Below are 57671 nucleotides of genomic sequence, written 5' to 3' on the forward strand. Positions count from 1 at the left end.
GGATCTGCGGTTGTCGTTGCACTTGCTGTTGCTGTTGCTGTTGCACTTGCTGTTGCTGTTGCTGTTGCTGTTGCACTTGCTGTTGCTGTTGCCTGTCCTTTTGGTTGTCATCCCGTAGGGATCTGCTGTTATTGTTCCTGGCCCCCAAGCACCACTCTCAGAACGTGCACCCCTACCTCCTCCACTCCGGCCATCTCCTCCTTCCCACCTTCGGTGTCCTCGCCGCGGTCGGACTCATGGCTGCTCTCTCCCTAAGCCTCCGCACTGCCTCCATCGTCTCCCTCAACCCCGATAGACTCTGGGACGCCGGCCTCTTCACCCTCCTCTCCGGCTTCGCCCTCTCCCGCATCCTCCTCATCGCCGGCAATCTCCACAACTTCCTCGCCTACCCCATCCTCCTCTTGATGGTCCCCTCCCTCACCCCGTCCGGCATCCTCCTCACCCTCCTCGCAACCCTGATCTACCTCTGTCTTCGCCACCTTCCCCTCCTCGACACGCTCGACGCCTGGGCCCCATGCGCCACCCTCCTCTGGGCCTTCCTCGCCCTCGGCCATCTCGCCGAAGGCAGCGACGCCGGCCTCCCCACCGCTCTCCCTTGGGGTCTGCGCATCCCACCGAGCCAAATCCATCTCCACCCAGTCCCGCTCTACGCCGCCATCATGGCCGCAGTCCTCACGCTCCTCCTCTTCAAGCAACTCCCGCATCGCCGCCAGCCCGGAAACACCTTCGCCCTCGCCCTCGCCGCAACCGGTCTCATTCAGTTCCTCCTCACCTTCTTCCGCCAGCCCTACCCCTATACCGCATCCACCTTCGCCCTCCTCGACCCCATCCAGTGGATCGCTCTCGGTATGATTGCTACAGCAGGCCTCCTCGCGCTGCTGCCAAGAAAGCTGGTCACCTATGCCGTCTAAGAACATGCTCCCCAAGGGCCAGCGCCGCCACACCGTAAAACCCGAGTACCGCGCCACCCGCGGCGTAGAAGAGCTCCCACCGCCCCCCGTTCCCGTCCTCGAATTCGACGAACCCGAAGAAGACTCCGACGCACCGGCCATCCGCACCTTCGTAGCCGACCCCGCCGCCGCCAACCTCCGCCTCGATCTCTACCTCGCCCAGGCCCTCCCCGACATCAGCCGTGCCCGCGTCCAGCTCCTCATCGAATCCGGTCAGGTCCGCGTCGACGGCCAACCCGCCAAGACCAAGCAAAAACTCCACGGCGGCGAGTCCATCGAGATCGAAGGCTCCCCGCGCCCCGAGCCTCTCCACGCCGTTCCCGAGGACATTCCCCTTCACATCCTCCACGAAGACAAGTACCTCGCCGTCATCAACAAGCCCGCGGGCATGATGGTCCACGCAGGCTCTGGCGCGACCGATGACGCCCGCAATCGCGGCACCCTCGTCAACGCTCTCCTCTTCCACTTCGCAAAGCTCTCCGACGTCGGCGGTGACCTCCGCCCCGGCATCGTCCACCGCCTCGACAAGCTCACCAGCGGCCTCATCCTCGTCGCCAAAGACGACAGCACCCACCGCAAACTCGGCGACATGTTCTCCCGCCGCCAGGTCACCAAGACCTACCTGGCGCTCCTCCACGGCCACCTCAAAAAAGACGACGCCACCGTCAACCTTCCCATCGCCCGCGATCTCATCCGCCGCACCCGCATGACCACACGCCGCGGTATCTCCGATCCAGCCGCCCGCACCGCCGTCTCCCACTTCCACGTCGTCGAGCGCATCACTACCCCCTACGGCCCCTTCACCCTCGTCGAGGTCCGCATCGAAACCGGCCGCACCCACCAGATCCGCGTCCACGCCCAGTCCCTCGGTCACCCGGTCGTCGGCGACACTCTCTACGGCGCCCCGCACCTCATCCCAGGCCTCGATCCTGCCCTGAACCTCGAGCGAAACTTCCTCCACGCCGCCCATCTCTCCTTCGCCCACCCGCAGACCGGCAAGCCAATGGATCTTGAAGCTCCGCTCCCCACTGAACTCGAGACGTTTTTGCAAGCAATTCGCGCCAATTCGTCTTCTATTGAGTAGAATCATCCGAGTGACCGCAACCCTACGAATGAACCGCCTCCCCGTGTCGAAAGCCCCGATCTTCCTGCTCTCTCTTCTACTCGCCGGCGTGCCCCTTCGTGCCCAGATCTCGTCACCGCCCGCCGCGACGCCCGCCGTAGCCCCGGCACTCCCTCAGGCACAAACTCCCACGCCCGCGCAGACCCCCACCCCAGCCGCCGGCCAGTCCAATCAGCAGGGAAGCCCGCAGGTGAATGAGCCCGTCACCACCCTCCAGGTCCAGGTCAACGAAGTCAATCTCATCTTCACCGTCACCGACAAGCACGGCAAGTTCATCACCGGCCTCAAGCGCGAAAACTTCGGTCTCCTCGACGATGGCCGTCCTCCCCTCGCCGTCCTCCGCTTCACCCAGCAGACCAATCTACCCCTGCGCGTCGGCATCATGCTCGACACCTCCAGCTCCATCCGTCAGCGCTTCCAGTTCGAGCAGGACTCCGCCATCGAGTTCCTCCTCCAGATCCTCCACCTCAACGACCGCGCCTTCGTCGAGGGCTTCGACATCGAAACCGACGTCGCCCAGGACTTCACCAACAACGTCGACCTCCTCAACCAGGGCATCCGCAAGCTGCGTCCCGGCGGCGGTACCGCCCTCTTCGACGCTCTCTACAAGACCTGCAAAGATGAGATGCTTCCGCTCCAGGAGACCGGAGCCGTCCGCCGCGCCCTCATCCTCGTCTCCGACGGTGACGACAACTACTCCCGCGTCCAGGAGTCCGACGCCATCAAGATGTGCCAGCGCGCCGACACCATCGTCTACACCATCAGCACCAACATCAGCCCCAGCAAAGACAAGGGCGACGACGTCCTCAAGGCCATCTCCGACGCTACTGGCGGCCAGGCCTTCTACCCGGTCAAGCTTGAAGACGTAGCCATCGGCTTCCGCAACATCGAAGAAGAGCTCCGCAGTCAGTACCACCTCGTCTACCGTCCCGCCGACCTCAAGATGGACGGCTCCTTCCGCACCATCTACCTCCAGGCCAACGACCCCCGCTACAAGGTCCGCGCGCAAAAGGGCTACTTCTCCCCCCGCCCACCCCAGTAATCGCACCCACTGCTCTTCCCATCGTCGCGTGTCCCTGTCGTTGCGCTGTCGCTGTTGTTGCCTGTCCTTGCCGTTGACTGTCCCTGTTGTTGCCTGTCCTTTTGTTGTCATCCCGTAGGGATCTGCGGTTGTCCTTGTTGTTGCCGGTCCCTGTTGTTGCCTGTCCTTGTTGTTGCCTATCGCCGTTGCCCGCCCTTTTGTTGTCATCCCGCAGGGATCTGCTTTTCCCCCACCACCGCCTCCAACTTGCACCCATCCGCCAAATAGGCAAATAATGCATTCAGCGGAGAACTCCCCGCAAAAATCCGGGTCCAATCAATCAGGGAGACATCCATGAAACTGCGTCCCGTCCTCTTCGCCTTAGCCCTCTCCGCCGCTGTCGCCATCGCGCAGCCTCCAGCCGGCCCGCCGCCGCCCCCGCCGTTCGACATCCAGGGCGCGCTCATGAACCTGGCCGACCAGCCCGCCACCCACACCTCCTTCAGCTTCGACCGCTCCGAGCTCCAACTCGCCCAGAACCTGCTCGCCTCGAACGGCCTGGACGCGAACCACGCCGCCGCCGCCCTCAACGGCATCTCGGTCGATAACTATCGCTACCCCCGCCCGGCCTTCTACACCCCCGAGACCATGGGAGCCATCATCGCCTCCTACAACGCCGCCGGCTGGAAGCACCTCGTCAACGCCAACCAGAATCCCGCCAACACCGCACAGCCCCGCAACACCGTCACCGATCTCTGGCTGCACTATGCCGGGGCCGACATCACCGGCGTCACCGTCCTCAACCGCTCCCCCCGCGACATGAGCGTCATCCAGATCTCCTGCGAGCTGCGCCCCCTCGACCTCGTTCATCTCAGCGGCCACTTCGGCATCCCCAAGGTCGACCCCAACGCCGTCATGGTTCCCGCCGCTCCAGGCCGCTAACCGCACAATCGTAGCCTCGTGCTGCGAAAACTTCAGCAGCCTTGCCCTGACGGCTTCTCGCCATCTGGGAAGAATACGAGCCATCTCCTGCTTCGAAACCTCTGGACTAAGTGAAGGTATACGTAAGGTTACAGATAATTATTATTTTTAAAATACGCCGATCCCTGTAACGTTTCGCTCTCCCCCTACTCCCATACAGCACACGCCTTCTGAGGCCCAACACAACGCGAACCGATGTGTGCGGTTTAGAGAAGGCAGGAGAACCAAATGTCAATTGACGTTCGCACCAGTCCCTTCCTCAAAGAGGAAGAAAGTAGAAGTGCGGCAAAATTGCGCCGCATCGCCTCCCCCCGAACCGTCGTTATGCTCAGCACGTTAGCTCTTGGAGCTTGGTCCTCCCCCTTCACCCTGGCACAAGCCGCTCCTCAAGCCCCGGCCCCTGTCATCGCTGCACCCGTCTCTCCGGAAGTCCTAAGTCTGCATGCTTCGGTAAAACGAGCCGTCGCCAAGCCCAATGCGAACGCAGCCGCTGCCTTCTCTGCGGCCGCTGCCTCTTCAGGCTTCAACACTGATCAGGGTCCTGGCCCCGGAGCCATCGGTCCCGGCCCGGGCTGCGACCTCTTTCCTGCCCCCGCCAGTACCGGTGCTGCGGTAGGTCTGTCCTACTTTGGGCCCTCCCCCTCCTCTGTCAACTCCAGCTTAGTCGGTCCCGTGCAACTGCTCAACTCAGGGACCGTTGACGACCAGAACGCCACCGTCACCCTGCCGCTTTACAAAGGGACACTCAAAGGCACCAACAAGACCGTTTGGTACATCCTGACCGACGTCTCCGATCAGGGAGTAGCCAATGAGCTTGGTCTGAACTACTCCGCCAAGCTCAGCTTCGCAGCAAACGGAGCACGCACCGGAACCCTCGATAAAGAGGGAAATATCGTCTTCGACAAGGGAACTGTTGACTACTCCCCGGTACGCAAGATCGTTCCCGGTCCCACCGGCTCCGAATTCCCACCGAAGTCCTTTGCTCCCGGTGCCATTGGCGACAAAAACTACAGCCCCTACGTCAGACTCACCAACGCCGGCGGCGTCATCTATAACGCACCTATGATCGCCTTTGACGTTGATGCTTCCAAGATCAACTTCCCCAACGGCAACGTCGACTACTCTATCGTCCACGATGAGGTCGTAGCCATCGATCCCATCAAGATGACCGTCACCATCAATCTCATCAACGGCTTCAGCTTCGGCCGCCCCGTCTGGTACATCTCCATGGACTCCAGCCAGGAGCTACCCGCAGCCATCGAGCACAATACCTACGCCCCGCTCATGGCAAGCCTGCAGCTTGGTGACGATGACAGCTTCGGCAGCCCCATCGAGCGAATCTTCATCGCCACGAACGGACCGGAGTCCGGACAATGCAACAACCCCCTTCGTCAGGGACTCGACCCCGATCTGAACGACGGCCACAGACCCAACAACGTCCTCGGCGGTATTCCAACTATCGCTCTCGACTACAGCCCTGCCTGGGACGCTCAGCTCTACGAGTGGACCCAAAGCGCAATCGATAAGGGATTCCGTGGCCAGATGCGCGAGGAGTTCCAGATCCTTACCTTCGTTCAGGACGGTCTGATCACCGCACCCGGCGGTGCCGCATTCGGCAGCTCGGGCTTCGCGATCAACTGCCCTATCGTTCAACGACTCGACTAACACCGCAGCCCTCCCCCGTCACAGCGCTCGTCAAGGTACAACTCGTACCTTGGCGAGCATTGCACTTTAAAACATCCGCATACTGACTCGACTCCAACCCTTTCACCGGCTGTAGAAAGACGGCCGGTGCGTTATCGCGTCTCAGTCTTCCTGCGCCAAACTCCGGTCCCCGGAGACAACCCACCACCGCCACTCCAGAACGCTCCGGCTTCCACATCGGAACCTTCCGTGCCAGCAGCCTCGAAACCATCGCCGTCAGCGACGTGGAGCCCCACCGCCTCTCCGATCTCTTCAACCTGCTCGAACGAGTCCAGACACAGACCGCCCCGTCCCCAATGGACTAACAACGGCTCTTCGCTAATCATGTCAAGCCCCGACGCAGGCCAAACCCACGCCAATCGCTCACATTCGCATGGCGTATCAGTTAGGCTCGGCTTCTACAATTAAGAAGGTGATAGAAAATGGCCTTGGCATCCGCCCGGGCTCTTCATTTTGAGAGGGAGGGAAAGATGTAACCCATTCATTCTAAATATTTTGTGCGTAAAATATCTGGAATCAATATTTTGCAGACAGCTATTGTCCGCAGGTCTATGATTCCATTCAGTTTACGTCCAAAATACCCTGGAGGAGGGAGGGGGTACTCTTCGAAAGGTACTCGGAGGCCTAAAACCCGTACTGCTCCACCCGCCGCAGCAGATCGAGCTTCCGCTCCGGCGGCAAGAAGCTGGCCTCCACCGCATTCGCCGCCAGCTCCCGCATCTGCTCCAGCGAAAACTCGAACCGGCTCTGCACCAGCACATACTCCTCCAGCAGGTTGCTCCCGAACATCGGGGGATCGTCCGAATTGATCGTCACCATCAGCCCCGACTCGAAGTAAAGCTTCACCGGATGCTCGTCAAAGCTCTTGCAGCATCCCGTACGGATATTGCTGGTCACATTCAGCTCCAGCGGAATCTGCCGCTCCGCCAGAATCTCCAGCAACTCCGCGTCATGCTGCGCAGAGAGAGCATGCCCCACACGCTCCGCGCCGATATTAATCGCCGCCCAGATGCTCTCCGGCCCGATCGTCTCCCCCGCATGAGCCGTTAGCCGCAGGCCCGCCGCCTTCGCCTCCGCATACGAGTCGCGAAACAGGTCCGCACCCCCCCGCGCCTCATCCCCGCCGATACCAATCCCTATAATGCTCGGATAGATTCTGCGCAGCTCGGCCGCCTTGCGAAACACCTTCACGGCCTCCTCCGCCCCAAAGTGCCGCACCGCATCGATCAGCCAATACACCGTAGTCCCAAAGTCCTTCTCGCCCCGCACCCGCCCACGCTCGATAGCCTCGACATAGGGCTCCACCTCGGCATTCTTCCAGTAGAAGATAATCCCGAACGAGATATACACCTCGGCATGGACCACCCCCTGCGCCGCCAGATCCCGAATCATGTTGTAAGTAATCAGTTCATAGTCATCCGGCCCCTTCAAACGCGCCGAAACCGCCTTGAACGAGTCCATGAAGCCCAGAAAATTTTCATACACGTAAAGCTTCTTCGCCGCCTCTGCCGTCAGCGGCTCCGCATCGTGCCGCTGGCTCAACTCCAGCAGCGTATCCAGCTGAATGGTTCCTTCGAGATGCAGATGCAGCTCAACCTTCGGCAGCCTGCGCAGCCACTCCACCACATCGATCTCTGCATCCTGTTTGGTCTGCTTCCGGGCCATCTCTCTATCTTAGCTGCTCTTAGATCTTGTCCTGACCGTCGGTTACGTAAAACTCACTCCGCTTACGGCTGTACACCAGGTACACGAAGAGTCCGATGACCAGCCATACGAAGAAGCGAAGCCACGTCTTTGCAGGCAGTCCAGCCATCAGCAGCACGCAGAACAGCACGCTGAGCACCGGAATCACCGGCCCGAACGGAACCCGGAAGCCGCGATGCCGCTCCGGCTCCTTGTACCGCAGCACAATCACGCCGATCGACACCAGGACGAACGCAAACAGCGTCCCGATATTCGACATCTCCGCGAACGTGCCCACGTCAAACAGCCCCGCTGGAATCGCCACCAGGAATCCAGCCACCCATGTCGCAAACGCCGGCGTCCGGAACTTCGGATGCACCCTGCTGAAGACATCCGGCAGCAGCCGGTCGCGGGACATCGCAAACCAGACCCGGGCCTGCCCCAACTGGAACACCAGGATCGACGAGATCATGCCCACCAGCGCGCCGATCAGGACCGCCAGCTGTACCCAGTGCAAACGCTCGCCACCGGGCCCCATCGAGACCCGCTTCAGCGCATTCACCACCGGCGCCGCATCTCCCGCAATCGACTGCCATGGCACCAACCCGGTTAGCACCACGGCCACACCGATATAAAGGATCGTACATACGATCAGGGTGGCCATAATCGCAATGGGTACGTTCCGCTGCGCATCCTTGCACTCTTCGCTCGCCGTTGAGACGGAGTCGAAGCCGATGTATGTGAAGAAGATGATGGATCCGCCCGCCAACACGCCCGACCAGCCATTAGGCGAAAAGGGATGATAGTTCGCCGGATGAATAAAGCTGAGGCCGAAGAACACGAACAACAGAATGGCTGCGATCTTCACCAGCACCATGATGTTGTTCGTCCGTGCCGATTCGCGAATGCCCCGGACCAGCACCACCGTCAACAGCAATACGATCAGAAACGCCGGAATGTTGAACCCGGAGTGCCACCCCGCTCCATAGATATCTTTACCCTGCAGATCCTGCAGGCCGAGAGGCAGGTAGGCAGGCGAGAGCCATTTGGGCGACAGCGAAAGCCCCATCCAATCCAGTAGCGCCACCACATGCGCGGCGAATCCGACGCTCACGCTCATATTGCTGAAGGCATATTCGAGGATCAGGTCCCAGCCGATGATCCAAGCCACCAGCTCGCCCAGGGTCGCATAGGTGTACGTATACGCAGAGCCCGCGATGGGAATCATCGACGCCAGCTCCGCATAGCAAAGACCCGTCAAAGCGCAGACGATAGCAACCAGGATCAGCGAGATCGCCAGCGCCGGGCCTGCTCCGGGTCGTCCTGCGACCGCCCCATGATGCAGCAATAGATCGACGACAGGGGAGTCTGCCCAGGACGATAGGGAAGCGGGATTGCCGCCAATAGCAACACCGATGACGGTGAAGATGCCCGATCCGATGACAGCGCCAATCCCCAGCGCAGTCAACGAGACCGGACCCAGCGTCTTCTTCAACGCGTGCTCCGGCCGCTCCGATTCAGAGATCAGCTTATCGATCGACTTAGTTGCAAAGATTTGCCTGGCCAGCGCGCGCGCTCCTGCTTACAGATGGAATGGTGCGGGGCGTTTCCGACTACACAATGCGATTTCAGAAGACTTTATTTGCAGATCGGAGCCGCACGGCAACATTACCAGAGCGGCCCGTCAGACGATCAACTACCGCTTGCTCTGACCGCGAGCAGCCTTCTTGACCTTCTGTTTGTTCTCGCCGCGGGCGCCGACGCGCGGACCCTTCGCTGGTGCGGCTTTGCGTGCTGCGCGCTTTACCTTCTTGCGCTCCTGGGTATCGGTGATGCTCTTGGTATTTGCCATGTCTCTTGCCAATCTTTCTATAAATGCGATTTTCAGATCTTAGAGGCGCTCCAGCTGGGCAAACTTCTCCACCAGCTTCTTCACGCCGTGCTGTTGAAATTGTACTGTAATCTTCGCATCATCCCCATCGCCTTCGCGACGAAACACAGTTCCTTCGCCATACTTCGGATGCCGAACCCGCGATCCCTGCCTCAAACCTGTCTTTCCGGTCTGCTCCTGGACCTCCAGCTTCGGTCGCGAGATCTTCTGGCCTCGCGCCGCAAAGAAGTTGGCAATGTTGTCGATCGACTGTCCCGGTGCCGCAGTCTTCCCTGCGTAGCCTGCCCGATTATTCACTCCCGGAAGCCCTGAAGGTCGCGTGGGCCGCTCGCCGCTTTGGTCCTCGTCCTCATAACTGTAGTGCCGCTCGCCCTCTTCGGCACCCGCGCGTCCAAACCTCTTCGCCTTAGGGTAAGGCGTCGCATACGCCCCCCCATAACCCGAGCCATACTCCGATCCTGAAAACTGCGTTCGTGCCGGCGGACTCCCAAGATCCTCCACCAACCGGCTAGGAACCTCCTCCAGAAAACGCGAAGCGATGCTTGACTCCGGCATATCGCTCCCGTATCGCCGACGGTATCTCGCTCGCGTCATCACCAGCGTATCCATCGCCCGCGTCATGCCCACGTAGCAAAGGCGCCGTTCTTCCTCGAGTCCCGTCGGGTCGGTCAACGTCCGCGAGTGCGGAAACAGACCCTCCTCCATGCCTGTGAGAAACACCAGCGGAAACTCCAGCCCCTTGGCTGCATGCAACGTCATCAGCGTCACTCTGGCCTCTTCGCTGTAGCTATCAGCATCGCTCACCAGCGCCGCGTGATCCAGAAACTCATGCAGAGTCTCCCCACGCTCCTGCGCATCCTGCGCGGCATTCGCCAACTCCTTCAGGTTCTCTATCCGAGAGAAAGACTCCGGAGTAGCCTCCTCCTCCAGCGCGCGAATGTATCCACTACGGTCGTTCAGAAACTTGATCAACTCCGGTAGCGTGGCCGCATCTCCCGGTTTGCGAAACGCTGGCTTTTCCTCTTCCATCTTGATGGCAGCAGCCCTCTCCATCATCGTCCCGGCGGACTTCTTCAACACCACCGGCGCAAACGGATTGAAGCTCGCTGCATCAATGCCATGCGCTTCATCCGAGTCCGAAGTATTCTCAGCCGCAATCGTTGAGATCTCTTCACTTGGCCCGAAGTCAAATCCAAAGTTGAAGCTCGTATCAAAAGAGCTGTTCGCGCCAGTGTCTTCTTGCTCAGGAGCAGCACCAGCCTCTCCAAACCCGAACGAGACATCCGCATCTTCATCGTCTCCACCCGCGGAGAGAAGGGAAGCATCATCCCCCTCCTGGCCCTCCGCCAGATTTTCGGTCAGCTCCTCCGCAAACCCCGGCCCCAGCATCGCCCGCGCATCCTCAATCAAACGCCTGAATCCACTCAGAGCTTGCAGCGCGCGTGCAGGCAGCAGCTTGTCTTCTATCGCGCGTGCAATCGCATCCCACGTGCTCATCCCGCTCGACAACGCCATGCGTTCGAGCGTTTCCATCGTCGTCTTCCCGATGCCACGAGGCGGCGAGTTCACCACGCGCCCCAGCGCGACCGAGTCGTGCACATTCTGCACCAGCTTGAGGTAGCTCAGAATGTCCTTCACCTCGGCACGATCATAGAAGCTGAATCCGCCCACCATGTGGTACTGAATCTGATAGCGGCGCAACGCCTCTTCCACCAGTCGCGACTGAGAGTTCGTTCTGTACAGAACCGCGCAGCGAGGAAGATCCGCCTGCCCTCCCGCCTCCCGCAGATAGCGCTGCACCCGGTCCGCGATGAACAACGCCTCGTTCTCGCCATCCGGCGCCTCGTAGTAGCCAATCAGGCTTCCACCCTCACGCGTCGTAAACAGGTTCTTACCCTTGCGCTGCGTATTCTGCGCCACCACTGCGCCCGCGCCCTCCAGAATCATCTGCGTCGAGCGATAGTTCTGCTCCAGGCGAATCGTCTTCGTCTTGGGAAAGTCCTTCTCAAACTCCAGGATGTTCTTGATATCCGCGCCGCGCCAGCTATAGATCGACTGATCCTCATCGCCAACAACGCAGACGTTCGCCTCAGGTCCAGCCAGCAGCTTCATCAACTCGTACTGCGGCTTGTTGGTGTCCTGGTACTCATCGATCAAAAGATATCTGTAACGCCGGTTGTATCTTTCTCTGGTCTCTGCAGAGGTCTTCAGCAGCCGCACTGTCTCCAGAAGCAGGTCGTCGAAGTCCAGCGCATTCGCCTTGAACAGCTCCCTCTTGTAGATCTCGAAGATGTGAGCGATCTTCTCTTCCATCGGGTTCGTGCTCGCAAGAAAGTACTCCTGAGGATCAATCATGTGGTTCTTCGCCCATGAGATTCGTCCCAGCGCCACCCTGGGCTTCAGCGACTTGTCATCGATTCCCAACCGCTTCAGTGCTTGCTTCACCACCGCCTGCTGGTCGGTCTCATCGTAGATCGCAAAAGTCCTGGTCAGCCCCACGCCTCCCACCTTCAGCGCTTCGATATCGCGCCGCAACACCCGTACGCAGAAGCTGTGAAACGTAGCCAGCGTCGGCTTCGCAAGGCTGCTGTGTCCCAGAATCTTCTCGACGCGTTCCGCCATCTCTTTAGCCGCTTTATTGGTGAAGGTCACCGCGAGAATGGCATCCGCCGGCACACCTCGCTCCTCAATCAGGTAGGCGATGCGATGCGTAATCACGCGTGTCTTGCCTGATCCAGCACCAGCCAGCAGCAGCACTGGTCCGTCCACTGACCGGATGCCGTCCTGCTGTTGCGGATTCATATTTTCTAAAAGTCGACTCAAACTGCGCACTCTCCAATCTCTATTTTAAGCTCTTTCCCTCTGCATCCGAATTTGAGCCTGGAAAGCCGCCAAAAGCTCACATCGCCGTCCATTTGCGAACAACGTGTCCGTTCGTGAACAGGCATCGAAACAATTAACTTCTACGCAACAATGACGACGAAAATTCCGCAGCTTTCGTGGAACAAACGCAACCTGCCCTGCGTAAATCAATCAACGACGGGCTCCCTGATCCATGGCAGAGAACTTCAGTCGAATTTATGAAGTACTTGGAGCGTTACATGACACGTCAGAATCTCTTCACCCTCGTAGTTGTTGCATCCTCTCTTCTCACAGCACCTGCGATCTACGCATCGCCGGTCAGCATCTCGTCTCCCGTTCACGCCATGTTTGGCAAGACCAAGACCAACTCCGTCAAATTCAACCTTCGCAACGATACCGCAGCTTCCCTTGAAGTCTTGATCGGCGACAAGCCCATGACGCTCGAGCCTGGCAAGCTGGTCAATGTCGATGTTCCCGTTGGAACCCGCATCGTTGCCAACTCTGCAACTCCAAACCACGCTGTAGGATCGCTAATCGAAGAAGTCATCAAGGAGCACAGCGGCGCCACCATCGCGATTCGCTAGAACGCGATTCAAAGATCGTCAAACTGAGTCGAACCTTGAAACAGCCCTCCCTAAAGGGCCGCCCGCACTCAATCAAACTGCGGTCGGCCTTCAACTCTTCAATTCTCTTCTGCGTTCCATCTCCTTCGGCCTGTGACCGCAGGCCCACACAAAATTGGTATCCTCGATAGCATGATTCGCAATGTAGCGGTCTTCTGTGCCTCCGCCAACGGTCTTCATCCTGCCTATCGAACTACCGCTGAGCAACTCGGACGCGCCCTCGCCGCCCGCAACATCGGCGTCATCTATGGAGGCGCCAACGTCGGGCTCATGCAGGCCGTTGCCGAAGCAGCTCTATCCGCGCAAGGTAAAGTCATCGGCGTCATCCCAGAAGTGCTCGTCGATCTCGAAGTAGCCCATCACGGTATCACCGAACTTCACATCACCAGCACCATGCACGCACGCAAAGCTCTCATCGGAGAAAGAGCCGACGCCTTCCTCGCACTGCCTGGCGGCTTCGGCACCTTCGAAGAACTCTTCGAAGTCCTCACGTGGCACACGCTCAAGCTCCACGCAAAGCCCATTCTTCTCCTCAACACCAACGGCTTCTACGACAAGCTTCTCTCGTTTCTAGACGACTGCGTAACCGAGGGCATGCTCAAGCCGAAGAATCGCGAGCTCCTGCTCGTGGCAGATACAGTAGAAGACGCATTGAAGAAGTTGAAGCTCGACGATTGACTGTCGCTTCGAAGGTACTGGCTCGCACGCAAAAGAAAATTAAGACATCAGCGTCACAGTCGGCTTCGCCTGCAAACTCGCAGCAATCCCATCCCAAAGCGCCAGCCGGGCTCGCAACGCCACCTCTGCCGCCTCGCCAGCCTCATCCCACCTCTTTGCATCTTCCCCGCACAGATCGGCGACCATCCGAAGCGACATAGGCCCATGCTCTTCGCCATCGACCTCTATATGCCGCTCCATGTACCACCGCATCAACTCCAGCTTTCCATGCAGCCGCTCATTCTGATCGCGAATGAACCCGCGAAACATATCCGGAATCAGATCCTCGCGGCCAAACGTAAACGCTGCTGCAATGGCATGTAATTTGCCTTCCTGAATCACCGCGAACGTAGCCCTCACAAAACGCTGCGCTGCAGCAGGTGCTCCGCTCATCGCCAAAGCGTGCTCCCACGTTCTGCCGTCTCTCAAACCCTGGAGCAACGCAGTCATCGCAGTTGTCGATGCCCCGCACTCCCGCATCGCCCGCAGATAAAGTTCGAAGTGGCTTACCGCCTCGGTACCGTACACATCGCTCTCTTCACCCAGGACAATCTCGTTGATCAGGCGCCTGCTCTCCGCAAATCTGCTCGGCACCCACGGCACCTCCACGCACGTCAGGCCACGCTGCAGGCTCTTCAGCAATGACATAAAATCCCACACCGCAAACACATGCGACTCCATAAACACGTGCAGATCCTCTATCGTCTCAAACGCCGCATACAGCGGATGACTCGCCAGCATGTCATACAGAGGACGCAGCCGCTCCGCCAGCATCTGCAACCGCTTCGTCTGCTTCGAAAGACTCATCGACCTCTCCTATAGCCCTTGCTTCGTCATGCAATCGTCACACCGGCACACTCGCCGCAGATACTCCCACGAGTAGATACCGCTCTCATGCCCATCGCTCCACTTGAACTTCAAAGCGTACTTGCCCACCGGCGTCACCTCCAGCGGCTTTACCGGCGCCTCATACATCGTCAGCAGAGTCTTCTCCTTCGGCTTCGCAACTCCTGGCAGCCGTCCCGTCTTCTCTCGATCTTCGTGGCACGTGGCGCATGGGCATGCGTTCCTCAACCAGGCAAAGTTCCACGCGCTCTGGTGCCCGTCCTTCCAATCAATCTCAACGCCGGTCCCCTCGGTCTTCTTCACCCGCACCTTCTTCGGGGTTGCCGCATCCGCTGCGAGTTCCTCGTGCTCCATATCCTCGCGCTTCGCCTGCTCCGCGCTGACAATTCTAATTCCCTCATGACTCATAGCATGTCCTCCTTCTGCCTTCCGTCAGGACGAACGGCGTACTCAAAATCCTCATGCCAAACGCTCGGCTCCTCATCCGTTTCTCCAGAAGAAGTAAGCCGCCATCAGGCATCCTGTGCTCACCACGATCATGCGCAGAACATTCGCATTCATCCGTCGGGCGTACTGCGCTCCCACATATCCGCCCACGCCCGCAAAGATCATCGAGATCAGGCAGTAGTGCCATATCACCGCCCCGCTGAACACAAACGTGATCACCGCGCACAGGTTCGACAGGCATGCAGCCAGCACCTTCAGCGAGTTCAGCGCATTCATCTCCTCCACTCCAAACAGCGCCAGTGCGCTCATGATCAAAAAACCCGCTCCCGCGCCAAAGTAGCCGATATAGAAGCACACGGGCAGCAGCGCGAGAAAAACTCCCCACACCGCAGGCGCCCTCTTGATATGCGGCTCCGCAGACCGCCTCCTCAGCCACTGCGACACCGGCCCGCTAATGCCGAACAACAGCGAAGCCACCAGCAGTAGCCACGGCACCATGTGCAAAAACGTAATCTGTCTCGTCTTCAACAGCACGACCGCCCCGCTCACCCCACCCAGAATCGAAGCCGCGCAGACCACCGGCAACAGATCGCGCCGCAAATCCCCACGCAATGCCGCTACCGAAGTCAACTGCCCCGGCCACAGAGCCACAGTGTTCGTCGCATTGGCCTGGATCGGTGCCACCCCCATCGAAAGCATCGCGGGAAACGAAAGGAACGATCCGCCACCTGCCATCGCATTCATCACGCCGGCGATCGAGGAAGCTATAACCAGCCAGACATAGTGCCAATGCGAACTAAGACTCGATATCATCCATCTTCCATTGTATCGAGTCTTTGCGTACACCCATCTCTGGCACGCTAATCGCCCACTCGCAGCGCCTCAGGCATCTCGGGAGTCGCCGCGATCAACCGCCGCGTGTACTCGTCTCTCGGTGCACTGCAAACCTGCTCACACTCTCCCAGCTCCACCAGTCGTCCGCGCTGCATCACCGCAACCCGGTCGCACAGATATCGCACCAGCGGCATGGAGTGGGAGATGAACAGGTAGGTCAGGACATACCTCTTCTGCAGCTCCCGCAGCAGGTTCACCACCTGCGCTCCCACGCTTACATCCAGCGCGCTCACCGGCTCATCCAGCACCAGAAACTCCGGTCGTAGCGCCAACGCGCGTGCAATATTGATCCTCTGCCGCTGGCCGCCGCTGAACTCATGCGGAAACCGCTCCAGCGCCGACTCCTCCAAACCCACGGTCTTCAACATCTCCTGCAACCGTGCGCCGACACCCTCGGACGGTCTCTCCCCATGAATCTCAAACGGCTCGCTCAAAATCTGCTTCACCTTCATCCGCGGGTTCAAAGCCGCATACGGATCCTGAAAGACGATCTGCATGCGCCGTCGCATCCCACGCATCTCTCTCTGGCTCATCGCCAGCAGATCCTGCCCGTCGTATCTCACCGTTCCTGCGGTAGGCTCCGCCAGTCGCAGCAGCAGGCGAGCCACCGTGCTTTTGCCCGAACCTGACTCCCCGACCAGCCCCAGCGTCTCGCCCCGCCGTATCGCAAACGAGACATCGTCTACCACCCGGCGCCCCGGCTCATACTCCTTCACCAGGCCTTGAGCCTCCAGCAGCACACTCTCATCCACGGACATAGCCGGATAGTAGCATCCGAAGCCGCCCCATGGCTGCGCGGCTGTCACGCCCGAACTTGCCGCGCAGAAGCAAAATCTAGTGATGCGACGCAGCGAAGGCGTTCGTATAAATAAACTGAGAGCCGATAATCAGAAGCCATACCCAGAGGGCAAATCGCAGCGGCCGCTTGGGAATCCAGCGCACGGCAACTGTGCCCAGAACAACCCCAGCCAAACCCCCAAGAACCAGGTGCTGAAGCAGGGCCGAGTCAGTCCCATGAAAAAACCCATGTGCGCCACTTCCGATCAGCGACAGAAGAAAGCCAAATACGATATCCGTCCCCACTACCTGAGCCGGCGAGAGCTCCGTCAGGCTCAACAAAGCCGCAGAGCCCAGTGCTCCCGCACCAGCTGAAGAGAATCCCACTTCAATCCCTAGTGGCAGCATCAGGAAGGGAAGCAGGCGGCTGCGATCTCTCGGCAGTCGTTCGGCTCGCGCTGGTCGAAAAGAAAAGAAGATCTGCCAGAGAGCTGTTAGCACCAGGACACCACCCAGAAGGCCGTTCAACAGAAGCTCCGGGCCGTGAACGTCGAGGTGACGAAGAACTAGCGATCCGATCAGAACTCCCGGTAATCCGCCGATCAGCATAAGTCCCAGCACTCTCCATGAGACCTGTCTCCGCGCAATCTGCGACGGCACCAGTACAAGCTTCACCGCAGCCGAGAACATAAGCCCCGTCGCCACCGCCATCGGCGCGGGCACTCCAAGAAACAGGATCAGTAGCGGCGTGGTAATCGTGCCTGCGCCCACGCCGGTCAAAGCGATGAAGACGGCGATGATAAATCCAATGGCATATTCCATAAGGCTTCTCTCTTAGCGAACGTGCAGCGGGCTCAGCTGTTTGGTGCAGCCTGGATGTGGATGCCGCACTCGACCTTATGCCCCGCCCAGCGTCCAGAGCGTGGGTCGTTGGGATCGGTCGGAATCGAAGTGCAAGGCTCACAGCCGATGCTGGTGTAACCGGCGTCGTAGAGGGGCAAAAGCGGAATCCCGTAGAACGCGCATGCCTGCCAGACGTCCCGTGTGCTCCAGTCGGCAAAGGGACTAAGCTTGCGCACCGTGGTGCCGCTCGGCAGCGTGAACTCCGCAATCTCCTCCAGCGCAGCACGGCTGCGAGCCTGTTCGCGGCGAAGGCCCGTAAGCCACAAACGAAACTCCCCGACAGCAGTAAAGAGTGGTTCGACCTTACGCAATCCACAACAGCGATCGGGCGCGGTCTGGTGCAGCAGTCCGTGCTCCAGCTCCTGCTCCGCCACCGTACGAGCAGGTAGAAGATTCCTCAGATTCAGCTTCCACTCCGTCGCGATGCGGTCGCGATACTCATACGTCTCGCGAAAGTGGTAGCCGGTATCAAGAAAGAGAACGGGAATCTCGGGCCGCAGCTCCAGCACAAGATGCAGGAGAAGAACATCCTCAGCTTGGAAGCTGCACGTCAGACAAGCATCCTTCGTGTCCTGTGCTCCCACCAGCTCCAGCACAAGAAGTTCGCGGACACGGAACAGCTTCGCCTCGAGCGCGGGAGAGAGTGTACCGGGCAGCTCGGCAGCTTCAGTCTCGCGAGGCATTTCAGAATTAGCTATCGAATCATTCATTGCTGTCACTGTCGAATCTCCCGTCAAAGATGGTCTGAACTTCGAGAAAGCGAATCACTTCCTCAACACTCCCCACAACCGCATGTCTCTCACCGAAACGTACCCTGGTGTCTTCGGATAGCGAGCGAGTCAAAACCAAAGCCCCTCCCGCGACAAGTACAGCAATAGCCTCATGCGAAGTAGTCTCGGCACGCACTACGAACGCCCCGCGAAGGAAAAGAGCGCGCTCCGTCCTGTTGACGAAATCGGCAGGCCCGGACAGGTGAATGTGGGCTCCGGAATGTCCCCAGCGTCTGCGTCGTTCAACATCTGTAACCTCTTCTGTTACGGCATCCGTCTCTTGCGCGCGAATAGACCGGATCATCCCCGCCGCGACAGTCCGGTTGCTGACCGGATCGATCAGCACAAAGCTTCCTGTAGTTCGGTTCGCAGAGTAGTTGTCCGCCGCAAGAGACAGAACAGATTCGATCTCTACCAGGCCAATGCCATTGAACGTCAACGTCTCCGCAGGCTGCTGCTCAAGACTCTCCACATCCAGCCGATACAAGATCGCGGTAATCTGCGCCTGCACCGTGCGACTCATATGCTTCAGAAGGTAGCGCCGGTTCAGATCGAGAGGGCTCTCTTCCATCCAAACCAGCGAGGCGGTAAAACCCGTCGTGATGGTGGCCGCAGAGTCAGGATCCGCGATCAGGTCGCCCCGGCTCACGTCCACTTCATCTGTAAGAGTAAGCGTTACAGACTGCGGAGCCTGGGCAGACGGTAGGTCGCCATCGAAGGTAACGATGCTGCGCACCCGGCTGGTCCGGCGCGACGGAAGCACCACAATGGGATCCCCCGGACGAATGCTTCCGGCAGCGATCTGTCCAGCAAATCCGCGAAAGTTCTGGTGAGGTCGAATCACGCGCTGCACCGCGAAGCGGAAGGGATCGCCAACCCCAGCCTCCGCCGCTGGCACAGACTCGAGCAGCTCGAGCAGCGAAGGCCCTCCATACCATGGCATCGCAGACGAAGCGCGAACCACGTTCTCGCCGGTCAACGCACTCACCGGCACAAAGTAAAGGTGTGGCGGACGGAGATCCCCCAGCTCATCTGCGAAAGCATTGAAATCCGCGCGAATGGAATCAAAGGTCTTCTGTGCATAATCGACAAGATCCATCTTGTTGATCGCAACCACGATGTGGCGAACGCCCAGCAGCGCGGTGATGCAGGCATGCCGGCGAGACTGCGTCAGCACGCCCTTGCGCGCGTCGACCAGAACAATGGCCAGTGAAGCCGTAGAGGCACCCGTAGCCATGTTGCGTGTGTACTGCTCGTGGCCCGGCGTATCCGCGATGATGAACTTGCGTTTGGCCGTCGAAAAGTAGCGATAGGCAACATCGATCGTTATGCCCTGTTCGCGTTCGGCGCGGAGCCCATCGGTCAGTAAGGCAAGGTCGACGCTCTCCGCGCCCGTCGTGCCCTTACCTCGAATGGAATGAACCTGATCCTCGTAAACACTCTGCGTATCGTAGAGCAGCCGGCCGATCAGGGTTGACTTCCCGTCATCGACTGACCCGGCAGTCGTAAAGCGAAGCAGATCTCGCGCGTGTTCCTCCGCGAGAAAGCCTGAGAGAGAAAACTCTCTCTCCTCGCCGGAGAATGTTTCTGCGTCAACATTCAGAACAGACTCACTGGTAGGCATCTAGAAATAGCCCTCCCGCTTCTTAAGCTCCATCGACCCATCTTGGTCATGGTCGATCACTCGATTCGCGCGCTCCGACGAACGGAAAGAGAGCAGCTCCTCAATAATCTTCGGCAGCGTATCCGCATCCGAGCGGATCGCACCCGTGCACGGGCTGCAGCCAAGCGAGCGAAGGCGGGAACGCACGATCTGCGGTTGTTCGCCCAGTCGCGCAACGAAGCTTTGCTCCGTGGGAAGAAGCGCGTCCCCGCGAACATACATCGGCCGCTCCTTGGCGAAGTAAAGATCGACGATAGGAATCTCTTCCTGCAGGATGTACTGCCAGACATCCATCTCGGTCCAGTTCGAAAGCGGAAAGACGCGAATCGACTCACCCGGATGAATGCGCGAGTTGTATAGATTCCAAAGCTCCGGCCGTTGATTCTTGGGATCCCATTGCCCGGCCTTGTCGCGAAAAGAATAGATCCGCTCCTTGGCGCGAGACTTCTCTTCATCGCGCCGCGCGCCGCCAAAAGCAGCATCGAAGCCGTAGTGATTCAATCCATCCAACAACGCCTGCGTCTTCAGCAGGCCGCAGCAGCGTTTCGTATCCAGTGCAACTGGATTCGTGCCCGAAGAGATCGCATCTTCGTTGCGCCACACAAGAAGCTCAGCTCCAACCTCGGCCGCCATGCGGTCGCGAAACTCGATCATCTCGCGGAACTTGAAACCCGTATCGATATGCAGAAGCGGAAACGGGATCGGACCTGGGAAAAAAGCCTTCTGAGCCAGCCGCAGCATCACGGAAGAGTCTTTGCCGATTGAGTAGAGCATCACAGGCCGCTCAAACTCCGACGCAACCTCGCGAAGAATATGAATGCTCTCCGCCTCAAGAAGCTGCAGATGCGTGAGCTGAAGATCCGTAACAGGTGGAGCTGCCAATGCCATAAGGGACTCCAAGGGGAGTTGAGAGATGCAGGTTAATCAGGCCGCAGAGCCTGAAAAATGATTTGAAGATTTTCGAAGAGAGAAAGCTAGCGCATGAGTCGACACGCCTGCTCGACGTTGGCAGTACAACAACAACGGAGCTGGCATGTGAGGCGCATTTCTGTATTCAGAGTAGCAAAGCATCGCATCACGGGCAAACCTGAAGGCCATCCTGGAGAGGCCTTCCCATACCCTCGATACTCGTAAGTCGATAAATAGAAGCCACTTTCAGCCGCATAATTCAAATAGCAAAGCACCGCGAGCGTTCGACTCATTCAGCTTTGCAATGACTAGGGCACGCGGCGTCATCGGCAAAACAAAAATTCTCTGTGCTACTATTCGGTCTATGGCTCTGACCTTCCACTACGCCGTTCTCGGCTGTTGTTGTTGTGAAGCAGGTCTGCGCCTCCTTTGTTCGTAGAAATAATAGCCGAACCCAAACACCCAATCTTCATCGCATCTCAGAGCACGACGTTGCTCTTTCGTTAGCTCAATGCACTCGAGAAACTCCAGCCATCTTCGGCATGCCCGCATCGTAGCTTCCTCCCAGGAAGCCATGCAGAACTGTTGTTGTCTCTAGCCTTCGCCCTTCCCCAGACAAAGTAAAAATCAACTCCCATTTATTCGTGTCTTTGCCAGGCACTTGGAGGTCTCCTCGATGTTTCACAGATCCGCACTTCTCGCCATCTCCTTCTTCGCCGCAACCGCAAGCGCTCAAGTCGTAGGGGGCACCATCAGCGGGCTCGTCACGGACTCTGCAGGAGCCATCATCCCTGACGTGCAGATCACGATTCGCAATCAGGAGACCGGTGGCGAGCGCCACCTCCTCTCCGATGCCTCAGGAGCGTACGCAGCCCCATCCATCCCCGTCGGCGCTTACACGATCTCCGTCTCACGCGACGGCTTCGCTCCGCAGTCGCGTTCTGGTATCTCTCTCACCGTAGGCCAGGCCATCCGCATCGATCTCACGTTGCATCCCGGCAGCGTCATCGAGCAGATCACCGTCACCGACGTGCCCTCCGCCGTCAATCTCTCGACACAACAAACCTCCGGCCTCGTCAACGAGCGCCAGGTCAAAGACCTCCCACTCAACGGCCGCTCCTACGATCAGCTCATCACCCTCAACCCGGCCGCAGTCAACTACACGGCACAGCGCAGCGGCTCGGTAGGAACCTCCAACTCCTCCGTCGGCAGTATGTTCGCAATCTCCGGCCGCCGCCCCCAGGACAATCTCTATCTCCTCAACGGCATCGAGTACACCGGCGCGTCGTTGATCAACGTCACTCCCGGAGGCACCAGCGGCCAGCTCCTCGGTGTCGAGGCCGTGCGCGAGTTCAACGTTGTCAGCGACACCTACTCGGCAAGCTATGGCAAGCGCCAGGGCGCGCAGATCTCAATTGTCACTGCATCAGGCACAAATAATCTGCATGGCTCCGCTTATGAGTTTCTTCGCAACTCCTTCTTCGACTCCCGCAACTACTTCGACCAGGCCAGAATTCCCAACTTCCAACGCAATAACTACGGTGCCTCTCTCGGCGGCCCCGTTCGCACCAACAAACTCTTCCTCTTCGGCAACTATGAAGGCTACCGGCAAAACCTCGGCATCACCGATGTCACGCTCGTCCCCGACACGGAGGCGCGGCAGGGTCTTCTGCCTGACCCAGCCAACCCAGGCGGCCCTCGCAAAAACTACGGTCTCGCCGCCGGAGTCCGTCCCCTGCTGAATCTATGGCCAACGCAAAATGGCCCCGAGCTCCTCGATGCCAAAGGCCGTCCAACCGGCATCGCCGAAGCCTTCTCTAGCCCCACCCAGCACATCCGCGAAGACTTCGGCACCCTGCGCTTCGATGCCAATCTCACCGCGCGCGACCTCCTCTTCGCCGTCTACACCGTCGACGACTCCGTCGCAAATACCCCCACGCAGAACCCTCTTTCGCTCATCAACGAGTCGCTTCGCGAACAGGTCGTCAGCGTTCAGGAGCAGCATGTCTTCTCCGCGCACCTGCTCAACACGGCGCGCATCGGTTACTCTCGCGCCAGCTTCTTCTTTCTCGGCGACATCCCCTCTTCCGTCCAGGCTGATACCCCAGGCTTCCTGGCCGGCCGGCCCACCGGAGCAATCGTCATCGCTGGTTCCACGGCATCGAACGGCTCTTCGCAGATAACCGGCGCAGGTGCGAACGTAGGATCCAACAACGCTACATCGCGTAATCTCTACACCCTCGACGACCACGTCTTCTACTCCCGTTCGCGTCACCAGGTCGAAGCCGGAGTATGGCTTCAGTCCCTCCAGTCGAACGACAACCTCGCCCAGAATCAGTACGGCCAGGCCTCCTTCGCGTCGCTCGCGACCTTCCTTCAGGGAACCGTAAAAACCTTCACCGTCGTCCCCAACCCCACGCCACTCAACTGGCGAAGCTTCATGGGCTCCGCCTACCTCGAAGACACCTGGCAGCTCACTCCCGCGTTTGAGATTCGCGGCGGCATTCGCTTCGAGTCCACCAACGGTTGGAATGAAGCTCACGGTCGCGCCTCGCAGTATGGCTTTACCGACGGAGTCATCAACACCACTCCCACTACAGGCACCTCCGCCCTCTCCGACAACCGCGCAAAGATCCTACCCGAACCTCGCCTCGGCATAGCGTGGAACGTCTTCGGTACTGGCAAGACATCCCTCCGCTCCAGCATCGGCCTTCATCACTCCCTGCTCGACAACCTCGACTATCGCCTCGACCAGGCCGCACCTTACAACACAACTCTCTCTTACTCCAACGTCCCCGTCGCCAGCCCGGTCAGCGGCGCACCTGGCCTCATCTCTCCCTCGAACATTCAGACCGACATCTCCACGCCCGCGGTCGTCTCCTACACCTTCAGCATCGAGCAGCAGCTCGATCAGGCCACCTCGCTCACCATCGGTTACGTCGGCTCTCACGGCTATCATCAGATCCTCTCCGAGGATCAAAACGAACCCGCCTCCATCGTCTGCTCCCCGGCCTCAGGCTGCCCTCTCGGCGCCTCCATAGGGACGATCTACTACCCCACAATCGTCAAAGCAAATCCCCTCGTGGCTAACACCACCTCATGGACCTCAGGCGGTTCCAGTAACTACAACGCACTCGAAGTCGATCTTCGCCGCAATCTCTCTCATGGGTTGCAACTTCGGGCCAACTACACCTTCGCCAAAAATCTCGACGACGGTTCAGCCTGGAACACGAGCGTCTCTGCCAACACGCCGGCCTTTGTCTCCTACCCGGCAAATCCCTCGCTCGACTACGGTCCCGCCGCAACCGATATCCGCCACCTCGCTGCCTTCAACGCGACCTACGAGCTGCCTGTCGGTCGCGGTCACCTTCTTCTACCCACGACGTCGTCGTGGATCGACCACGCAGTATCAGGGTGGAGCCTCAGCACCATCGCAACCCTTCAAACCGGATTTCCGTTCAGCCCTCAACTTGGCTACAACCCCACCGGCTCCGGAGACACCCGCAACCCCGTTCGTCCAAACGTCAACCCGGACTTTCACGGAAGTCTCTACACGCACGGCAGCACTGCAACCCGTGTCTCGCAGTTTTTTGCGCCTACTGCCTTCACTGCGCCTGCCTACGGCACCCTCGGCGATCTCGGCCGCGACACTCTCACCGGTCCCGGCTACGCGGACTGGGATCTCTCTCTCCTGAAATCCACGACGCTGACCGAGCGAACCCGCCTCCAATTCCGCGCTGAATTCTTCAACGTTCTCAATCACACCAATCTGCAGACGCCGAACGAAGTCGTCTACACCGGCGGCCCCACACAAGGTCCACCCGCCAGCCAAACCGCCGCCGCTGTGCAAAGCCCTACCGCAGGAGTCATCACGGCCGCCTCTACCAGCCGTCAGATCCAACTAGCGCTCAAGCTGATTTTTTAGGAGAGTCGCTCCGGCAACAGAACCCTCTTCGCGCATCTATCGATATACTTCTCCGGGAAAATAAATTCAGCTTTCTCGTCATGTAGATGGTCAAGCCTCTACAGAAATTATGTCGGCCCGGAGTCCGTCAAGATGCTCATGCGCAATCGTCCCGCCTTCGCACGCAATACCATCCTCGCTGGCACCTTTCTTCTCGCCAGCCTCTCCGGCTTCGCGCAGTTCGTCGGAAACAACCCCCAGGCGGTCGACAAGCGTGTGGACGATCTCCTGGCAAAGATGACGCTCGACGAAAAGATCGACCTCATCGGCGGCGACACCCCCTTCAGAACCCATCCTGTAGCGCGGCTCGGCATCCCCTACTTCCAGATGGCCGATGGCCCGGTCGGAGCACACATTCCCGCGCCGACCATCGCCTACGCCGCAGGCATCGGCCTCGCTGCCTCATGGGATAGAAACCTCGCCCTCAGCATCGGACAGCAGCTCGGTCGCGACTCGCGCTCACGCGGCGCGGCCTTCCTTCTCGGCCCCGGCGTCAACATCTATCGCGCACCCATGAACGGCCGTAACTTCGAGTACTTCGGCGAAGACCCATTCCTCGCCAGCGCAATCGCCGTCGGTTACATTCGCGGCGTCCAGCAGGAGGGCGTCTCAGCCACCGTGAAGCACTACCTTGGCAACAACTCCGAGTACCTCCGCCACGACTCAGACTCCATCATCGACGAGCGCACCCTGCGTGAGATCTACATGCCCGTCTTCGAGGCCGCCGTGAAGACCGCCAAAGTCGGCGCCATCATGGACTCCTACAACATCACTAACGGCGAGCACATGACGCAGAACCAGCGTCTCAACGTCACCGTCGCCAAAGATCAATGGCACTTCCCCGGCATCATCATGTCCGACTGGGTCGCGACCTACGACACCGCCGCAGCCGTCAAAGGCGGCCTCGATCTCGAGATGCCCTTCGGCGTCTACTACTCTAAAGAAAAGATCATGCCACTGCTGAAGGACGGCACCATCACCCAGGCCGAGCTTGATGAGAAGGTACGCCGCATCCTCCGCGTCGCGGTAGACTTCGGCTGGCTCGATCACCCCCAGCTGGATACAAGCATCCCGCGATATAATCTCGACGGTCGCGCCGCCTCCCTGCAGGCCGCAATCGAAGGCGCAGTCCTCCTCAAAAACGAAAACAACGTTCTCCCTCTCGACAGGAAGGCCCTCAAGACCATCGCCATCATCGGACCTACAGCGACCCAGACTGTGACCACAGGCGGCGGCAGCGGCGAGGTCGTCAGCTTCGCCAACACCAACCTTCTCGTCGGCGTCAGCAACTTCGTCGGCCCACAAACCAAGGTCCTCTACGCTCGCGGACTCCACAGCGTCAACCAGATGTCACGCCTCACGCACTTCACCACCGATTCACAAGGCACCACCTCGGGAGTCACGCACATCAGCTTCGCCAAGGCCAACCTCGAAGGCGACGTCACCAGCACCGCCACCGAGACCACGATGCAAACCCCCGCATCCACTCGCCGCGAGCCCGAAGAGCAGGAGCTCAACGCCCTCACCTCGCATCGCAACGCATCGCCCTACGTTCGCGCCACCAACAGCAGCCGCTGGACCGGCTACTACACCCCTGCCGAAGCAGGGAAGTACGCCATCTTCATTCAGACCGACGGCAAGTATCGCGTCCTGGTCGATGATGCCATCGTCTTCGACAGCTCCGTCGTTCCCAAGTACATCCTCAACCAGACCACGCTGGACCTCACACCCACCGCGCACAAAGTCGTCCTCGAGCAGCTCTCGCAACAGATCGGCTCTGTCTCCGGCATGCGCCTCGGCATCGCTCCGCTCAGTAGCATCGTCGAGCCGGACGCTCTCGAGATGGCCTCTCACGCCGACGCCGTCATCCTCGCTGTTGGCTTCAACGCAGCGTCCGAGTCTGAAGGAGGAGACCGTACCTTCGAACTCCCCGTCGGTCAGGAGCAGCTCATCCAGCAGATCTCTGCCCTCGGCAAAAAGACGATCGTCGTCATCACCTCCGGCGGCAGCGTCGACCTCTCCAAATGGAAAGACAAAGTCCAGGGCATCTTCGAAACCTGGTACGCCGGTGAAGAAGGCGGTACCGCCGCGGCACGTCTGCTCTTTGGAGAAGAAAACCCCTCCGGCCATCTCCCCATCAGCTGGGAGAAGAAGATCACCGACAATCCAAGCTTCAACAACTACTACCCCGACCCCGGCACCAACAAGATTGTCTATCGTGAAGGAATCTTCGTAGGCTATCGAGGTTACGAACACAACCACACCGAGCCGCAATATCCCTTCGGCTTCGGACTCTCCTACACTACCTTCTCCTTCAGCAAGCTCAAGAGCTCTCCATCAGCCGATGGGCACGCAACCGTAACCTGTGACGTTACAAATACAGGCCATCGTGCCGGTGCCACAGTGGCTCAACTCTACGTTGGTCAGAACTCGACAACCGTAGAGCGTCCCACAAAGGAACTGAAGGCCTTTGAGCGAGTAGTCCTGCAACCCGGCGAGACCAAACACCTCACCTTCAATCTCGACCCACGCAGCTTCAGCTACTACGACGTCAAGTCGTCAGCCTGGCAGGCAGATGCTGGCCAATACACACTCCTGCTGGGCGACTCCTCGCAAAACACCCCGCAGAAGACCACCATCCAACTCACCAAACCCATCACCACTCCGGTGAGTGAATAAACGATCTCGCATGGATTCCTACTTGCTGTTGTCTGTCGTTCTGTTTGTCATCCCGTAGGGATCTGCTGTTGCTGTTTCCTCTGCCATCGGGAAGAGCCGTTTCCTTATGCATCCCGAGGACCCACGATCCGGTGAGCCGCAGAAGACAGCGGCCCCGGATCATCTTCCAACTACGGCGTAGAAGAATCCGACCCATTCGAGGACAGCATATCGCTCGAAGGCTGCGTCTGCTGTAACAGGCGATATCCGTCACGCGTCCGAATGTGATACTTCTGCAGATTCTTCCCCACCAGCTTCACCGTAATCGTGCGCCAGCCCCGGTTCGGATTCGGCTGAGGGTAATAGCTCAGCGTATAAAGATGCGCTAGGTCATCCCGAATCGAACTGAAAGCCTGCTTCTCATCTCTCCAGCTCTTCGAAAAATAAGCCTTGCCGCCGGTCACCTTGCTCATCCGTTCGAACACCGCGGTAGATATCGGCTCTGCCTCGGCCTGCTGCGTACTGATCATATAAATAATCGTCCCAGTAGACTGCGCCAGCTCCGCCACGTCCTCCGGCGGCACCAGGCTCGCGTTATCCGGCCCGTTCGAGAAGACAACAATCGCCTTCTTCCCCGTCAGCCGCGCCGCATCTTTCACCGTCAGCAGAAGACTGTTGTAGAGCGCAGCATCATCCCCTGCAACCGTGTTGCGTACCCCTCGCAACACCTGTGCCCGGTCCGGCGTAAGCGCTGCGACGCGCGAAAGATCTCGACTGTAAGAGTAGAGCGCCACCTTGCTGACTCCCTCGAGAGAGCGAATGAAGTCAGCAATAGAATCCTGCGCAAACACAAACCCGCGGTACATATAGTTGCTGGTGTCGAACAGGATAAAAACATTTGCTCCCGATCCCCATAACTCTGGCGATTTCAGCGGATCGCCCGTCGATTTTTTCACAATCTCCGGCCCTTTGCTCGTCTCCTGAGGAGCAGCCTGCCCGCCCGGCGCAGCAGCGTCGAGCAACCTTCGAGGGGCCTCATTTCCTTCTTCAAACGTCGAAGCTCTTTCGGCAATCTTATCCTCGCTGATCGAGAAGTCTTCCGGCCGAAGTCCGCTCACATAGTTTCCCTTCCCATCGGTCACCGCCACATTCAGTTGCACCAGGACCACACTCACCTTGATGCGCGAGTTATCATCCTGCGCGGCTCCATAACCGCCGCCATAGAAGGGAATCGAAAGAGCACAAAGAAGAATAAGAGTTCGCTTAGTCATAAGGCCCCTTAGGGTGTAGTTGCTACGGCTTCCTGCCGATCCGGCAGGTTCGTAGTAGTAGGTGGTGGAGTCAGTCCCGCACTCTTGCCCTGTCGGAACTCCTGCCCCGTCTCTTGAAACGCGCGAAGGATCGCAGGCCAATCATCCGGCTCCGTCGCAAAGATCTTCGTAATCGCTCGCCGGCTCAGCTCCGGAACAAGGCTGTTCAACGCCGCAGGCGAGTAGCCCATCTCATCCGCAAGCCGGGCCCAGTACAAATTGCTCGACTCCCACGACTCCCCGAACAGCCTGCTCGAATACGATCCAAAGAAGGGGAACGGCTTCACGTTCAGCAGATCGCAGCCGTTCGTTCTCGCCATCGTAGGATGCGGTACGCCGAAGTCACGAGACAGGCGATCCCAGCTCACCTCCGCCGGATACTTCCCTCGCAACTCCTCCAGCTGTTGGCTCGCCGGGCCCCACGTCACCTTCTCGTCAGGGAAACGAACACGGTACTCCGCCGCCAGGTAAGAGGTCTCAGACGGCGTCATCAACGGAAGCAGTGCAGCCGTATCGTCCGCACGCGCCAAAGCGCGTTGCACTCGTTCCAGCCGCTGCGAAGTCAAACGATCAGACAGAATCGCGACAACTCTCTCCCGCGTCTGGCCGTCCCCTGCAGAGGCCGTCAGCAGCTCCTCTCCAGATCGCTGATACAGTGTCACCGCATGCAGCTCCGCCGGCGATACGCTCCACCAGCGCGGCAGCGTAGCGCCAACCAGAAGCTCCGGCACCAGGTCTTTCCATATCAGCGCCTGCACATTCTCCGGAGACAAAAAGTCCTGCTCCGTAATCGCCAGCGCATAAGACAGATCTACCAGCGACCCAACCAGGTAAGCTCCCCCTCCAGCCGGAGACCCAGCACCCAGCAGCATCGGAGAGCCCCATAGTCGATCCGGCGTCTGGATCGAAACTCCAAGAAAGTCATGCGAACGCACAAACAGCGGATTATGGTGAAGCATCTGCGCCCCGGGCGGCTCATAGTAGGCGTAGTTCAAACCCACCAGCGTATCCCGCAAAAACGGCGTCAGTTGGCCTCGAGCTGCATCAACCTGGCCACGCGATCCTGGCTCTTTCAAAATCTTCGTCAGATCCGTCCGCACCTGCAGCTCCGCGTGGTGAGCCGTATAGTTCGGCGGAGCCCAGCTGATCTTCTCGCTGTTCGTAAAGATCGGCCGAGGCAGATCGAACTCGTGAAGCTCAGCTGCCAGCGGTAGCAGGGCATCACTTTTGCCCTTCCCATCGCCCAGCTCCTTCATGCCGTTGCTCAACGCAAACAAGGTGTCGAGAGACACCAGCCGTTGATCGTCCAACACCGCATTGATCCTCGCAGCCAGCGCCGCATGTACCTTCATCCCGTCCGGCGTCGATTGTGTAGGCCCGGCAAGCAACTCGACCATCTGCTCCTGTGTGCTGTTCGCATTGGCCCCAACCGAGCGCAGCAACTCCTCCACGGACGTGTGCGCACCATCGAACAATTGAGTCGAAGAAGAGATCGTAGCGAACGGCCCAATCACCTTCTGCCACGACGCGCTTTGTTGACCCTCAGGAATCTGTCCCTGCCGCGCAAGAATCTGCCACAGCCCGACGCTCGCCTGAAACGATCCCAGCGCGTTCCCGCGAAGCGTAGGGTTGGAGATCTTGTCGATCGAATCCACCGTAGCCAGAAAGTGCTCGATGCACGCATCGTTTAAGCCGGGAAACTCTGCGAACACCAGGTACCAGTTGTTCATCCTGCTGAACCGGTCGGCCATCATACGAACAGTTGCAGCCGACAACCGACCCCCCGGCTGTCGTCCGCGGTCCAGCTCACTCATCGTGAGATAGATCTGCAGTGGTCCACTGTCTGTATCTACCGTAGCCAGTGCGGTCATCGTCTCCAGCAACTGCTCCGGACGATCCCAGCTCTTCGCCCGCTTCACCCAGCTTTTAACCACCTTGGAGTCGGCCTTCTGCAGCAGAATCTCCTTCCACACCGCCATATCTCCCGGCACATGTGGCTCTCCGTTCGCCTCCCACTGCACGCGCGTAAACAGCACTAGCAGGTCAGGCGCCCGTGGAAACACACCCTTCACCGCGTTCGTCCCCACCGCGCCTCGCCGAAACACATCGTAAAGCTGCTTCAGCCGCGAATCTTCCGTAAGACGTATCTGCTGAGCCTGATTTACCCGTGACAGCGCATCGAAATACGCCGCCAGCCAACCGTTATCCTTCGCCAGCAGGTTGCTGACGAACTCCCCCGGCGCATCCGGGCTCGCACCCGCCAGATCCTTCCACTCCGTCACTACCGCCGCTCCTCCCGGAACGATCACGTGTCCCGAGCGAATACAGATCTGGCTCCCATAAAAATCGAGAATGCTTGCAACAGGGAGCAGTCTCCTAAGCCCAGGGGACCTCTGCAACGCAACGCTCGTCTCGCTGTCGGTCTTGTTCAGAGCCCAATAGAGTCGCGCCACCGCCGGATCACTCAGCAGCGCGTCCACCACATCTCCCGCTCCCCGCCGTGGGTTCTGGCTTAACCCAATCCAATCCGTCTGGTGAAACAACACTGGAACCAGCGAGGCTGGATACGAATAGGAGAAGGGCGTTCCTGTTTGCAGAGCCTCCTCCAGTTCCACCAGCGGGAACCCCGAGTCGATCGTCAGAAAAGCTCTCTCCGGATTCGCCGTCTCTAGCGTAAAGTCCTTCTGGCCGCATCCCTCGCGCAACCGGTATCCAAGGATCTGCACCAGCGTCCCGGCGTCGTCACAACCACTCACCCGAATCGTATTGCTCTTTCCCGCGAGCACCTGAAGCTCCCGGGCTTGATTCAGATAGCGGTCGATCAATATTAGAAACTCTGTCGGACTGTTCTGCTGAAAACCGCGAAGGTACACATTCCGCGCCAGTAGCGGAAGCACCTCCTCCTTGGAGACCTTCTGGCTGATGCCGGCCATCCGCAGAAACGACCGCAGCGGCCCGGGGATCAGCACCATCTCGCTCGCCGGAGACGCAGCCCTGGCCGCGTCAGTCCCGTGGTCCGCCGCAGAAGACACTCCCGCAGCGTAGGCAGGCGATCCCGCACAAACAGAAAGACATACCGAAGCGGCTACTGAAGCAAGCGATAGACGAAGAGAGAACTTCATCGCGGGACACCTCATGGCAAACCCAAAGACCTGCAACTCCGTTCCCTGCGAAGCAGCTTGCTTCTCATCGAACTGATAGGTCGCGGCAGCGAAAGAGGATCGTAACTATGCCGCGAAACGAAATCGAGCTGCAAAGACGAGAAGGCGCAATCTGCTTGCTCGTACCTTAAATGGCTCGGCTTCCTGTCAGCTCTCCTCAAAGCTTTCAGCGAAGAGGAGTTATAGTACGGAGTGTTTGGAGGGTACTCTACTACTACCCCGCAGAGATTTGCCATAGCATTAGAAACAAATCTCAAAAAAAATGCGTACGCTCAACAGCTCTGGAAAGCCCGCATCCCTTGCGGTCGACTTATCCTCTGGACTCAAAGCCAGGAAAACGAAGTCTCTCCAAGAGACACTTCGCAGCAAAACTCCCGGCAAACACCACCAGATGACATCATTTGGCCGACGTCTTCCCTCTATGCCAGCCTACGCCCTGCCCGCAAACTCGCGGTTCTCCGTCGCTACCTTCACCTTCTCCCCCTCCTTGATAAAGGGAGGAACGCGAATCTCCAAACCGGTCTCCAGCCTGGCCATCTTCGTCCCGCCGCCGCTCGAAGAGTCGCCCCGCGACGCAGGCTCGGCATACGCAACATCCAGCTCCACAAACATCGGAAGCTGCAACCCGATCGGATTGCCGTTGTACTTATGCAGCTGCAACAACGTGCCCTCGATCAACAGATCCAAGGCATTCCCAACCATCTCCTCAGTCAACGTCAGGGTCTCGTAGCTCTCCTGGTCCAGAAAGTGAGAGCCCTCGCCGTCGCTGTACAGGTAAGACACCGGCACGATCACTAGGTCCGGCTCCTTGAACTTGTCATTCGCCTTGAAGGTCTTTTCAAACACCGCGCTCGTCAGCAGGTTCCGCATCTTCAACCGCACCAGCGTCTGGCCGCCGCGAGCCGTGGGGCTGGTCACATCTGCTTCCAGGCAGGAAAACGGGGTATCTTCAAACTCGAACAACATCTTGCGTTTGATCGCAATCGCATCAATAAGTGAAGCCATGAACTCCTCAAAGCCAGGTCGTCAACAGACCCAGACCAACATCAAGTATAAGGGCAGTCCCTACTCACGCTGTCTCACCGCTCCGTCGAAACTAGACGCAGTAAGCCGCAAAGTGTCGTGATCCGGTAGCCATGAGGTTCTCAATCGTCTCCAGCGTCTGAATCCCACCTCGCGCTCCTACAGCCATACAGTTCAGCGCAGCCGCGGCGCAGGCAAAGTCGAGCTGACGCTCCAGCGGCCAACCCTGCAACAGCCCATAGATAAACCCGGCATGGAACGTATCGCCCGCCCCGGTTGTGTCCACCACCGAAACGCAGTAAGCCGGAGTATGGTGAAACTGCTTGCCATCCCACGCCACCACACCCTCCTCGCCCAGCGTGGCAGCCACCAGTCGGCACCCATACTCCCTCTGCATCTGCTGCAGCGCCTTCTCCAGGTTGGGCTCCCCCATAAACCGGCAGGGAAAATCCCGGCTCGCAATCAGGTAGTCGATATTCTCAACCAGCTCCTCCACCCCCGGATAAAGCTCATCCAGGTCCGCAATCACCGGGATCCCCGCCTCCCGCGCCCACTTGGCGGCAACCGTTGCTGCGGCCGTATCGTGCCCATCTACATGGAGCGCCCGCGCATTCACTATCCACTCGCGATCGAGATCCGCTGGCTGCAGAATAAGCCGCTCGTCCCGTCGGCAAAGCACCGTTCGCTCCCCGCCCGCATCCACCATAATCAACGACTGCGGACTCGCCGCCCCGGAGACCGTAACTAACTGCGTCTCGACTCCCACCCGCGCAAACGCCTCGCGATGCAGCGCTGCCGCAGCGTCGTCGCCAAGCTTCCCCACATATCGTGTTCGTACGCCCCAGTGCTGGCACGCCACCACGGTGGACGCGACCTGTCCCCCCGGCAGTACAGTCGCAGTACGGTACTCCACCTTCGACCCGCGCGAAGGGTATTCTGCGAGAGGGATGACCGTATCCGTCGCGTTAAGCCCCACGCCGACAAGATCGACCTTCGCCAACTTCGCCAGTTTCATCATCTCTTAACTCTAAATGGAATCCCCGTATCCGCGATATCGGCCGCACGAAACCGTCCGGGGTCGCAAGACCCCGTTCCCGGCTATTACAGCAATCCCGGCCCTAAATCTTGATGAAGATCTTTCGCCGGTACAGCACCGCCACAAACAGCCAGCACACCGCAACGAATCCAACCGAGTAGATCAAAGACGCGAACGCAACATTCGGAATAATCCCCTGGATAGCATGAAATATTGCCTGTTGCAGGTTCACCCCAGGATGCACCGGAATACTCGAGATCGCAGCCGCCAGCAGCTCCGAAAACACATAAGCCGCAATCGCATTCGTGCCGAAGATAAAAAACGGCTTCAGCCATCCGGCCTGGCCCTTCCCCGATCTCTTCTCCGGATAGTCCACCAGGAACAAGCTCAACGCGAGCAGCAGAAGGCTAAGCCCGCCCGCGAACAAAACGAACGAGCTCGTCCAAAGCTTCTTATTGATCGGGAACCAGGCATTCCACACCCCACCCAGCAGCACTCCGCTCAACCCCGCAACTGCGATGCCGGTAATCTTCTCACTCAGCGCCCGCTGCGTCCGCAGCCAAATTCCAGTCAGCAGTCCAAGCAGCGCAGTCCCCAGCGCAGGAATCGTACTCAGCAAGCCCTCAGGATCGCGCGTGTGCTCATACAAATGAGACGCAGAAAAGATCTGCCGGTCGAGCCACGCCGTCAGGTTCGCATCGCGGTCCAGCAGAGGAATCTGATGCGTCGGCACGCCGTATCCAGGCACCGGCACAAACCTCATCAGCACCCAATACGTTGCTAGCGCACCCACCACCAGCGCAACTTTACTACGCCAGCCCGGACTCACCAGGTACAGCGACGCCACCACCAGATAGCAAATCGCAATCCGCGGAAGCACCCCGTAAAACCGCATCGTGTGCAGGTTGAAGAAAGGGAAGCTGTTCACCACCAGCCCCAGCAGGTAAAGAATCACTGCACGCCGAGCCACATGCATCAGCAGCGACTGCCGCGAAGCCCCCTGTGCCAGTCGCGAGGCCGTAGAAAACACCGTCGAGATCCCAACCAGAAAAAGAAAAGTAGGAAACACCAGGTCCGTCGGCGTAAATCCATTCCACGCCGCATGCTTCAGCGGCCAGTAAGCATGCACCTCGTCGCCGTTGTTGTTCACCAGGATCATGAACGCGATCGTAAGACCGCGCAGGAAGTCGAGCGACAGCAGCCGTGCAGGCCGTGCGCCCGTCAAAGAAGGCCAGGGTGTTTCGGAGCGTGCACTCATCGTTGTCATAGTCTACTGATGCGCCTCGGTTTGCGAAGTAGGATTCAGTTTCAGTGCGCGTGCTATCGCGAGCGCCGCGCTATACGTATCGCCACGCGGAGCAGCGTCATAGGCCTTCCGGCTATGATTCCACTCGTCGCCGAACGCATACCAGTCAATGATCTCCGGTGCCTTCCCCGTCGCCAGCGCCGTCGAAAGCGAGTCGAAGTACATCTTCCATCGCACCTGGTAGTAGTCGCTCGTCAGCCCGGCCCAGTCGCGGTTGCCGTACTCATGCAGCCCAAACTCGCTCGCCTTCCGGTCGCCCCATGTCGTCAGAATCGACCGCGCATCGTAGTTCAACCGCTCAAGCTCCGCAGGCGAAGAAGCCCACGCCGGAACATACGAAAGCCATCTCCCCAGCAGAAAAAATGAGTTCGTCTGCAGAAGATCATCCTGCAGCGCCATATCCTCGAGCCACTCCTTGGTCAGCCTCGCAAACGCACCCTGATCCTTCGTGTCATAGGCCTGCTTGATCAGAGGCAGCAGCCGTCTGCTCTCATTCGCCATCGCCTGCCGCGCCACATCCACCAGATCGTACTGGTACGTCTCGGTCGAACGCAGCGCAGGCGCAACCTCCAGCATCTCCGTCAACGCGGGCGCAAGCTCTGCCGGGTCATACCGCACCACATCAGGAGACCACGTCGCCGCGCGCAACGCAGTCAAAGTCGGCTGCGCGTCAAACAGAGAATCCTGCGAAGCGTCGCGCTCGCCATGCTCCGCATTCCCATCCGCCCGATACCCATACGCCGTCTTCAGCAGAATCTGCCACGCTCGCCGCGCATGCGCATCCTCCGCCCCATAACGTCGCATCGCATAACCATCGGCCCACTGCGGCAGATCCACCGGATCTGTATGCCACGCCATCTCCGTATACAGATCGAACGCAAAAGGGTTCGTATCCAGACCCTCCGGAAACACCGCTGTCCCAACGATCTTGCTGCCAGGCCGCTTCGCCATCAGCGGAAGCCGCACCGCATAGTCATACAGTGGAGCACCCATCGTCGTGCGTCCGCCAAACTCCCACAACCCGCCGTACAGCCACGATGCCCCGCGAAACTCGCGGTCACGATCCTCGCGCGGAACTCGCCCCTGCTCGATCTCCGCTATCAGTACATGGCTCGTGTCGAGCGCCGAAAGCAGCTCCTGCGTCGGGTTCTTCTGCCATCCCAGCAGCATCCACAGCGCATCAGGATGCTTTCGCTGCAGAGCCTCCTGCACCTTCTTCGCCGCCGAAACCGGCACATCGCCCGACCCGCCACCCTCCTGAAAGATCTCCAGATCGTAGATCGCCGAATCGCCATACAGCGCATGCTGATGCCGGTAGAACGACTCCGCCAGCTTGTCGAAGTTCGAATCCCGCGGATCCAGCCACCCCGGCCGCGTAAACCCATTCCAGTCTCCCTGCGTAATCACATGCGCGCCCGGATGCAGCGTGGCGAAGTCCGCAGGCACGATCCCGTAGTACCCCGGCAGCACCGGCATAATCCCAAGGCTCCGCAGCATCGCGATCAGCTGCCGCGCCGACTTCGATCTCTTCTCCAGCAGCTCCATCGAAATAGGTGCCTCAAAGCAGCACATATTCCCCATTAGCTGCCAGTTCTGATGCGCGGGTTGAACGATCCACCTGCGAATTGCCTCATCGGAGTAGCCCGAGTCGCGAAACGTCTGATACAGCACCAGGTCCATCCCGCGCTCAATCAAGATCGCATTGGTCCCGCTCATCGCCAGAATGTCGATCTCATGCTGCCACCGCTTCAGATCCCAGTAAGGCGTCGAGTAGCCATCGACGTTCTCATTCAGCGCATAACGCCACGGATAGAGCGCAGGCTTTTCGATCGCTGCCTCAGGCGCAGGCAGCTTCATGCCGTCCGCGCCAAGCTGAAACCCGTTCGGCGAAATCTGTAGATGCGCCACATACTTCAGGTACCAGTTGACGCCGTACAACAGGGTCGGTTGCGTAGTCGCTTCCACGCGGATGTGCCCCCGCGTCCCGGTGATCCGGAAGTAGTCTTTGTGATCGGCCTTCGCCACCAGCGCCAGGTGAAACTGCGGAGCCAGCTGCGGCATCAGCCGTTCGAGCACACCCTCCGCTGGTGCCGTAGGAGACTCACTCCACGCCCGTACCCCAGGCACAAGCGCAGCCGCAAAAAGAGCAATCGAAAGAATCTGCTTGAGAAGCATGCACACCAATGTAGCGAACTTTCCCCGCCACGGTTTTGATATCTTTCTCGAAGAAGCAAAGCGGAGCGGGGCAGTCTTCCGCCGCCACGTGAAGTGAGAACAGGTCAGATACGCGTAATTCAAAGACATCTGGCATCGCCGACCAGCTCGAACATCGATCTCCTCGATCTTGTTGACAGTGCCGTTCACGGAAGATAGGGTTACCCGAACGTAACCGCTTACTGGCAACAGCATAGAGCATTTGGAGGCAAAGTGAGTCTCGCGAAAGACATAAAGACCGTCGTAACCGACAGCCACTTCCTCGTCCCGCTCGGTGTACTTGTGCTCGGCATCGCTCTCTTGGTGATCCTGCACTAGAAGAAAAACGAGCGGAAAAGCAGCACCGAAGCAATGAGGAAGCAGCATGGCGTTAGCAACAGAGCGGGTAAAGAAAACGGGGCTGTCGCTGCATGGCCTGGGCGTCATCTGCGGACTCACCGCAGGCGTGTGGCTCGGTGCAGCAGAGGCCCCCACTAAGCTCGTCAACGCCGGCTTCTCCCCCTTCGCCATCTCGCTCTGCATGGTCGCCGGCGTCTTCACCGCGCGTTGGACCTTCCCCACGCTGCTAAAAGGAACCAGCTACGTCTTCGCCGACCTCCTCGAAAAGAAGCACCTCATCATCTGGGCTCTTCTCGCGGGAGCCCTCTGGGCCGTAGCCAATACGCTCACCGTCTTCGCCATCCGCGACGTCGGCCTCGCCGTCGCCTTCCCCATGTGGAACGCCAACTCGCTCATCGGCCTCTTCTGGGGCCGCGTTCTCTTTCGCGAGCTCGAAGGCGCAAGCGGAAAAAACATCGCCAAGGTAATCACCGGCGCCATCGCCATCGTCATCGCGGCGGTCATGCTCGGCTTCAGTACCATCCACGGCGGAGCCGTCGGCTCTCACGCCCTGCGCGGCATCGCCGCAGCCCTTGGCGCAAGCCTTATGTGGGGAACCATGTACGTCCCCTACCGCAAAGCCTACCTCAGCGGCATGAACCCGCTCTCCTTCGTCACCGCCTTCACCGTCGGCGAGCTTGGCACCGTCCTCGCCCTTACCCTCGCTCTCGACGGCGGTCTGCACTCCTCCGCCTTCCATCTCTTCCGTATGCCCGGAGTCCTCTTCTGGCTCTTCCTCGGAGGCTTCGTCTGGGTCATCGGCGATCTCTTCCAGCAGTTCGCTGCCAAGTATCTCGGCATCGGCCGCGGCATCCCGCTCTCCAACACCAATCAACTCTGGGGCCTCGCCTGGGGAGCCCTCGTCTTCGGCGAACTCGCAACCGCAGACCGCCAGCACATGCTCCTGGTCCTCGGAGGCTCCGCCCTCATGATCCTCGGCGCGCTCGCCATCAGCACCGCCGTCGCCTCAGCCAAGGAGCTCAGCTCCACCAACGAAGCCGTCCTCCGCGAATGCAATCGTTATGGCTTGGATTATCATCGAACCATCATGGCTCAAGCCGGTGATGAATTCAGTGGCCGAAGCGAGCGCCGCCGCTGGTGGGACTACGCCATCGTCACGGTCGCAACCGCTGTCTTCCTCACCCTCGGACTCCGCGCCACGGTACCCCCGCTCACCATGGATCTCCGTTGGGCGATGATCCTCGGTGCAGTACTGATCGCCAGCCTCATCGCCGGTGGCTGGAGCCTCTGGCGGCGAACCCGCTTCAGCTAAGTCGAAGGAGAAGGGAAGAGATGGCAGTAAGGCTGAAAGACATCGCGCACGATCTTGGAGTCTCCGTCGTCACCGTCTCCAAAGTCCTCAGAGGCAGCTCCGACATCGGCGAGGCCACCCGCCGCCGTGTCCTCAAGCGCATGAAGGAGCTGAACTATCAGCCCAACATGATGGCCCGTGGCCTCGCCAGCGGCAGGACCTACACCGTCGGCCTCGTCGTTCCCGACCTCGTCCATCCCTTCTTCGCCGAGTTCGCCAAGTCCCTCAGCGGCGTCCTTCGCACCAGCCGCCGCGCTCTCATCCTCGCCTCCTCCGAGGAGGATCCCGAGGTCGAGCGCCAAGAGATCCGCACCCTCCTCAGTCGCGGCGTCGACGTCCTCCTCATCGCCTCCTGCCAGCCGAACCTCCGCAACTTCTACGAACTCGGCGACAACCGAACGCCCTACCTCCTCTTCGACCGCAACTTCCCCCATCTCGCCGCGCACTTCGTCGGCTCCGACGACGTCCAGGTTGGCGAGATGGCGACTCAGCACCTCATCGACATCGGCCGCAAACGCATCGCCCACATCGGCGGCAAGAACTCCAGTCCCTCCTTCGACCGACTGCGCGGCTACCGCAACGCCCTCACGCAGGCAGGCCTCACCGCCCCCGAAAACTACATCATCCTCCGCGAGCGCATGGAAGAGTCCGGCGACACCGTCGGCTTCCAGGCCATGCAAGAGCTGCTCAAACTCAAGCCAAGCCCCGACGCTGTCTTCTGCTACAACGACCTCATGGCCGTAGGTGCGATCGAGGCGACCCTCCAGGCCGGCCTCCGCGTCCCCGAAGACATCGCTTTCATCGGCTGCGGCAACCTCCGCTACGCCAACTACCTCCGCGTCCCCCTTAGCTCCATCGATCACGGCACCAACGAGTTAGGCCGCATCGCAGGCGAGCTCGCCCTGGAGCTCTCCGCAAACCCCGAGCTCGAGCCGAAAAGCCTTCTCGTCCCCTCAACCTTGAAAGCTCGCGCCTCCAGCGTCGGCAGCTCGCAGTAAGCAAAAAAAAGCAATTTCCTCTTGCCATCCGTCCCTCCGCGCTCCTATAGTTAGCTTCACGTAAGCGCTTACGTGAAGCTGACCGCTCAAGGAGCCACCTCCATGCCCGCCAATGTACTGTCCACCGACGCCCCTCTCAAAGACCTCGACGAGTGGGATGACTTTCTCACCGGCCGCTACCAGGAAGGCAAGAGCGAAGATCAGTTCCGGCAGTACGACGAAAAGGCCACCCCGGCCGTAGCCGAGTTCTACCGCCTCAACCACCAGCACCAGACCTTCGACTACGTCCTCGCCAAAGAGAAGGAGTACTTCGGCCTCAACAAGGGCCAGAAGAGCATCTGGGAGGCCGCCGAGTTCCTCAACACCCTGGTCGACGACAGCGACCCCGACACTGACCTCACCCAGATCGAGCATCTCCTCCAAACCTCCGAAGCCATCCGCCGCGACGGCCACCCCCGTTGGTTTGTTCTGACCGGCTTCATCCACGACCTCGGCAAAGTCCTCTGCCTCTGGGGCGAGCCGCAGTGGGGAGTTGTCGGCGACACCTTCCCCGTCGGCTGTGCCTACTCTAAAGACATCGTCTTCCCCGAGTACTTCGCCGCCAATCCCGACCTCAAAAACCCCATCTACCAGACCAAATACGGCGTCTACGAGCCCAACTGCGGCCTCGACAAGGTCCACCTCTCCTTCGGTCACGACGGCTACATCGGCGAAGTCATGAAGAACTACATGCCCGAAGAGTCCCTCTACATGCTCCGCTACCACTCCTTCTACTCCGCCCACCGTCACGGAGCCTACCGCCACCTCATGAACGATCACGACGTGGAGATGTTGGAGTGGGTCAACAAGTTCAACGTCTATGACCTCTACTCCAAGGGCCACACCAAGCCCAACCTCAAAGAGCTAAAGCCCTACTACGACGATCTCTTCGCCGAGTTCTTCCCAGAGAAGATCGCCTGGTAACTCATAAAGTTACAAATATGAAACCTTTCCAGCAGAAAAGCCTCGCATCAGCGAGGCTTTTCTGCTGCTGTTTCCGCGAACCTACCCAAAAGAATCGTCACCGCTCGCTGCATCCACCTACGAAGCCCGCTTCTTCAAATCGGGAGCAGCCTTCTTCTCATCCTCGCGGCTCTTTGCCGCCGCAGTCTTCTCTTTGGCGGACATCGGCTTCTTCTTCATCTCCGGCTCTTCAGAGCTCTTCATCAGAATCGGCGCCGCAGCCTCAGTAATCTTCGCAGCCGCAGCCAGCTCTTCATTCAGATTCTCAGTCAGCAGGTCAATCACATCCTGCATTCCCAGCGTCTTCGCCATCGCAATCGTCGCCTGGTAGCCTGCAATCTCGTAGTGTTCCGTGCGCAGCGCCGCCCCAATCAAGCCGCAATCGAAGGAAGCTCCCTCCTCATCCTTCTCCAGCGCATCCTTGCCCTCCTCGACGATGCCCTCCATTCCGTTGCAGTGCTCGCCGGTCGCCTTCTCTTCAAGGTGTGCAAACACCTCCTTCAGCCGCTCCACCTGCCCTTTAGTCTCTTCCAGGTGCGCCGTAAAAAGCGCTTTGAGCTTGGCATCCTTCGCGCCTTTAGCTAGCTTGGGCAGAGCCTTTACTAACTGATTCTCCGCGCTGTACATATCGCGCAACTCATCGAGCAGAACATCCTTAAGTGGCATACATTTCTCCTGTGTCGTTCTATGATTCCCGGCACATAAGCCACTTGCGAATCACTTAGTGAGAGCAGCAATCGCCTTAGGAAGTTGGCCGCCCCGCAGCTTAAATATCAGCCGCTAAACAACACGCCGCTTAAATATCGAAGGAGCCGCAGCAATCGCGGCTCCTTCCATCCGATCGGACTACTTCTTGCTGGAGGCTGCCGACTTCGCGTGCGCGTCGGTAGACTTGCCATGGGCTGAAGTGGACGACTCATGGGCCTTCTTGGAGTGCTCCTGAGCCTCATCATGGCTGCCCGAATCGTGCTTCGTGGCTGCATTGATGTGGTGACCTGCTGCTTCGGTATGATGCTTCGCTGCATCCATATGCGCTTGTTTAGCCATTGTGTGTCACTACCTTTTCTAAGAGCATGTGCTCTTGTCCGGATACGATGACATCGCCCCACCCCGCGTTATCCGTGCCTCTACGGCCCGTCCGCAAAACGGAGGAATTTGTTCATCCATTCAACAAAGCAAAAGGCGAGGCACTCGAGCCGTGCAGAAAGTCCCGAACCATCGAGGCAAAACTTAAAGCCCCAGCGTGCTCAGCCCCGGATGATCGTCAGGCCGCCGCCCCAGCGGCCAATGAAACTTGCGCTCTGCCTCGGTGATCCTCAGCTCGTTGATGCTGGCATGCCGCGCATACATCAGGCCCTCTTCGTCGAACTCCCAGTTCTCATTCCCGTACGCGCGAAACCAGTTGGCAGAGTCGTCGTGGTACTCATACGCGAACCGCACCGCGATACGATTCCCCCGAAACGCCCAGATCTCCTTGATCAGCCGGTAGTCCAGCTCTCTGGTCCACTTGCGCGTGAGAAACGCCACAATATGTTCTCTTCCGGTTACAAACTCCGCCCGATTTCGCCACCGTGAATCGATCGTATACGCCAGGGAAACCTTCTCCGGGTCGCGGGTGTTCCAGCCGTCTTCCGCTAGCCGTACCTTCTGCACTGCGGACTCTTCGGTAAATGGGGGAAGTGGGGGACGAGAGGGCATGGTCGTACGCTCCTTTTCTACATAGCAAGTATGCGCTTCGACCAACAAAGCTACAACAATCGGACACGCCGTCTTCTTACTTTTTCCTCGCCCGTTTGGCCGGTCTTCGCGAAGCCGCCTTATCCCTCCGCGCCACATCGGCCAGTTGAATCGTATGGGCATTCACGATCCCACGAATCAGCCCAGGAAAACGTCCCTCGATCTCCGTGCAGCGAGAGGTATTCTGCACCTCGACGCCATGCCGCTCTCCTCGAATCAATCCCGCCTCTCGCAACACCTTGAAGTGCTGCGAAAGCGTCGACTTCGGAATCGCCTTCTCGCTGACCGTCAAAAAGTTGGAGCAGTTCAGCGAGCAGTCCTGCGCCACGATGTCCGCATAGATGGCAACCCGCACCGGATCGGAGAGAGCATGCAGGATCGCCTCTACCGTAACGTCTTCAACCGAAGGATGGAAGAGGGGCCTCATGTCTATTAATCATATCTTCATTTGCAGCATTGTCCATTAGTTCTTTAAATCGGAACTAATGAATCTTAACTAAAACTCGCTTCATCTTACTCAACAGAAACCGGTCGGATCCTGCGCTTGCAGGCCGGCTGAAAAAGAGTTTATCGGCACACGCACTCTCGAAGAAGGAGATACATCATGAGCAAACTTAAAGGTAAGGTAGCAGTCGTTACAGGCGCATCCAAGGGCATCGGAGCAGCCATCGCCAAATCGCTCGCCACAGAAGGCGCTTCCGTCGTCGTAAACTACGCCTCCAGCAAATCCGGTGCGGACACCGTCGTCGCCGCCATCACCGCCGCCGGCGGCAAAGCCGTAGCGGTTGGTGGAGACGTCTCCAAAGCTGCCGAAGCAAAGGGCATCATCGACGCAGCCATCAAGAACTACGGCCGCCTCGATATCCTCGTCAACAACTCCGGCGTCTATGAGTTCTCCTCCATCGAAGACTTCACCGAAGAGCAGTTCCACCGCATCTTCAACATCAACGTCCTCGGGACCCTCCTCACCACTCAGGCAGCGGTCAAGCATCTCGGCGAAGGCGCCAGCATCATCAACATCGGCTCCGGCGTCAGCCGCATCACCCCGCCCAACAGCGCAGTCTACACCGCAACCAAGGGCGCACTGGATGCCATCACCGGCGTACTCGCGAGAGAGTTGGGCGCAAAGAAGATTCGCGTCAACTCCATCAACCCCGGTATCGTCGACACCGAAGGCACACAGACCGCCGGCTTCATCGGCTCAGACTTTGAAAAGAGCCTCATCGCCCAGACTCCGTTGGGTCGCGCCGGCCGGCCAGGCGACATCGCCTCCGTCGCCACCTTCCTCGCCTCTGACGACTCGAACTGGATCACAGGCGAGCTCATCATCACCAGCGGCGGCCTCCGCTAATCGGATCGAGACCCTCACTCAGGCAGCTTACCCAAAGCGCCGAGTGAGAGTCTCATAAACGTACCTATAGTCAACGCTTAACGAACCGCAGGCAACACTCCACATAAGTAAAAGGACAAGTCTCATGGGTAAGCTCGAAGGAAAAGTAGCAGTCATCACCGCGGCAACATCTGGTATGGCACTAGCCACAGCAAAGCTCTTCGTCGAAGAAGGTGCTTACGTCTTCATCACCGGCCGCCGTCAGGACAAGCTCGATGAAGCCGTAAAAGCCATCGGCAAAAACGTCACCGGCGTTCAGGGCGACGCCGGCAACCTTGCCGATCTCGACCGCCTCTATGACACCGTGAAGAAGCTCAAAGGAAAGATCGACATCCTCTTCGCCAGCGCAGGAACCGGCGAGTTCGCAAAGATCGGCGAAGTCACCGAAGAGCACTTCGACAAGACCTTCGACCTCAACGTGCGCGGCACACTCTTCACCGTTCAGAAGGCGCTCCCGCTCTTCACCGACGGCGGCTCCATCTTCCTCAACGGCTCCATCGCCAGCATCAAGGGCTTCCCCGCATTCGGCGTCTACAGCGCAAGCAAGGCTGCAGTCCGCTCCTTCGCTCGCACCTGGCTGGTCGATCTCAAGGAGCGCAAGATCCGCGTCAACATCCTCAGCCCCGGCACCATCGACACCCCCATCCTCGATCCCCTCGGCCCCGATGCCAAGGAGTACTTCAAGTCGCAGGTCCCACGCGGCGAGATCGGCCGTCCCGAAGAGATCGCAACCGTCGCTCTCTTCCTGGCCTCCAGCGATTCCAGCTTCGTCAACGGCATCGAGCTCTTCGTCGATGGCGGCACCGCCCAGATCTAAACCGCACCGCAACAAAAAAACTCGCCGCGCCCCCAAGCGCGGCGAGCCTGTCTATTTCCCCACCACGAGCAGCGTCACCCCATGCCTGGGAATCCTCGACGTCACCACACCCGACCTCCGTCCAAGATCCGCACCCTTCCAAACATCCCTCACCGCTGCGCCCTTCGCAAATCCAATCGCCGTCAGGTCCACCGACACATCCCGCGTACTCCAGCTCCGGTTGAACAGTCCGACTGCAACCCTCCCACCGCTCAGCGGCTTGGTCCACACATCCAGATCCCCGCTCTGGTAAAGCCGATCCCCCTGCTTCGCCATCGCGTCCTGGTCGATCGCAATCGCCTCTTTGTTCATCAAAATATTCTTGTCCGACTCCGTCATCTTGCTCAGGTCGTTCCCCGCCAGCAGCGGCGCAGCCAGAATCACCCACAAACTCATGTGCGTCTTGTACTCGTCCTCTGTCATCTTGCCGTTGCCGACCTCCAGCATATCCGGATCGTTCCACCGTCCCGGCCCCGCATACTTCGACAGCCCTGCCTGGCCGAACCCAATCGCGATCATCCGTCCATACGAGTCGTCGATATCATCGGTCGTCCGCCACATCGTCGCTCCCACCTCCGGACCCCACTTCCACGGCTCATCGACGCCATACTGGCACAGGCTGTAAACAATCGGCCGCCCCGTCGCCTTCAGCGCCTCCCCCATCTTTTTATAAGCAGCAATCATCAGCGCATTCGACATGTTGATGTCGCCCGAATGCTCTTTCTCCAACTGGCGCATGTTGTCCCCGAACGAGCACAGGTCGTACTTCAAAAAGTCGACGCCCCACTCTGCATACATCTTCGCGTCCTGCGCCTCGTGCCCCAAACTCCCCGCATATCCGCCGCAAGTCTTCGCACCCGGCGAAGAGTAGATCCCGAACTTCAAACCCTTCGAGTGGATGTAATCTCCCAGCGCCTTCATATCCGGAAACCGTTCGTTCGTATGCAGCACGCCCTGCGCATCCCGCGTACCCTGCCATGTGTCGTCGACATTGACATATACATACCCTGCGTCCCGCATCCCAGTACTCACCAGCGCATCCGCCGCCGACCGTACATCCGCATCCGTCACGTGCTCCGCAAAGTGGTTCCAGCTATTCCAGCCCATCGGCGGAGTCGCACCCTGCTTCACCTGACCCATCGCAACGGCAACTGAAATCAGCGCCAGAGTGACCAACGAAAAAGCACGCTTAAAGCTATGCATAGACAAGCTCCTGGTATCGTTTACAAAACCTGTCCAGCATACAGCGCCGCCACGCCAAATCGAACTTCCGAAAAGATCGTCTAAAGCCAATCCAGCTTGCGAAGGACGAAGAGCAGGATCGCGGTAGCGACGATGGTGATACCGCCGACCCACTCGGCACCGTGGGGGGAGTCTTCAAAAGGCAGACCTTTCAGATTCATCCCATAGATGCCCGAGATAGCGAGAACTGGAAGCACTATCGTGCCTAAAATCGTCAACACCTTCATCACCTCGTTCGTCCGGTTCGAGACCGACGAGAGGTAAATATCCAGGGTGTTGTTGAGGAGATCGCGCTGGGTCTCGACCGAGTCCAGCAGGCGGGCGATATGGTCGTACGTGTCGCGGACGTAGGGCTGGTTATCGACCTCAATGATCGTCGTCGGATCGCGTTGAAGATGCAGTGCGGCGTCGCGCGTGTTGACCAGCACACGGCGGAACTCGATGAGTTCGCGCTTGATGGCGAAGACGGCCTGCAGGATCTCGGGAGAGGGCTCGTCGAAGACCTTGTCCTCTAACTCGTCGATGCGGTCGTCGAAGTGATCGATGGCAGGGAAGTAAAGATCGACGATGCTGTCAAGAATCAGCGAGACGAGTTTGTCGGGGTGCTCCTCATCTCCGTCGCGGCGAGCGCGAGCCAGGGCCTGCTCCGTCGTGGAGCAGTTGGGATCCGCAATCGTGATCAGGAAGTTCTTCCCGGCGAAGATATCGATCGGCGTGAAGGAGGGCATCTGTTCGCCTGGATTGTCGGGATCTGGAACCAGCCGAACCGGTTTGAAGACGGCGAAGGTGTAGTCGCGACCGGAGTCGACTTTAACCCCTTCCTCTCCGCTCCGGGCATCTTCCAGGTGCAGAGGGTGCAGATTGTACTTCTTCGCGAGCTCGTCGAGCTTCGGGTCGTTGGCGTCTTCGAGTTGATACCAGGGCATGAGAACTCCTTCTGTCGGCGATTCGACGCCAGAGAACAGCAACTCAAGTCCATCCTACTGTGGCTTGCCTTTAGGTTCTGGAAGACTCTTAGATCTACTCAAGCTACTCTTTGTTGCTGACCAGCGAGAACATCGCCTTCAAGGAGATCGATCCGCACCCGACCACCGCGCCTCTCGTAACTAATCAGCCCGCGCCTTCGTCCCGTAAGCGAGCGAAGCATACCAATCCCCGCGCCCCTGCGGTGTCAGATCCATGAAGTTCCACACCGGCGCCAGCAGGTCGATGCCGCGCTCTTGGATCTCCGGCGCCATCTTCGGATGCGCGGTATAGAAGTGTCGCACCGTCCCATCGGTGTCCTTCATAAAAACAGAGACAGACGAATCTTGCCCGCCGTCACTGTCTTCACTACCAAGATCGTATTTGAACCTACTCGAGTCCGCGCTCAACAAACGCAGCTTGTCCCACCCTCGAGCGCGGGCATGATCGCGGAGTGCCTTGGGGTCCGCCGCGGCAACAACCGCGAAGTCGATGTTCTGCGCAAGGTGCTGTGCCACGCCGTTCGCTCCATCGATCCACATCGTGCACATCGGGCAAGGCTTGGTCTGCTTCTTGCCGTACATCAGGTGGTAGATCACCAGCGGGCGAGCCGCCGCAGTAAAAAGTTCGCTGAGCTTTACGGATCGAATCGGCTCATCACCCGCATGAAGATCGACCGGCCCCTCGCGGAACTCGTAATCCTGCAAAGCCGCACCCTGCGGCAACCCGCGCCGCAACGCGGCCACTCTCTCGCGGTGCTGCATCAGTTCAATCTCCGCGAGGCGCAGCTCCTCTCGCTTCGCCAGGTAGTCCTCAGATTCATTCGTGAGGTTCGTCTGCCGATACGTCCCATCTATAAATTCGTGAGTCATGCAACACCTCCACCGTCGGTCGGCGTGCTCTCCCTGCATGCCTCCCAGTAAAGACCGAGCCATGAACTCCCGTCACCGCCCGGTCTTGTCCCAGCAATGCGCCAGATACTTTATTCTTTGTTGCTGACCAGAGAGAACATCGCTCCAAGGGGATCCTGCCCCTGGATAATCCAACTCCCGCCCGGCACCTGCATCGGACCATTGATCACCTTGCCGCCACCGGACTCCACTCGTTTCACAGCCGCACCGATCGAGTCGACATTGAAATAAAAAGCCCAGTGTGGCACCGGGATCTGCGGAGCTTTCGTCATCATGCCGCCGTCGCCCATCTCCTTGTGGTCGCCCTCATCGAAGATCCGGTAAACACCCATCGGCCCCATGTCCATGTCGCTGAGCTTCGTCCAACCAAAAAGTTTGTTGTAAAACTCAAACCCAGCTTCAAGGTCGGTTGTGTGCAGCTCATGCCAGCCGATGGTACCGGGCGTTGGAGGTTGGGGCCGCTCCGGCGAAGGCATCGCGGGATTCGGCGTAAAGACAACAATCGCAGCTCCCTGCGGGTCCGACATCACCGCGAAGCGAAGCATGCCGGGAACGTCGGTGGCTGGCCTCCATAGCTTGCCTCCCGCCTCCACGATCTTTTCAATGTGTGCATCGACGTCATCGACGGAGATGTAGCCCACCCACGCGGTGTGTTCGGGGAGCGTCAACATGCCCGCGATCCCGGCCTCGCCCAGGTTGAAGGTGGTGTACTCCATACCGCCTGTACTTGGCATCTCGCGCGTCGTCCATCCAACGACGTCAGAGTAAAACTTGCCGGCGGCCTTCGTGTCGCTGGTCATCAGTTCGTACCAGCCGAATCTTCCTTTTGGCGTAAACATTGCAGAGTTCTCCTTTGGGTTTGACGACATGACGCGGTTCACGTCCATTTGACGGATCATCGTGCCCAATGCTCCGACCGCAACGTCCAAATGAGCCTATCAAAACCTGCACAAGGCAGGCTCGAAAAAATAATCAAAAAAACTACTCCAAACTTGGCGTATGAGTTATCTCCAACTCGATACAATTAAAGGAGAGATCAACCTTAGGGCTGCCTGCGGCGAAAGCTGCGGCAGCCCTTCGCATTTAACTTGCAGCAACCGGCCACCATCGCACCACGAAAGTCACACAAACCACCATGACCAACACAGAAAACATCGAGACACGGTCGCCACCTGTCCGGCCTCGAACCCTGCGCTAAACAAACAAAACGCACCATTACGTTTTGTCTGTCAATCCGAAGAGAATCTGCTTTTGCAGTTCTAAGCATTAGGTAATTTTCTCTAAGCCCAACAAAACAAGTATTTTAGCCGTAACCCTCATGAATGCAATATTTTAGCGGCACACCCTGTCGCCAAGCCATTGCATCCATTGCACTTACTCCCAAAATACCCCGGGTGGGGGGGAGGGGGCCCAACCGTAATTCAAGGAGCCAAAATGGAAACCGCCATCTGCCGCCACATCAAGACCAACGGACGCCGTTGCAAGTCGCCTCTCTCGGACTCTCCGCCTTCTGCTACTTCCACTCCCGCCTCTTGCGGCGCCACAGAAACCTCGTCGAAACCGCGCCCGTTCTGCACGAAAACCACGCCAACCCCTACCCATCTGCACCCGGAATACCCGAATATCTGCCCGAATCGGCCCTCGAGCTGGACCTCCCTCCCCTCGAAGACGTCGAGTCCATCCAGGTCTCCGTCTCGCTCCTCGTCACCGCACTTGCCCGCAACCGCATCGACTCCAAACGCGCCGCGGTCCTGCTCTATGGCCTCCAACTGGCATCCACCAACGCCCGGTCCGTCACCATCGAACCCGCCGCCTCCTCCATCGTCCGCTCCCTCTCCCGCACCAAATCCGGTCTGGACCTCGCAACCAACCAATAAAGAGTCTTAGAAGTCGGCAGCGACGAAGAAGGAGCCTTGTCGGTGGGGCAAGGCTCCTGAAGAAAAAACTACACGGACGAGTGGTCTCAACCGTCAAAGTATTACCCCGGGGAACAACGTCTCACCATGCAGCGTAAGACAATTCATCTCGTCCCATGGAAGTCGCCCTCAATCTCGACCCGCTCTCGCCGATAGCTCTCTATCGCCAGATCTACGATGGCCTTCGCGACGGCATCATCGGAGAGAGATTCGAAGGCGGAACCAGGCTGCCTGCCTCCCGCGCCTTCGCCGCTTCCCTCGGTGTCTCGCGCATCACCGTGACAGAGTGCTACGAGCGCCTGATCTCAGAGGGCTATCTCGAGACCCGCCGGGGCTCCGGAACCTTCGTCTGCTCCCGCCTGCCGGAGCGCGACCTCTACGCCTCAGGTATAACCGCCGAAGCTCCTCCTCAATTACATGCTGACGTGCCCATGCGGCTCTCCCGCTACGGCGAAATCGTCAACGCCCCCATCCGCCCCCCCACCCCTCCGGAGATCATCCGCTGCGACCGCCACGGCCCCGATGTCAGCCTCTTTCCAAACAAACTCTGGGCGCGCCTTTGGGCCCGGCGTATGCAGGAGGGAGCCGAAAATCTCCTGCAATACACCCAGGAGTACAGTGGCAATAACGACCTGCGCGTCGCCATAGCCCAGTATCTACGAAAGTCCCGCGCCGTCGTCTGCGACCCCAGCCAGGTCATCATCACCAGCGGATCCCAGCAGGCAATCTACCTCACCGCGAGAATCTTCCTCGACCCATCCGACTATGTCGCCTTGGAGACCCCGGGCTACCTCTTCGCAGGCAGAATCTTCGCCTCGCAAAGCGCAAAGCTCCTCCCCATCCCCGTCGACCGGCACGGCATGCAGGTCTCTCAGCTCAAAAAGCACCGCGAAAAATCCGTCAAGCTCGTCTACATCACGCCGTCCCACCAGTATCCGCGCGGAGTCTCCCTCTCTATCTCCCGCCGCATGGAGCTCCTCGACTGGGCCAAAGATACAGGCACCCTCATCTTCGAGGACGACTACGACAGCGAGTACCGCTACAACGAGCGGCCGCTCCCCTCCATCCAGGGCATGGTCCCGGACGCCCCCGTTCTCTACGTCGGAACCTTCTCCAAACTCCTCTTTCCAACCCTGAGGCTGGGCTACTTGGTCGTCCCCCCCGCCCTCCACAATGTCTTCACCGGTGCCAAGCTTCTCTGCGACTTTCAAAGTTCCTCCATCGACCAGCGCATCCTGGCCGACTTCATGGCGGAAGGGCATCTCGAGCCCCACGTCCGCAAGATGAGAATCATCTACGGCAACCGCCGTGCCCTGCTCGCCGAGTCGCTGCAGAAGCACTTCGGACGCAAGGTCACCATCCTCGGAGACCACGCCGGTATGCACTTCCTCGCCGACTTCCAGATCAACCTCTCCGAGGAAGATGCCTTCGCCCGAGCCCTGGCAGCGGGGGTAAGAGTGGAGCGCGTCTACTGGCCCGCAGGCTCATCGGTGCAGAGACCAGGGCACGTCCAGTTCGTCTTCGCCTTCGCCTCCCTCAGCGAAAATAACATCCTCCTCGCAACAGAACGCCTCGCTCAAGCGCTTCTCGTATAACGAGATAAGCGCCGCACACAGCAGCCTCGACCAGGACAGAAATACCCTCGATAGCGCTCATTGAGGTACTGTCGTGGCAAACTGTACTCGGACCGAAGAAGAACTAAGCCCATCCCTCAGAACGAAAAGGACACAGATGATCCGTCAGACCCGCAGAAACTTTCTCCAGTCCGCCACTGCCGCGGCCGTTTACAGCTCCTCTCTTCTCCGCAACGGACGTCTGCTCGCATCGCCCTTTGGCCTGCCTATCGGCCTCCAGCTCTACTCGGTCCGCGAGATGCTCGCGAAAGACTACGAAGGGACGCTCAAACAGATCGCGGCTCTTGGCTATCGGGAGGTAGAAGCCGCAGGCTTCTTTGACCACTCCCCCCAGCAGGTCAAAAGCGCGATGTCGGCAGCAGGCCTGAACTGTGTCAGCGCTCACTACCCCTACGCCAGTCTCAGCAAAGACTTCGACAAGATCCTCGAGTTCAACAAGGGCCTGGGTGTCCAGTACATTATCTGCGCGTTCCCCGGTATCAAAGACCCCTCACGGCTGAAAGATACGTCTTACCTCACGCAGATCAACTCCTTCACCTTGGAGGATTACCGCTGGAACGCGGATCAGTTTAACCACTTCGGCGAAAAGACGAAAGCTGCCGGCATGAAGTTCGGTTATCACAACCACACCATGGAGTTTGCCAAACAGGATGGAGTCGTTCCGCTCGACGAGATGATTCGCCTCACCGATCCCGAGCTGGTAACTCTTGAGTTGGACTGCGGATGGGTCATCGTCGGAGGCGCCAATCCAGTGGATTATCTGCATCGCTATCCCACCCGCATCTCGATGCTTCACGTCAAGGACTTCAAACACACCGACAAGCCGGCGTCTGTCTCGGCCCCACCGCCCGCGGCGCAACTAGGGCAGGGAACCCTGGACTATCGCCCGGTCTTCGAGGCTGCGAAGAAGGCAAATATCAAGCATTACTTTGTCGAGCAGGAAGGGTTCGACATCCCGCCTCTCGAAGCTCTCAAAATAGACGCGGATTACATGAAGAAACTCACGGTTTAAATCAGTTTTCTAACGCCGGCGTCGCTCTTACCTGACGCCGGCGTGAAAAAACCGCAGGGCACCCTCAAGGCCACGCCAACGATAGCCGGGATCGAGCGCACATGTAAATTGTGTGGCTCAGGGTTCGGTATATTACTGTACTGAACGTATAGTTTATAATCTTAGCAATTAGACTTCTCGAAGACGAGGAGTATTCACCCAAGTCAAGATAGGTTTAGCGCCAGGGTGGTGGAGTTCATTGTCTCCAAGAGCAGGCATATGCAAGCAATTCAGATCGCGGAACAACCGTTGGAGCTAAAGAAGCGCGGACGCCATCGCAGCCTCGAGGCGAAGGCCGCCATTCTAAAAGCTACGCTTCAGTTGTTGGAACGAGAATCCCTGCGCAAAGTCACCGCCGACGCAATCGCAACACGTGCCGGTGTTAGCAAGGCTACGATCTACAAGTGGTGGCCTAACAAGAGCATGGTGGCGCTCGACGCCTATCTGGCTGGCATAACGGAGCGCGTTGCCATACCGAATACTGGATCGGCTGAACAAGACTTCGTTATCCAATTGAAGTCGCTCACGGCCTTTTATACCTCGACCCTGGGCCGTCTCTTCTGCCAGTTCATCGCCGAAGGACAAAGTGATCCCGGATTTCTTGCCTCTTTTCGAGAGCGTTTCCTCTACGCCCGCAGGGATGCCGCCCGCATCATGTGGCGGCGCGGTGTCGATCGTGGAGAGATTCGAAACTCCATCGACGGTGAGATCGTCTTGGATCTTATCTACGGACCGACGATCTTCCGCCTCCTCGCTGGCCACGGCTCATTGAACGACTCCGAGTCCGAGGCAATGGTGGAGGCCGTCTTCGGAGGTTTGAGGAGGCTGGACTATCGTCGCCGGGCAAAGAAGAGAACAATTCGCGTCGTCAAACGCCTCAAACAGTAACTTTGAGTCCAGTTTGCTATTGTTGCATCTTATTTCTAAACGCTCGGTTTTTGTGTAGATCGTGAATCAGGCAGTTGTATCGGCATCGCTTATAAAACCCACGCTTTCATTGCAACAAAAGAAAAGTATCGTCTCAAGGAGCTTTGATGTGGATCGTTCGTCTCGCGCTTAGGAGACCATATACCTTCGTTGTCTTATCGCTGCTGCTGTTTATCATCGGCCCCATCGTCATGCTCCGGACGCCGGTCGATATCTTTCCGAATATCGATATTCCCGTGGTCTCCATCGTGTGGAACTATGCGGGTCTGTCACCGGAGCAGTTAGCAGATCGAATCGTTCTCCCCTTCGAACGAAATTTGACCACAGTCGTCAACGATATCGACCACACCGAGTCGCAGACGCTGAACGGCGTCTCCGTCGTCAAGGTCTTCTTTCGCCCCTCCGTTAACATCTCCCAGGCCGTGGCTCAAGTCACCGCCATCGCGCAGACAGCGCTTCGCCAGTATCCACAGGGCACCACGCCTCCTCTGGTCATCCAGTACAGTGCGTCGAGCGTGCCGGTACTGCAGCTCGGTCTATCCGGTCAGGGCTTGAGTGAGCAGCAGCTGAACGACTTCGGAACCAACTTCATCCGCACCCAGTTGGCGACTGTCCAGGGCGCCTCCATGCCATTTCCTTATGGAGGAAAGCAGCGCCAGATACAGGTCGATGTCGATACCCAGAAGCTGCAGGCTTATGGGCTCTCAGCCTCGGACATCGTAAACACCATCTCAACGCAAAACATCATTCTTCCAGCCGGCGACATGAAGATGGGGCACGTGGACTATCAGGTGGAGACCAATAGCGCCCCCAGCTCGATCGCTGCTCTGAACAATCTGCCCATCAAAACAGTCAATGGCGCCACCATCTACATCCATGACATCGGCAATGTCCGCGACGGCTTTCCTCCTCAGACGAACATCGTCCGAGTAGACGGGCAACGTGCCTCGTTGATGACGGTTCAGAAGACGGGCAACGCTTCAACCCTCGACATCATCTCGGACGTCCGGGCGCAGCTCCCTCTCATCGCGGCGCAGCTGCCACCCGCGCTTCGCATTCAGCCCATCGCCGACCAATCGGTCTTCGTTCGCGGAGCGATTAGCGGTGTTGTGCGCGAAGCCATCATCGCCGCCTGTCTGACCGCCGCGATGATTCTGATCTTTCTCGGAAGCTGGCGTTCGACCATCATCATCGCCGTCTCCATTCCCTTATCGGTGATCTGTTCTCTGTTGATGCTCGCGGCTCTGGGCGAAACCATCAACATCATGACCCTTGGCGGTCTCGCTCTAGCAGTCGGCATCCTCGTCGATGACGCGACCGTCGAAATCGAAAATATCAATCGAAATCTCGAGGAGGGTAAAGAGGTCGAACAGGCAATTCTCGATGGCGCCGCCCAGATCGCAGTTCCTGCCTTCGTCTCCACGATCTCCATCTGCATCGTCTTCGTGCCAATGTTCCTTCTCGGTGGCGTAGCACGATACCTCTTCGTTCCTCTAGCCGAAGCAGTAGTCTTCGCCATGCTCGCGTCGTACTTCCTGTCGCGAACCATCGTTCCGACCATGGCGAAGTATCTGCTCAAACCGCATGACGAGACAGCTTCTCCTCATACCAGCCGCAACCCTCTGGTCCGGTTTCAGCTCGCCTTTGAGCGATACTTCGAGAAACTTCGCAACTGGTACCACGGCCTGCTTACCATCTGTCTCGAGTACCGGCTCACCTTTCTCTTCTCCATCGTTGCCTTTTGGATCGCGTCGATCGTCCTGCTCTACCCCTGGCTAGGTCAGGACTTCTTCCCCTCGGTCGACGGAGGTCAGTTCAAGCTCCACGTTCGCGCTCACACTGGCACCCGCATCGAAGACACCGCAAGGCTATGCGATCAAATCGAAGATGTCATTCGCGGCGAGATCCCTAAAGCTGAGGTGACCTCGATCATCGATAACATCGGGATTCCATACTCGGGTCTGAATCTCTCTTACTCGAACTCCGCACCCGTCGGCACTGCCGATGCTGACATCCTGGTCTCGCTCTCAGAAAAGCATCATCCCACGGCAGACTACACTCACGCTTTGCGCGATAAGCTGACCGAGCAGTTTCCAGGTACCAGCTTCTACTATCTGCCAACCGACATCGTCAGTCAGATCCTCAACTTCGGTCTGCCTGCGCAGATCGACATCCAGGTAGTCGGTCAGCAAGTGAGACAAAACCGCGCCGTAGCGGAAAAGATGTTGGAGCAGATCAGTCACATCCCGGGAACCACCGATCTCCGCATTCAACAGCCCTTCAATCTTCCGATATGGACGATCGATGTCGATCGAACTCGCGCCCAGCAAGTCGGCTACAGCCAGCGAGACGTCGCCGTAAGCGTGCTTACTAGTCTGAGCGGCAGCTTTCAAACGAACCCCACGTTCTATCTCAATCCGCAAAACCACGTCAGCTACAACATTGCGGTGCAGACTCCGCAGTACAACGTGCAAAGCCTGCAACAGTTGGAAAACTTTCCCATCGCAACCAACGGCACGACGCAGCAGCCCCAGATCCTTGGCAACCTCGCATCGATCACAAGAGGCGCCGAGCAAGGTACCGTAAGCCACTACAACGCCCGGCCTGTCATCGACATCTACGGCTCGGTGGAAGGCACTGATCTTTCCAGCGTCTCCACCAGGATTGAGCAGATGGTCAAAGACAGCAAAGGGAATCTGCCTCGCGGAACCGAAATCTATGTACGCGGGCAGGTACAGACGATGCATACCTCCTTCACAGGTCTCGTCTACGGTCTGCTGTTTTCGATCGTCCTCGTCTATGCGCTCATCGTCGTCAACTTTCAAAGCTGGCTCGATCCCTTCATCATCATCGCGGCTCTCCCCGGCGCTCTCGCGGGAATCGTCTGGCTGCTGTTCATCACCGGCACCCACATTAGCGTCCCCGCCTTGACCGGTGCAATCATGTGCGTCGGTGTCGCGACTGCAAACTCGATCCTCGTAGTCAGCTTCGCGAAAGAGCAGATGGATCTGGGCATGACCGCGCTGGATGCCGCACTCTCCGCGGGCTTCACCCGCTTCCGTCCAGTCATTATGACCGCGCTGGCAATGATTATCGGCATGGTGCCGATGGCTTTGGGGCTTGGTGACGGTGGAGAGCAAAACGCTCCGCTGGGCCGCGCCGTCATAGGCGGTCTGTCACTGGCAACCTTTGGAACGCTAACCTTCGTTCCAGTCTTCTTTTCGTTCATGCATCGTAACGATCTTCCTCCCGTGTCGCCGGAACTGGAGTCGGAGGACGCCTAGTGAACGAGTCAAGGTCATTCAATATAAGAAACACCGCGCCAGTGGCGCATTGGGAGACACGGTAATGAGCGCCAACGAGCAGAACAGCTTTGGTCAAAGCACAGACAAGACGCAGGCGGGCACAAGTGGCTCGGAGACGGCAAAGCATGAGCCGCAAAAGATCTCGCGTGGATCGCTACTCTCAATGGTCGTGATCGTGCTGGTCGTGGCTGTAGTCATCGGCATCTTCGGAGTCATAACGCGCAAGCATGCGAGCGCTGAGTTGAGGAACTACACCGATAACACCTCGGCCCCCACGGTCACGCTCGAGCAGCCGGTCCTGCAGAAGAGCGCGCAGGAGATCGTACTGCCCGGCAACATTCAGGCCTTTGCCCTGGCGCCGATCTATGCGCGGACCACCGGCTACGTCAAAGCCTGGTATCACGACATTGGAACCCCGGTTCATAAGGGGGAGCTACTCGCCGTGATCGAAACCCCCGAGCTCGATCAACAGCTCGCCTCCGCAAAGGCAGATCTCGCGACAGCAAAGAGCAACTCTGGCATTGCGAAGGTAACAGCGGACCGGTACACCGATCTCATAGGCAGCAACGCAGTCTCGCAGCAGGATACTGACAATGCCACCCAGGCGTTGGAG

Annotated in this window: 48 protein-coding genes (1 of these 48 running past the window's edge); 21 read left to right on the top strand and 27 right to left on the bottom strand. The window is 58.7% G+C overall.

Going from position 1 to position 57671, the window contains the following annotated elements; translation table 11 throughout:
- Positions 1–131 precede the first annotated feature (131 nt).
- From GSQ94_RS02420 to GSQ94_RS02440, 5 genes are all read left to right on the top strand, one after another.
- Positions 132–911 carry a prolipoprotein diacylglyceryl transferase gene (locus GSQ94_RS02420; protein WP_158941724.1) on the top strand — a complete coding sequence of 260 codons (780 nt, stop codon included), beginning with the start codon at positions 132–134 and terminating at the stop codon, positions 909–911.
- Positions 901–2034, top strand: a complete 1134-nt coding sequence (locus GSQ94_RS02425) for an RluA family pseudouridine synthase (protein WP_158941725.1) — start codon at positions 901–903, stop codon at positions 2032–2034. The genes GSQ94_RS02420 and GSQ94_RS02425 overlap by 11 nt, the downstream gene beginning before the upstream one ends.
- A gap of 43 nt (positions 2035–2077) precedes the next feature.
- Positions 2078–3115, top strand: coding sequence for a VWA domain-containing protein (locus GSQ94_RS02430; protein ID WP_254063566.1), 1038 nt, complete (start codon positions 2078–2080; stop codon positions 3113–3115).
- Positions 3116–3448: 333 nt separating this feature from the next.
- The gene (locus GSQ94_RS02435) at positions 3449–4036 is read left to right on the top strand and encodes a hypothetical protein (protein WP_158941726.1); all 588 of its coding nucleotides are present in this window, start codon (positions 3449–3451) and stop codon (positions 4034–4036) included.
- 267 nt (positions 4037–4303) lie between these two features.
- Entirely contained in the window at positions 4304–5740 is a 1437-nt protein-coding gene (locus tag GSQ94_RS02440; protein WP_158941727.1) for a hypothetical protein, read from the top strand.
- A gap of 131 nt (positions 5741–5871) precedes the next feature.
- On the opposite strand, the gene GSQ94_RS02445 is transcribed toward GSQ94_RS02440, so the two are convergent.
- From GSQ94_RS02445 to GSQ94_RS02460, 5 genes are all read right to left on the bottom strand, one after another.
- On the bottom strand, positions 5872–6105 hold the full coding sequence (locus GSQ94_RS02445; RefSeq protein ID WP_158941728.1) for a hypothetical protein: 234 nt from the start codon (positions 6103–6105) through the stop codon (positions 5872–5874).
- Between the two features lie 298 nt (positions 6106–6403).
- Positions 6404–7444, bottom strand: coding sequence for an adenosine deaminase (add, locus tag GSQ94_RS02450; protein ID WP_158941729.1), 1041 nt, complete (start codon positions 7442–7444; stop codon positions 6404–6406).
- A gap of 19 nt (positions 7445–7463) precedes the next feature.
- A complete protein-coding gene (locus GSQ94_RS02455; protein ID WP_254063568.1) occupies positions 7464–8957 on the bottom strand; it encodes an amino acid permease in 1494 nt (497 codons plus the stop codon).
- 201 nt (positions 8958–9158) lie between these two features.
- Positions 9159–9314, bottom strand: coding sequence for a hypothetical protein (locus GSQ94_RS20950; RefSeq protein WP_174240869.1), 156 nt, complete (start codon positions 9312–9314; stop codon positions 9159–9161).
- A gap of 39 nt (positions 9315–9353) precedes the next feature.
- Positions 9354–12155: an ATP-dependent helicase gene (locus tag GSQ94_RS02460; protein WP_158941841.1), complete on the bottom strand. Its 2802-nt coding sequence runs from the start codon at positions 12153–12155 to the stop codon at positions 9354–9356.
- 299 nt (positions 12156–12454) lie between these two features.
- Between GSQ94_RS02460 and GSQ94_RS02465 the strand changes: the two genes are divergently transcribed.
- Positions 12455–12799 (top strand): hypothetical protein, encoded by a 345-nt coding sequence (locus GSQ94_RS02465; protein ID WP_158941730.1) that lies wholly within the window; start codon positions 12455–12457, stop codon positions 12797–12799.
- Between the two features lie 171 nt (positions 12800–12970).
- Positions 12971–13516: a TIGR00730 family Rossman fold protein gene (locus GSQ94_RS02470; RefSeq protein ID WP_158941731.1), complete on the top strand. Its 546-nt coding sequence runs from the start codon at positions 12971–12973 to the stop codon at positions 13514–13516.
- Positions 13517–13555: 39 nt separating this feature from the next.
- On the opposite strand, the gene GSQ94_RS02475 is transcribed toward GSQ94_RS02470, so the two are convergent.
- The 8 genes from GSQ94_RS02475 to cysD all read right to left on the bottom strand — a co-directional run bounded on the left by GSQ94_RS02475 (position 13556) and on the right by cysD (position 20743).
- Complete coding sequence (locus tag GSQ94_RS02475) at positions 13556–14362, bottom strand: DUF3050 domain-containing protein (protein ID WP_158941732.1); 807 nt, start codon at positions 14360–14362, stop codon at positions 13556–13558.
- A gap of 9 nt (positions 14363–14371) precedes the next feature.
- A complete protein-coding gene (locus tag GSQ94_RS02480) occupies positions 14372–14809 on the bottom strand; it encodes a gamma-butyrobetaine hydroxylase-like domain-containing protein (RefSeq protein WP_158941733.1) in 438 nt (145 codons plus the stop codon).
- Between the two features lie 72 nt (positions 14810–14881).
- Positions 14882–15661: a sulfite exporter TauE/SafE family protein gene (locus GSQ94_RS02485; protein WP_158941734.1), complete on the bottom strand. Its 780-nt coding sequence runs from the start codon at positions 15659–15661 to the stop codon at positions 14882–14884.
- A gap of 47 nt (positions 15662–15708) precedes the next feature.
- Entirely contained in the window at positions 15709–16500 is a 792-nt protein-coding gene (locus tag GSQ94_RS02490; RefSeq protein ID WP_158941842.1) for an ATP-binding cassette domain-containing protein, read from the bottom strand.
- A 76-nt stretch (positions 16501–16576) separates the two neighbouring features.
- Positions 16577–17341 carry a sulfite exporter TauE/SafE family protein gene (locus tag GSQ94_RS02495; RefSeq protein ID WP_158941735.1) on the bottom strand — a complete coding sequence of 255 codons (765 nt, stop codon included), beginning with the start codon at positions 17339–17341 and terminating at the stop codon, positions 16577–16579.
- A gap of 32 nt (positions 17342–17373) precedes the next feature.
- A complete protein-coding gene (locus GSQ94_RS02500) occupies positions 17374–18132 on the bottom strand; it encodes a phosphoadenylyl-sulfate reductase (protein ID WP_371417430.1) in 759 nt (252 codons plus the stop codon).
- A complete protein-coding gene (gene cysN / locus GSQ94_RS02505) occupies positions 18125–19816 on the bottom strand; it encodes a sulfate adenylyltransferase subunit CysN (RefSeq protein ID WP_158941736.1) in 1692 nt (563 codons plus the stop codon). Before cysN ends, GSQ94_RS02500 begins: the two co-directional genes overlap by 8 nt.
- A complete protein-coding gene (cysD, locus tag GSQ94_RS02510; RefSeq protein ID WP_158941737.1) occupies positions 19817–20743 on the bottom strand; it encodes a sulfate adenylyltransferase subunit CysD in 927 nt (308 codons plus the stop codon). It lies immediately after the preceding gene.
- 697 nt (positions 20744–21440) lie between these two features.
- Between cysD and GSQ94_RS02515 the strand changes: the two genes are divergently transcribed.
- The gene (locus GSQ94_RS02515; protein WP_158941738.1) at positions 21441–24689 is read left to right on the top strand and encodes a carboxypeptidase-like regulatory domain-containing protein; all 3249 of its coding nucleotides are present in this window, start codon (positions 21441–21443) and stop codon (positions 24687–24689) included.
- 138 nt (positions 24690–24827) lie between these two features.
- Complete coding sequence (locus GSQ94_RS02520) at positions 24828–27407, top strand: glycoside hydrolase family 3 C-terminal domain-containing protein (RefSeq protein ID WP_158941739.1); 2580 nt, start codon at positions 24828–24830, stop codon at positions 27405–27407.
- A 170-nt stretch (positions 27408–27577) separates the two neighbouring features.
- Here the strand turns inward: GSQ94_RS02520 and GSQ94_RS02525 are convergent, their stop codons facing one another.
- From GSQ94_RS02525 to GSQ94_RS02550, 6 genes are all read right to left on the bottom strand, one after another.
- The gene (locus tag GSQ94_RS02525; RefSeq protein WP_158941740.1) at positions 27578–28657 is read right to left on the bottom strand and encodes a VWA domain-containing protein; all 1080 of its coding nucleotides are present in this window, start codon (positions 28655–28657) and stop codon (positions 27578–27580) included.
- An 8-nt stretch (positions 28658–28665) separates the two neighbouring features.
- Positions 28666–31818, bottom strand: a complete 3153-nt coding sequence (locus tag GSQ94_RS02530) for a hypothetical protein (protein WP_216842998.1) — start codon at positions 31816–31818, stop codon at positions 28666–28668.
- 468 nt (positions 31819–32286) lie between these two features.
- On the bottom strand, positions 32287–32862 hold the full coding sequence (locus tag GSQ94_RS02535; protein ID WP_158941741.1) for an elongation factor P: 576 nt from the start codon (positions 32860–32862) through the stop codon (positions 32287–32289).
- Between the two features lie 91 nt (positions 32863–32953).
- Positions 32954–33898: a carbohydrate kinase family protein gene (locus GSQ94_RS02540; protein ID WP_254063570.1), complete on the bottom strand. Its 945-nt coding sequence runs from the start codon at positions 33896–33898 to the stop codon at positions 32954–32956.
- A 100-nt stretch (positions 33899–33998) separates the two neighbouring features.
- Positions 33999–35183 carry an acyltransferase family protein gene (locus GSQ94_RS02545; RefSeq protein ID WP_371417423.1) on the bottom strand — a complete coding sequence of 395 codons (1185 nt, stop codon included), beginning with the start codon at positions 35181–35183 and terminating at the stop codon, positions 33999–34001.
- A 3-nt stretch (positions 35184–35186) separates the two neighbouring features.
- Positions 35187–37397 carry an alpha-N-acetylglucosaminidase gene (locus GSQ94_RS02550; protein ID WP_158941742.1) on the bottom strand — a complete coding sequence of 737 codons (2211 nt, stop codon included), beginning with the start codon at positions 37395–37397 and terminating at the stop codon, positions 35187–35189.
- Between the two features lie 252 nt (positions 37398–37649).
- On the opposite strand from GSQ94_RS02550, the gene GSQ94_RS21055 reads away from it, so the two are divergent.
- The 4 genes from GSQ94_RS21055 (at position 37650) to GSQ94_RS02565 (ending at position 41087) form a co-directional block, all read left to right on the top strand.
- Positions 37650–37754, top strand: a complete 105-nt coding sequence (locus tag GSQ94_RS21055; protein ID WP_216842999.1) for a translocated intimin receptor Tir — start codon at positions 37650–37652, stop codon at positions 37752–37754.
- A gap of 46 nt (positions 37755–37800) precedes the next feature.
- On the top strand, positions 37801–39087 hold the full coding sequence (locus GSQ94_RS02555) for a GRP family sugar transporter (protein ID WP_158941743.1): 1287 nt from the start codon (positions 37801–37803) through the stop codon (positions 39085–39087).
- 20 nt (positions 39088–39107) lie between these two features.
- On the top strand, positions 39108–40124 hold the full coding sequence (locus tag GSQ94_RS02560) for a LacI family DNA-binding transcriptional regulator (RefSeq protein ID WP_158941744.1): 1017 nt from the start codon (positions 39108–39110) through the stop codon (positions 40122–40124).
- 102 nt (positions 40125–40226) lie between these two features.
- On the top strand, positions 40227–41087 hold the full coding sequence (locus GSQ94_RS02565; protein WP_158941745.1) for an inositol oxygenase family protein: 861 nt from the start codon (positions 40227–40229) through the stop codon (positions 41085–41087).
- Between the two features lie 117 nt (positions 41088–41204).
- On the opposite strand, the gene GSQ94_RS02570 is transcribed toward GSQ94_RS02565, so the two are convergent.
- The 4 genes from GSQ94_RS02570 to GSQ94_RS02585 form a co-directional block, all read right to left on the bottom strand.
- A complete protein-coding gene (locus GSQ94_RS02570; RefSeq protein WP_158941746.1) occupies positions 41205–41792 on the bottom strand; it encodes a ferritin-like domain-containing protein in 588 nt (195 codons plus the stop codon).
- Positions 41793–41972: 180 nt separating this feature from the next.
- Positions 41973–42173 (bottom strand): hypothetical protein, encoded by a 201-nt coding sequence (locus GSQ94_RS02575; protein WP_158941747.1) that lies wholly within the window; start codon positions 42171–42173, stop codon positions 41973–41975.
- Between the two features lie 183 nt (positions 42174–42356).
- Entirely contained in the window at positions 42357–42824 is a 468-nt protein-coding gene (locus tag GSQ94_RS02580; protein ID WP_158941748.1) for a nuclear transport factor 2 family protein, read from the bottom strand.
- Positions 42825–42900: 76 nt separating this feature from the next.
- Positions 42901–43290: a helix-turn-helix domain-containing protein gene (locus tag GSQ94_RS02585; protein WP_158941749.1), complete on the bottom strand. Its 390-nt coding sequence runs from the start codon at positions 43288–43290 to the stop codon at positions 42901–42903.
- Between the two features lie 177 nt (positions 43291–43467).
- On the opposite strand from GSQ94_RS02585, the gene GSQ94_RS02590 reads away from it, so the two are divergent.
- Both GSQ94_RS02590 and GSQ94_RS02595 read left to right on the top strand, forming a co-directional pair.
- Complete coding sequence (locus GSQ94_RS02590) at positions 43468–44214, top strand: SDR family NAD(P)-dependent oxidoreductase (RefSeq protein ID WP_158941750.1); 747 nt, start codon at positions 43468–43470, stop codon at positions 44212–44214.
- Positions 44215–44338: 124 nt separating this feature from the next.
- The gene (locus tag GSQ94_RS02595; RefSeq protein WP_158941751.1) at positions 44339–45070 is read left to right on the top strand and encodes an SDR family NAD(P)-dependent oxidoreductase; all 732 of its coding nucleotides are present in this window, start codon (positions 44339–44341) and stop codon (positions 45068–45070) included.
- 51 nt (positions 45071–45121) lie between these two features.
- Here the strand turns inward: GSQ94_RS02595 and GSQ94_RS02600 are convergent, their stop codons facing one another.
- The 4 genes from GSQ94_RS02600 to GSQ94_RS02615 all read right to left on the bottom strand — a co-directional run bounded on the left by GSQ94_RS02600 (position 45122) and on the right by GSQ94_RS02615 (position 49064).
- Positions 45122–46312 (bottom strand): glycoside hydrolase family 27 protein, encoded by a 1191-nt coding sequence (locus GSQ94_RS02600; RefSeq protein ID WP_174240870.1) that lies wholly within the window; start codon positions 46310–46312, stop codon positions 45122–45124.
- Positions 46313–46392: 80 nt separating this feature from the next.
- A complete protein-coding gene (locus GSQ94_RS02605; protein WP_158941752.1) occupies positions 46393–47277 on the bottom strand; it encodes a magnesium transporter CorA family protein in 885 nt (294 codons plus the stop codon).
- A 180-nt stretch (positions 47278–47457) separates the two neighbouring features.
- Positions 47458–48186, bottom strand: a complete 729-nt coding sequence (locus tag GSQ94_RS02610) for a DUF899 family protein (RefSeq protein WP_158941753.1) — start codon at positions 48184–48186, stop codon at positions 47458–47460.
- A gap of 110 nt (positions 48187–48296) precedes the next feature.
- Entirely contained in the window at positions 48297–49064 is a 768-nt protein-coding gene (locus tag GSQ94_RS02615; RefSeq protein ID WP_158941754.1) for a VOC family protein, read from the bottom strand.
- A 639-nt stretch (positions 49065–49703) separates the two neighbouring features.
- Here GSQ94_RS02615 and GSQ94_RS02620 point away from each other — a divergent pair.
- From GSQ94_RS02620 to GSQ94_RS02645, 6 genes are all read left to right on the top strand, one after another.
- Positions 49704–50102, top strand: a complete 399-nt coding sequence (locus GSQ94_RS02620) for a hypothetical protein (protein WP_158941755.1) — start codon at positions 49704–49706, stop codon at positions 50100–50102.
- Between the two features lie 155 nt (positions 50103–50257).
- Complete coding sequence (locus GSQ94_RS02625; RefSeq protein WP_158941756.1) at positions 50258–51736, top strand: PLP-dependent aminotransferase family protein; 1479 nt, start codon at positions 50258–50260, stop codon at positions 51734–51736.
- Positions 51737–51872: 136 nt separating this feature from the next.
- Positions 51873–52787 carry a sugar phosphate isomerase/epimerase gene (locus tag GSQ94_RS02630; protein ID WP_158941757.1) on the top strand — a complete coding sequence of 305 codons (915 nt, stop codon included), beginning with the start codon at positions 51873–51875 and terminating at the stop codon, positions 52785–52787.
- A gap of 258 nt (positions 52788–53045) precedes the next feature.
- Positions 53046–53714 (top strand): TetR/AcrR family transcriptional regulator, encoded by a 669-nt coding sequence (locus tag GSQ94_RS02635; RefSeq protein ID WP_158941758.1) that lies wholly within the window; start codon positions 53046–53048, stop codon positions 53712–53714.
- A 146-nt stretch (positions 53715–53860) separates the two neighbouring features.
- Positions 53861–57037 carry an efflux RND transporter permease subunit gene (locus GSQ94_RS02640; protein WP_158941759.1) on the top strand — a complete coding sequence of 1059 codons (3177 nt, stop codon included), beginning with the start codon at positions 53861–53863 and terminating at the stop codon, positions 57035–57037.
- A 64-nt stretch (positions 57038–57101) separates the two neighbouring features.
- A protein-coding gene (locus tag GSQ94_RS02645; RefSeq protein WP_158941760.1) for an efflux RND transporter periplasmic adaptor subunit crosses the window boundary here: on the top strand, positions 57102–57671 show its start. The gene runs 714 nt beyond the window's last position; the window shows 570 of its 1284 coding nt (coding positions 1–570); the start codon lies at positions 57102–57104; the stop codon falls past the right edge of the window.

It is taken from the genome of Granulicella sp. S190 (assembly GCF_009766095.1).
Taxonomy (GTDB): domain Bacteria; phylum Acidobacteriota; class Terriglobia; order Terriglobales; family Acidobacteriaceae; genus Edaphobacter.

Bases quoted from the DNA above. Each gene is read 5' to 3' on its own strand.
- cysN (WP_158941736.1), bottom strand. From the start codon at position 19,816: ATGCCTACCAGTGAGTCTGTTCTGAATGTTGACGCAGAAACATTCTCC.
- GSQ94_RS02530 (WP_216842998.1), bottom strand. From the start codon at position 31,818: ATGAAGTTCTCTCTTCGTCTATCGCTTGCTTCAGTAGCCGCTTCGGTA.
- GSQ94_RS02540 (WP_254063570.1), bottom strand. From the start codon at position 33,898: ATGATGAAACTGGCGAAGTTGGCGAAGGTCGATCTTGTCGGCGTGGGG.
- GSQ94_RS02440 (WP_158941727.1), top strand. From the start codon at position 4,304: ATGTCAATTGACGTTCGCACCAGTCCCTTCCTCAAAGAGGAAGAAAGT.
- GSQ94_RS02545 (WP_371417423.1), bottom strand. From the start codon at position 35,183: ATGACAACGATGAGTGCACGCTCCGAAACACCCTGGCCTTCTTTGACG.
- GSQ94_RS02480 (WP_158941733.1), bottom strand. From the start codon at position 14,809: ATGAGTCATGAGGGAATTAGAATTGTCAGCGCGGAGCAGGCGAAGCGC.
- GSQ94_RS02595 (WP_158941751.1), top strand. From the start codon at position 44,339: ATGGGTAAGCTCGAAGGAAAAGTAGCAGTCATCACCGCGGCAACATCT.
- GSQ94_RS02630 (WP_158941757.1), top strand. From the start codon at position 51,873: ATGATCCGTCAGACCCGCAGAAACTTTCTCCAGTCCGCCACTGCCGCG.
- GSQ94_RS02445 (WP_158941728.1), bottom strand. From the start codon at position 6,105: ATGATTAGCGAAGAGCCGTTGTTAGTCCATTGGGGACGGGGCGGTCTG.
- GSQ94_RS02465 (WP_158941730.1), top strand. From the start codon at position 12,455: ATGACACGTCAGAATCTCTTCACCCTCGTAGTTGTTGCATCCTCTCTT.
- GSQ94_RS02600 (WP_174240870.1), bottom strand. From the start codon at position 46,312: ATGCATAGCTTTAAGCGTGCTTTTTCGTTGGTCACTCTGGCGCTGATT.
- GSQ94_RS02575 (WP_158941747.1), bottom strand. From the start codon at position 42,173: ATGGCTAAACAAGCGCATATGGATGCAGCGAAGCATCATACCGAAGCA.
- GSQ94_RS02525 (WP_158941740.1), bottom strand. From the start codon at position 28,657: ATGACTAAGCGAACTCTTATTCTTCTTTGTGCTCTTTCGATTCCCTTC.
- GSQ94_RS02570 (WP_158941746.1), bottom strand. From the start codon at position 41,792: ATGCCACTTAAGGATGTTCTGCTCGATGAGTTGCGCGATATGTACAGC.
- add (WP_158941729.1), bottom strand. From the start codon at position 7,444: ATGGCCCGGAAGCAGACCAAACAGGATGCAGAGATCGATGTGGTGGAG.
- GSQ94_RS02435 (WP_158941726.1), top strand. From the start codon at position 3,449: ATGAAACTGCGTCCCGTCCTCTTCGCCTTAGCCCTCTCCGCCGCTGTC.
- GSQ94_RS02550 (WP_158941742.1), bottom strand. From the start codon at position 37,397: ATGCTTCTCAAGCAGATTCTTTCGATTGCTCTTTTTGCGGCTGCGCTT.
- GSQ94_RS02425 (WP_158941725.1), top strand. From the start codon at position 901: ATGCCGTCTAAGAACATGCTCCCCAAGGGCCAGCGCCGCCACACCGTA.
- GSQ94_RS02460 (WP_158941841.1), bottom strand. From the start codon at position 12,155: ATGAATCCGCAACAGCAGGACGGCATCCGGTCAGTGGACGGACCAGTG.
- cysD (WP_158941737.1), bottom strand. From the start codon at position 20,743: ATGGCATTGGCAGCTCCACCTGTTACGGATCTTCAGCTCACGCATCTG.
- GSQ94_RS02625 (WP_158941756.1), top strand. From the start codon at position 50,258: ATGGAAGTCGCCCTCAATCTCGACCCGCTCTCGCCGATAGCTCTCTAT.
- GSQ94_RS02560 (WP_158941744.1), top strand. From the start codon at position 39,108: ATGGCAGTAAGGCTGAAAGACATCGCGCACGATCTTGGAGTCTCCGTC.
- GSQ94_RS02470 (WP_158941731.1), top strand. From the start codon at position 12,971: ATGATTCGCAATGTAGCGGTCTTCTGTGCCTCCGCCAACGGTCTTCAT.
- GSQ94_RS02515 (WP_158941738.1), top strand. From the start codon at position 21,441: ATGTTTCACAGATCCGCACTTCTCGCCATCTCCTTCTTCGCCGCAACC.
- GSQ94_RS02615 (WP_158941754.1), bottom strand. From the start codon at position 49,064: ATGTTTACGCCAAAAGGAAGATTCGGCTGGTACGAACTGATGACCAGC.
- GSQ94_RS02495 (WP_158941735.1), bottom strand. From the start codon at position 17,341: ATGGAATATGCCATTGGATTTATCATCGCCGTCTTCATCGCTTTGACC.
- GSQ94_RS02585 (WP_158941749.1), bottom strand. From the start codon at position 43,290: ATGAGGCCCCTCTTCCATCCTTCGGTTGAAGACGTTACGGTAGAGGCG.
- GSQ94_RS02500 (WP_371417430.1), bottom strand. From the start codon at position 18,132: ATGAATGATTCGATAGCTAATTCTGAAATGCCTCGCGAGACTGAAGCT.
- GSQ94_RS02640 (WP_158941759.1), top strand. From the start codon at position 53,861: ATGTGGATCGTTCGTCTCGCGCTTAGGAGACCATATACCTTCGTTGTC.
- GSQ94_RS02520 (WP_158941739.1), top strand. From the start codon at position 24,828: ATGCGCAATCGTCCCGCCTTCGCACGCAATACCATCCTCGCTGGCACC.
- GSQ94_RS02555 (WP_158941743.1), top strand. From the start codon at position 37,801: ATGGCGTTAGCAACAGAGCGGGTAAAGAAAACGGGGCTGTCGCTGCAT.
- GSQ94_RS02565 (WP_158941745.1), top strand. From the start codon at position 40,227: ATGCCCGCCAATGTACTGTCCACCGACGCCCCTCTCAAAGACCTCGAC.
- GSQ94_RS02490 (WP_158941842.1), bottom strand. From the start codon at position 16,500: ATGTCCGTGGATGAGAGTGTGCTGCTGGAGGCTCAAGGCCTGGTGAAG.
- GSQ94_RS02535 (WP_158941741.1), bottom strand. From the start codon at position 32,862: ATGGCTTCACTTATTGATGCGATTGCGATCAAACGCAAGATGTTGTTC.
- GSQ94_RS02605 (WP_158941752.1), bottom strand. From the start codon at position 47,277: ATGCCCTGGTATCAACTCGAAGACGCCAACGACCCGAAGCTCGACGAG.
- GSQ94_RS02485 (WP_158941734.1), bottom strand. From the start codon at position 15,661: ATGATATCGAGTCTTAGTTCGCATTGGCACTATGTCTGGCTGGTTATA.
- GSQ94_RS02610 (WP_158941753.1), bottom strand. From the start codon at position 48,186: ATGACTCACGAATTTATAGATGGGACGTATCGGCAGACGAACCTCACG.
- GSQ94_RS02635 (WP_158941758.1), top strand. From the start codon at position 53,046: ATGCAAGCAATTCAGATCGCGGAACAACCGTTGGAGCTAAAGAAGCGC.
- GSQ94_RS02475 (WP_158941732.1), bottom strand. From the start codon at position 14,362: ATGAGTCTTTCGAAGCAGACGAAGCGGTTGCAGATGCTGGCGGAGCGG.
- GSQ94_RS20950 (WP_174240869.1), bottom strand. From the start codon at position 9,314: ATGGCAAATACCAAGAGCATCACCGATACCCAGGAGCGCAAGAAGGTA.
- GSQ94_RS02580 (WP_158941748.1), bottom strand. From the start codon at position 42,824: ATGCCCTCTCGTCCCCCACTTCCCCCATTTACCGAAGAGTCCGCAGTG.
- GSQ94_RS02590 (WP_158941750.1), top strand. From the start codon at position 43,468: ATGAGCAAACTTAAAGGTAAGGTAGCAGTCGTTACAGGCGCATCCAAG.